Genomic DNA, 55,973 nt, shown 5'->3' on the forward strand with positions numbered 1-55,973 from the left:
CTGCCCAACAACCTGGAACGGGACCTGGCCACCCGCATCCAGCCGCCCGAGGGCGGCATCGGGGACTCCGTCGCCGACATCGCGCCCGTGGACACCTTCGAGGACGAGAAGGTCATCGAGGGGGTCTACTGATGACGTCCGCACCGGGCGCGCCCGGAGGGGCCGGAGCCCTCGCCACCGAGCCGCCCGTCCCCGCCGGGTCCGCCGAGAACGCGCGGCCGCCCCAGCTCGACGCGCTCGGACCCAAGGGCCCCTACCGCGCCCGCAACCGCCTCACCGTCACCGACGTCACCGGCGCCGCGGCGGCCGAACTCAGCATGGTGCCCAGTGTGTTCGTGCACCGCACGCTGACCGCGCTGCGCCGTGCCGCGCCACCGGCCCCCGACGAACGCGCCGCCGCGCTGGTGCGTGCCGCGGAGCTGTTCAGCACCGGCACGGTGGCCGGCCGGTCCGTGGCCGAGCACGAGCACCTGGTCAGCCGGGTGGGCGGGGTGCCCATCGGTGTCGTACGCACCGCGACCCAGGCGATCGCCACCCGGCTCGCCGCCGCCTACGACAGCGCCCGGCGGGCGCGGCCGCAGGGCGCCGTCGACGACTGGCGCGACCCGCTCACCCGGGCCGGCCGCGCGGTGTGGGCCCGGCGTGGCGAGGTCTTCGCCGTGAACGCCGCCGGCAACCACCCCGGCACCCACAGCCTGTGGCCCGAGGCACTGGCGCTCGGCTTCCGGGTCGCGGTCCGCCCCTCGCGCCGCGAGCCGTTCACCCCGCACCGCCTCATCACCGCGCTGCGCTCGGCCGGCTTCGGCCCGGACCAGGTGGCGTTGCTGCCCACCGGTCACGACCTCGCCGGCGAACTGCTGAACGGCGCGGACCTCGGCATGGTCTACGGCGGCGACGACGTGGTCCGGCGCCACCAGGGCGACCGTACGGTGCTGACCCAGGGCCCGGGCCGCTCCAAGATCCTCATCACCGCCGACGTCGACTGGCGCGACCACCTCGACACCATCGTCGACTCGGTGAGCCACCACGGCGGCACCGGCTGCGTCAACGCCACCGCGGTCCTCGTCGAGGGCGACCCGGAGCCGCTGTGCGAGGCGCTCGCCGAGCGCCTCGGCCCCCTGCCCGCCCTGGCCCCGGACCACGACGACGCCGTGCTTCCCGTCCAGCCGGTCACCACCGCACGCGCGTTCGCCGCGCACCTGGCGGGCCGGGCGGCCGGCACCCGGCCCTGGCTGGGGGCCGACGGGGTGGTGGCCGAACTCGGGGACGGCAGCGCCGCGTTGCGCCCGGCCGTGCACCAGGCCGACCGCCCCGACGCGCCCCAACTGGGCGTCGAACTCCCCTTCCCCTGCGTGTGGGTCGCGCCCTGGACGCCCGCCGCGGGGGTGGCCGTGCTGCGGCACAGCCTCGTCCTGACCGTACTGACCCGCCAGGAGGAGCTGATCGACCGGCTGCTGGACGAACCCACCATCGGCAACGTGTACGTCGGCGACGTGCCGACGTACCGGATCGCGCCCGGACTGCCGCACGACGGCTTCCTCGGCGACTTCCTGATGCGGACGAAGGCGGTCGTGCGGACCTGAGCCGCCGCGGTGCCCGCATCACCCACCACACCCGAGCACCTCTCGAAGGGACCACCACACCCATGCACGCCGTTTCGTACACCGCCCAGTGGATGGCCGCGGCCCGCGCCCTGGAGTCCGAGCGCGAGGACGCCCTCTACGTCGATCCCCTGGCCCGGTCCCTCGCCGAGCCCAAGGGCTTCGAACTCATCGACCGCTACGCCGGCGGCGGACTGCTGCCGTTCATCTCCGTCCGCACCCGCTTCCTCGACGACGCCATCCGCGACCTGCTCGCCGACGGCACCATCGGCCAGGTCGTGCTGATCGCCGCGGGCATGGACACCCGGGCCTTCCGGCTGGACTGGCCGGACGACGTCGACGTCTACGAGGTCGACCACGCCCCGCTCATCGCGGAGAAGCGCCGCCGCCTGGACGCTCTGGGCGCCAAGCCCGCCGTGCGGCGGCACGAGGTCTCCGCCGACCTGACCCAGGAGTGGCTGCCCTCGCTGGAGCAGGCCGGCTTCGACCGGACGCGGCCCACCCTGTGGATCGCCGAGGCGCTGACGTTCTTCCTCACGGAGGAGCAGGCGGCCGGGCTGCTGCGCCTGCTGGCGTCGGCGTCCGCGCCCGGCAGCCACCTCGCCTTCGACATCCTCGGCCGGGCCCTGCTGCGCAGCCCGTTCTCCAAGCCGTTCCTCGACCGGCTCGCCGCCGACGGCACCCCGTGGATCTTCGGCACCGACGAGCCGGAGTCGTTCCTGACCGCCAACGGCTGGGACGTCGAGACGCTGAAGGAGCCGGGCCAGCCCGGCGCGGGGGAGGGCCGCTGGCCCTACGACGTGCAGCCCCGCGACCGCCGTCACGCCAACCGTCTGTGGCTGATCCGGGCGCGCCTCGCCGCACAGTGACACCCGGGAGACGGGACGGCGGCGCCGCGCTCCTGGGGCCACGGCCCCGGGAGCCCCGCCCCCGCCCCCGGAGGAGCCCCGGTCCCGCCGTGACCGGCGGGGCACCGGTCAGTCCCGGACGCCGAGCCGCTCCTTGAGTGCCCGGTTCTCCTCCGTCAGCATCCGCAGCCGCTCCCGCACCGGCTGCAGCGCCTGGGCGAGTTCGGCTTCCGAGTAGCGCGGGGTGATGTGCTTGGAGCAGTTCCAGAAGATGCCCTCGACCTGGATCACCATGAGTTGTTCGAGCGGGCCGTCCGTGCGCACGTCGGCGAGCGTCTCGTGGAGTTCCGGGTGCCGCGCCGGATCCAGGGTCTCGGCGCGGCCGAAGATCTTCAGCCGGGTGGGCTGCGCGTAGTCCATGAAGAACAGCGACACCCGGTCGTCGGAGCGCAGGTTGCCCGTCGTGATGTACTGCCGGTTGCCCCGTACCTCGACCCAGGCGAGGGTCCCGGCGTCCAGCACGTGCACGAAGCCGGGCGGCCCGCCGCGGAACTGGACGTACGGCCAGCCGTCCTCACCGGTGCTGGCGAGGTAGAACCCGTCGCGGGCCGAGATGAAGGCCTCTTCGGCGGGGCCCAGCCGGTCGGGCTCGGCGGAGTCGAGCGCGAGCAGCCGTGCCATGGCCAAGGCACTGCCGCGCTCCTCCTGGACACCCCGGACGCTCTCGGTGAACGCCAACTGTGCATACCGGCTCATTCAGTCCCCTTGAGGTCGTCGCCGCCGAAATGTGGTCGATCGTCGACCTTATCGACCCCGCCTCCACCCGCAAAGGGAAGCCCGTTCCGGCGGGCTGTGCGGCACCGCGGAACCCGCCACGGCGCCAACGCCCGTCGCCGGCAGGGTACTTGCCCTCATCAGCGGGGGCGTCACGCGCCGTCACCGGCCGTCAGCTCCGCTGGAAGAACTCCACCTCCGCGACCGCGACATGACGGCCCGGGGCCAGTCCCGTGACCGACCGCAGCACCAGTCGCACGCTCACCACGTCGCGGAACCCCGTGGTGACGGTCTGCGGACCCGGCTTGTCGCTCAGCGTCACCGCCTTGCGGTGCACGGAGCCGTCCGCCGCCGTGACCTCCAGATCCATCCCGAGCGCCCGGGCCTGTGCGGCGTACCGCTCCGGCGACGCCGACGCGCCGTTCGTCACGATCAGGTCGACCAGCCGGAACGGCTTGCCGAAGGTGTACGTCACCGAGGCACCGGGCTTCGCGGCGGCCCAGTAGCGGTTGCTCAGGCCGTCCGTGGTGTTCGACGCCGGGTGCGAGGGCAACTCGGCGCTCGCCCTGACACCCACCGGCGTGACCGCCTTGGTGCCGCCCAGTTTGTCGCGGGTGTCCTCGAACAGGGCCCGGCCCGCGGGCAGCAGCAGGAGACCGGCCACGCACAGGGCCACGACCACGGCCAGGATCACCACGAGGCGTACCCCGCGCCCGGAGCCCGCCCGCACCCGGCGCCGAAGCGGCCACACGGTCCGCCACCACGGCAGTTCCGCGGGCGCGGACACCGGGTTCAGCGGGGTGGCGCAGCGGCGGCAGAACCGGCGGCCCGGCGGGTTGGGCGTGCCGCACACGGGGCAGGGCGGTCCGGCCACCTCCTGCGACGCCGCCACGGGCCGCACGACGGGGCGCGGAGCGACCGGCTTCGCCGGCCGCACGGGCAGCACCGGCTCGGCCTGCGGCGCGGTCGGGCGCGAACGCGCCCCGGGCGTCCGGCGGTTGCCCGCCGCAGGGCCGTCTCCGGGTGGTGATGACGTACGTGCCGACGGGTCCGGCGTGCTCCTCGACGGGTCCGGCGTGCCGCTCGACGGGGCCGGCGTGCCCCTTGACAGGTCCGGCGTGTTCCTCGAGGGGGCCGCCGCAGCCGTCCCCGGTGCCGGATCCGTGCCCGGCCCGGTGCCGGCCGCGGTTCCCGGTACGGCGCCCGCCACCGGCCCCGGCTCCGGGCGTGCCGGCGGCTCCGGTTCGGGGCTTGCCGCCGGGCCCGGCCGCGTGGGCGGTGCCCCGGGGCCTGTTTCGGGGTTGGCTGCTGCTGGTGCTGGTGCTGGTGCTGGTGCTGGTGCTGGTGCCGGTGCCGGTGCCGGCTCGGGGCCGGCCGCGGGGTCCGGCTCGAGGGCAGGGGTGCGCGCCGAGGCGCCGGCTTCGCCGTCGGACCAGCCCAGGTAGGAACCGCAGTTGCCGCAGAAGTCGTCATCCGGGCCGACGGACGCCCCACAGACATGACAGGTGCGCATCGCGTCAACTCCCTTCGCCGGCGGGCGGCCCGGGCAGGATCTCCACCCGGCACGAGACGTGCACGGGGCACGCGTCCCGCACGATCTCCCTGACCCGGTCCTCGTCCACGTCCTGATCGCGGCCCGGCCACACCCGGACCACCACCTCGCCGGCGGCCGCGGGCGGCAGGCCGGCGCCCGCGGAACGGGACCACACGGCCCCACCGTCATCCGCGACCTCGGCGTCCACCCCGAGGGTCAGCCGCAACCGCTCGACCAGGCCGCGCCGGGTGCCGCGCCGGCGATGCAGCTCCACCGCACGGGCCACCGCCTCCCGGCGCAGCTCCGCGGGCCACGCGGGGTCGTCGGCGGCACCCACCCAGGACGCCAGCCAGGCGACGAAGTCGAGCGGCGCCACCCGGGGGTCCAGGTAGGCGGGCAGATTGTCGAGGGCCGAGAACACCGGGGCCAGGACGGTGTCGAGACCGGCCGTGAACCGCTGGGCGAAGTCGTCGTCGGCGTACAGCGCGGGCAGTTGTGCCCCGATCGGGTGCCGGCTCGGCAGGCCCGGCACGGCGGCGCGGCTCATCCCCGCACCTCCGGCTCGAGGGGCTGCACGACGACCTGGTGCTGGTAGGAGAACACCAGCGCGCCCGGGGCCACGTCGATCCGGTCCACCGGCGCACCGCGCCGCCCGGTGACCGGATCGGCGGCGAACAGCCGGATGTCCTCCACCAGCGCGTCACCGGTGGCCCGTTGCAGCACGCCGAACACCTCGCCGTACTGCACCGGCCGCCCGAACGGCCACCCGGTGCCGTCCGGCCCGCCGTGCAGCGGATCGAGGTACCCGAACAGCGCGGCGAGCGCCGCCTCCCGGACCCGGTCGACGTCGGCGGGCGCCGCGGCGAGCCGGGCCACCGCGGTCACCCCCTGGTAGACCGGTGGCTCCACCACCAGCCGGGTCCCGATCAGCCGCCGTTCGTCCAGGCTCGCGGTGACCGCGGCGAGCACCTGGTCGGACGGGATCAGCTGTTCGAACCGGAGCCGGTCGCCCTCGTCGGCCACCGCGTCCGGCACCACCAGCACCCGCACCGTGCCCGCCCCGTCCCCCGCGGGCAGACAGCGCACCCGCCGCACCGAGGGGGCCGCCTGGCGGCTGATGGTCTCGTAGTCCTCGGCGGTGACCGCGCGCTCCTGCATCCGCAGCGCCTCCGGGGCCCGCAGCTTGGCGTTGGCGAGCAACTCGCCGTCCACCCCGCCGCGAGCCGCCTCCCGGTTGGTGACGCGCGCGATGTACGGCACCGAACTGCGCAGCACCGAGATCGCGCCGCGGGCCACATTGCCGGCCGGGCCGCCCCCGGTGCGGTAGCGGGACACCCGGATCTGCGCGCCCTTCTCCGGTACCGCGCCGCACAGCCGCAGCGTTCCGTCCGGTTCGCGCAGGGCCGGGGCGAAGACGAACTCGCCGGCGGTGGCGTCCACCCGGACGTGCCGGTCGGCGGGCCCCGAGCGGCCGAAGTGCTCCACCACCTCCCAGCGTTGCCAGCCGTCGGCCGAGGAGACCTCCACCACCGGCGGCTCGCCGTCCAGCAGCACGGGCGGCCGGCCGAGCCGGAAAGCCTGCCCGGCCACTCCCTCCGAGGTGCCCAGCGGGACCTCGGTGACGGTCTCGGCGTGCTCGGCCGCGACGGTGCCGCCGATCGTGAACACCGTCGCCTCCCGCACCGTCGGGGACTCCGAGTAGAACGGCTGGCCCGGCTCCGCCTCGGTGACCCGGCAGCGCAGCCAGCCCGCACGGAACCCGCCGATCACGGACGCCGTGTGCCCGGCCGGCACGTACACGATCACCTCGCCGGGCCGGTTCAGGCCGCCGGTGGTGTCGTCGCCGGTCTCGCAGACCTGCCAGCGGCCACCGTCCCACGCCTCCCAGACCAGCGGCGGCTGGCGCGGGTCCACGCCGACCCCCTCCACCCGGCTGTCCAGGCGCACCGCGACCACACACCGAGGCACCGGCGTGGGCAGTCCGAACAGCAGCGCGTCACCCGGCTCGGGGGCCGCCTGGAAGCAGGGCACGTCGCGCCCCTCGGCGAGGTCCCCGGTCCGGTCGGTCTGGTCACCGCCCCGGGGCGCGGTCACCAGCCGGACCAACTCGCTCGGGATGATGCGCAGTTCGTCCATGGTCGCGAACACCACGGGCTCCTCCGTCTCGCCGTCCGCGGTGGTCACCTCGGTGCCGGCGGGCAGCGTCACCGTGTCGGGCTGCGGCGCCGACAGCCAGAAGTCGACCTCGGCACAGGCCGCGGCCGGCGGGAACAGCCGGATGCCCAACAGGTCCAGGAACGCCGTGTAGTTCTTGTCCGGCACCCGGTTCAGCCGGTACAGCAACTGGTCCACGAGGTACGCGAACGTCTCGATCAGGGTGACGCCCGGGTCGGAGACGTTGTGGTCGGTCCACTCCGGGGCGCGCTGCTGCACGTACCGCTTCGCCTCGTCGACGAGTTGCTGGAACCGCCGGTCGTCCAGGTTGGGGGAGGGCAGGGCCATCAGTCCGCGACCGCTTCCTCGGCCCCCTCCTCGGAGGGGATCGTGTAGAAGGGAAACACCAGGTTGCGCCGGTCGTTGGTGGACCGCACCGTGTAGCGCACGTCGATGTAGAGGGTCCCGGCGTCGACCGCGTCGAAGGCCACCACCACGTCGTCCACGGCGATCCGCGGCTCCCACCGCTCCAGGGCCTCGCGCACCTGCTGGGCGATCCGGCCCGCGGTGGCGCCGTCACCCGGCGCGAAGACGTAGTCGTGGATGCCGCAGCCGAACTCCGGCCGCATCGGGCGTTCGCCGGGCGCGGTGCCCAGCACCAGACGGATCGCCTCCTCGATCTCCCGGTCCCGCTCCACCAGGGCGATCCCGCCGGTCGGTCCGACCCGCAGCGGGAAGCCCCAGCCGCGGCCGATGAACCGCTCGCTCATCACACCCCTCCGATCAGGACGTTCGGGGCGCCGGTCAGGATCATCGCGCCGCACGCGGTCCGGTCCCGCGCCCGCGCCGCCGGCAGTCCGCCGACGAGCACCGTGCCCGTGGCGAGAGCACCGGGGGCGGGCATGATCACGTTGGCGGGTCCGGTGGCCGCGTGCGGCGGCATCGGGCAGGTGTGCAGGCTGCCCACGACGGCGGCGGGCTTGCCGCCGATGAGCACACGCGCGACCGCGGCGGCGGCGCCGGGCGGCGGGGTGGCGATCACGCCGCCGTGGTCGGTGGGGTCGCCGGTACGGGCTGCGGCGGGCATGCCGGGCTCCTCCAGACAAGGTCACGGCCGTCGACGGCCGGGGGGGTGCGGGCTGGGGCTGACGAGTGGGAAGACCAGGGCTACGGGCTGACGGGCGGGAAGACCAGGGGCTACGGATTGACGGGCGGGAAGATCAGGGGCTACGGGCTGACGGGAGATGGATCAGGGGGCCATGGGCTGACGGGCAGGTGGACCAGGGGACAACGGGCTGTGGCGCTGACGGTTCGGCGGGCTGACGGGCAGGCAGGACGCGGGCCGGTGCACCGGTGGCGGGTATCAGTTGATGCGTACGAGGTCCGCCTTCAGCACCCCCAGCAGGCCGCCGTCGAGGGTGAGGCCCGCCTGCCCGGTGACACCCACGGTCCGGCCCCGCACACTGACCGCCGTGGTGCCGTCGACCTCCACGGCGCCGCCCTTCACCAGGACCTTGCCCGTGCCCGCGTCGAGCGTGATGCCCCGCTCGTCCAGCACGATCGAGGACAGCGCCCTGCGGCCGCCGGCGGCGAACACCGTCATCTCGATGGTGTCGGTACGGTCGTTCAGCACCACTTCCAGCCGCTCGTCCGCGGTGCGCAGCCGCACCCCCGAGGGGCCCGGGGCCCGGGCGTCGAGCAGTTCCAGCCGGTGCCCCGAACGCGACACCAGCGAACGGCGGTTGACCTTGCCGCTGGTCCCGTCCACCAGCGGTACGTCGTGCCGCGACGGCTTGTCCACGCCGTTGTAGAGGCCGCCGATGACGTACGGGCTGTCCAGCAGGCCCTGTTCGAAGCCGACCAGCACCTCGTCGTTGACCTCGGGGCTCACCACGCCGCCGCCGCCCCTGCCGCCCCACTGCACGGTCCGCACCCAGTCGGTCACGTACGTGTCGTCCAGCCAGGGGAACTTGAGCCTGACCCCACCGCTCTGGGCGCCGCCCGGCTCGCGCACATCGGTCACCACGCCGATCGCCAGGCCCGGGATGCGCGGACCGCGGCCCGGCGCGTTCGCACCGGTCACGAGGCCCGCCAGCGAGCGGTCCGGGCTGGCGCTGACCCACAGCGTGGTCCGGTAGCCGCCGTTCGGCTCCAGGCTGTGCTGCACCGCCGTGGCCGTGTACCGGCCGGAGAACGCCTGCCCCACGTTGCCGAGCGCGACCGGCAGGCCCGCCCGCAGCCGCGGATTGCCCTCGGCCACCGCCTCCAGCTCGCCGAAGCGGGAACTGACGTGCGCCGCCGTCGCCTTCGCGACCGCCGTCGTCTCGGCCTGGGTGCGGTACGGAGTGTCCGTGACGGTCAGCTTCGCCGCCGCCCCGAACCGGGAGGCCAGCGCCGGACTGAGTCCGGGCAGCACCGTCTCGCTGGTCACCGAGGGAGCCCGGGCCACCAGCGGCGTCTTGGTGGCGGTGTTCCATCCGCGCACCTCGACCGAGCCCGCGCCGTCCGCGGCCGACAGCGAGGCACGCAGCGCCAGCAGGTCCCGGCCGTACTCCAGCACCATGGGATTCTGCGTGGCCGGCGTCGACGGCGCCGGCGCGGCGGAGGCCTTGTCGGGCCGGGTGAACTGGAGCAGCCCCTTGTCGTCGACCCGCACCTGCGCACCGCTCTCGCCCGCGAGGTACTGCAGGAAGTCCCAGTCGGAGACGTTGGCCTGGGACAGCTGCTTGTAGGTGACCGGAGCCGCCTCCACCTTCCCGCAGGGCAGGCCCGCCCCGGCGGCCACCTTGCGGACGATGGCGGCGGCCGTCATGTTCCGGTACGCCACCACCTTCCGGCCTCGCTGGAGCCGGTGCGCCCTGGAATAGGCGCGCACGACCGTGAAGGACCCGGTGCCGTCCCGGTCGATCTCCACCCCCGTGACCTCGCCGTCGAACAGTCGTTCACGCTGCTGCCCGGCGACCGTCACCACCGACACCCGAAGAGGCGTGCCGAGGGTGATGCGGGTCGCCTTCAGGAACTCGTGGTCGGGATCGCGGTAGGTCAGCACCGCGGAGTCCGGCAACCCCACGTTCTCGTCCACCACGCAGCCCACCAGCTGCGCGGCCCAGATCTGCGGCAGCTCCTCGGGCGCCTCCACGACGGGATCCGCCGCGAACAACCGGCCGCCCCGTGCCTCGGGTGTGGTCACCGCTCCTCCTCACCGCCCGTGTCCCCGAGGGCGGGCACCACCAGTTCGGTGCCCGGTACCAGGGACATCGGGTCGTCGATCCCGTTCGCCTCGGCGATGACCCGCCAGGCGGTCGCGTCGCCGTACTCCCGCCAGGCCAGCAGCGCCAGGCTGTCCCCGGCCACCACCGTGTGCGTGCTGCGCGCCGTGCGCGCGCCGGAGGTGGGGTTCTGGCCGGGCGGGTCGACGCTCGCCTCCTCCACCGACAGCGCGCAGGTCGCCCGCAGCGGTTTGCCGTCCACGTCGAACAGCGTGTACGTCACCGACAGACTGGACAGCACCCCGTCGAACGACGTCGTGCGGGCGGTGCCCCACTCGAACCGGACCCAGGGACTGGCCGGCTTCTTCCGCGCGAGACTCGCCGGCGTCGGCACACACGCCTTCATCAGCTTCTCGACGGCCTGTTCCACCGAGTTGTCGTGCGTCGAGGTCGCGTCGAGGAACACCTCCAGGCTCAGCTCGCGCGGCCCGCTGCCCACGAACTCGGGCAGCGCCGACTGCCCCGCCATGCGGGACGGACTGCGCCGCCATGCGGTGGTCTTGCGCAGTTCGAGCGTGGTCGGGTTGAACTGGAGGTTCAGCCGCGCGATGGTCCCGCCCGGCTTCGCGCCCACCGCGGCCGGCGGTTCCCTCAGCGTCAGCTGGGCCCGGGCCCGGCTGGTGCGTGCGCCAGAGGACATACCGGGGGGCTCCTTCCGTACGGATCGGGGGTGGGGGTCGCCCGGGGGGCGGCCGTTCGCCGGTGGCGGGGCGCGGGGACGTCAGGAGGGACGCAGCCCCTCGTGGGCGATCTCCAGCGTCTCCACCGCCGGTTCGGAGGAGGACGGGTCGAAGGACGGCCCCTGCCACCGCACCGGCACGATGCCGAGCACCTGCCAGCTGATGATCCGGGTCAGGTCCGGTTTCAGAGCCACGATCTCCCCGTCCTTGGGCTCCACCCGGCGCAGCGTCTCGTCGAGCCAGCGGCCGATCTTCGCCGTGTCGGCGGTGACCGGCCGGGTGAGCGTGATGTTCGACCAGGTGACGCGGCCGGGCAGCTGCCACGTGAAGCCGTTGTTGCCGCCCTCGGCGTAGCTCTCCATCTCCACCTCCGCCCCCATGCCGGAGCAGGTGTGAAAGGCCCCCAGGTCGTTGCCGCCGATCGCGAGCCGGAAGAACACGCTCGTGGCGAAGATGTTGTCGGTCATCCCTTGGTCATCCGTTCCCTGTTCTCAGCGGTGTCCGTCGTAGGGGCGGCCCGCGCGTTCCCGGCCGCGCCGCAGGTCGGCGCGGAGCAGCCGGGACACGGGCTCCAGCAGGCGGCGCGCCAGGTCGTCCAGGTCGATCCCGGGGTCCTGCGCCCCCGCCGGCCGGGCGGACCGCATCGCGGGGGCCTTCGCGGGCGGCTTCGCGGGCACGGGTGGTGCGGACGCCGACCGCCGCCGTCCGCCCGCCGGCGACATCTCCCGCTGCACGGCCTGCCTCGGCGCGCCGTCGGCGCGCCCGGACGCCGTCGCGGGCACCGCGCGGACCACGGGTACGGCGGAGCCGGGCGCCGCCACGCCGGGCGCCGGGACACCGGGCGCCGCCGGGGAGGCCGGCCGGCCCTGGAGCGGGGCGGTGTGCGGATCGGTGACCGGCGGTACGGCCGTGCCCACCACCGCCTCCGCGCCGGTCGCCCTCCGCTGGACGGGGGCGTCCGGCCGTACGACGGGGACGGTCCGGGGCGACGCCACGGGACGAGCGGCGCCCGGCACCGGCATGTCCGCGCTCCTCCCCGGGCTGCCGGCGCTTCTCCCCGGGCTGTCCGCGCTTCCCGCCGGGCCGGGGGCGTTGGGCCGCATCCGGGCCGTCTGCTGGAACCCGGCTCCGGCGGCGGCCGGTTGCGCGGGCGCGCCGGCCCCGGTGAATCGGGGCCCCACCGCGGCCGGTCCCGGGACCGCACCCGTCGTCGGCGCGTACCGCGCCTCCGTGGCGGAGTCCGGTTCACGGCGCCAGGAGGCCGCTACGACGGGTCGCGCGGCGGCGCGGCCGGCCACAGGCGGCGTCATGCCCTCCGGGGCACGGGTGCCGAGGGTGAGCGGGCGCGCGGCCAGCAGCGCCAGCGTGCGGGGCGACGACGCGGAGCGCGGCGCGGATTGCTGGACGGTGTCCGCCCCCCGATCGACGGCGTGCGGCGGCCGGCCCGTGACGGCGGACGGCCACGGGGCCGGGGTTTCCCGCCCACGACCGGACACGGCGACGGCCCGGGCGACGACGGGCCCCGGCGCTCCCGTCTCACCCGAGACGTCACCGCCCTCCCGCTTTCCGTTCCGGGCGGCGGACCCACCGCGCGCAGCACGCCCGTCGGCCACGGGCGCCGGGTGCTCCGGTACGACCGCGCGCCGCCAGGAACCGGCCGAGTGCTCTGCTACCACCGCGCGTTGTACGGTTCCGGCCGGGCGTTCCGGTACGACCCCGCGTGGAGCGGGTCCGGCCGGGTCCTCCGGTACGACCGTGCGCTGTGCGGATCCGGTCGAGTGTTCCCTTGCGTCCGTGAGTTGTCTCTGCCCGGCCAAGTGCCCTGGTGTGACCGTGCGTTGTACCGGACCGGGCCCGGCGGCGGCCGCCGGTGCCGGCCCGGGGGCGCCCGGTGACACCAGGGGTGTGGCGGGGGTTCGGGCGGCACCGGGAGGTGAGGCCGAGACGCCCTCAGCCGTGGAGGAGGCGCCGGTCCCGGTGGACGGAGGGCCGGCCGCCGTCGCGCGCTGTGCGGTGTCGGCCCCGCCGAGCAGGGGTGCGTCACCGGCAGGGAGCGGGGAAGCGCCCGCGAATCCGTCCGCAGCGGCACCGTCCGGGCGCACCGGGGCGCGCTGGACGTCGGCTGCGGCGTCGTCCGCACGTGCCGTGGTGCGCCGGACGTCCGGTCCGGCGCCGTCCGCACGCGCGGGGGTCCGCTGGACGTCCGATGCCGCCGGAGGCCTGGCGGCGGGGGAGTCGGCAGTCCCGCCCGGGGGACGGGCCGTTGCGTCGGGACGGCCGGTCGGCCGGCCCGGGGAGCCGGGCGGGGCGTGCCGGCCGTCGGCGCCCGCCTGGAGTGGCGGGCCGGCGGTCGGTGGCAGCGCACGCAACGGTGCTCCCAGACCGCCCCGGGCACGAGCGCCGGACGCCGAGGCAGACCCCGAACCGGAAGCCGGACCGGACGGCGTCCCCGGACGAGCCGGTGCGCGTTGCGTCGAGGGGGTGGCGGGGGCCGCGGGGCCGGCCGGTGCCGTGCCATCGCCCCGGGTCGCAGGGACGACGGGTCCCGAGCCATTGCCCCGGACCGCGGGGGTGGCCGGTCCGGAACCATCGCCGCGGACCGCAGGGGTGCCGGCGTTCGGGGTCGTGACGGCTCCTCCGGCATGGGGGCTCGACGCGGTACCGGTGCCGTCCGCCCGGCGCTGGAGGATCGGCAGCGCCGGGCCTGCCCCTGCCGTGGGGCGGCCGCCGGTGGGATCGCCCGCGTCTGGTCCGTTCGGATTCAACAGCCTTGCGGTCGACGGCAGTTCGCTGATCGGCTCGCCCAGAGGTGGGCGACCGCCGGGGCGCGCCGTAGCCGCGGATCGCTGCACCTGGGACGCGGCCCCCGGGCCGCTTTGGGCTGCGGTGCTGGTGCTGGTGCTGGTGCCCGGCTTCGGTGCCGGGCCGGTGTCCGGGAGCGGGGCCGTCTGGAGAACCGCGCCCGGCAGGCCGGCGGGCCGCAGTGCCGCGATCCGGCGCGGTGGTCCAGGTGTCCGCCGGGCCACGGTCAGCGCGGGGCCGAGCGGGCGCGGGCGGACGGCGCCGGCGTGCTCGTGCCGGGCCGAGTCGGCCGGTGCGGTGGCACGTTGGACCACCCCGTCCGAGGACGCAGGTCCCTTCCGCTCGGTCCCCGGCCGGGTGCCGGTCCCGGCTCCGGGTGCCGTACGGCGGCCGGACGTGCCGTCGCCCGGCCCCCCTGACCCGCCGGGTGCCACGGGGCCGCCGGGGCCGCCGGTGGTGGAGTCCGGTACGACGGCGATCCGTCGTACCAGCGGGAGTCGGGGTACGGCCCCCGCGGCGGGTTCCGCCTTCGGTGTCACCGCCGCCCGTGACCGGCGCTGCAATCGGGGCCCGGGCGAGTCGGGCGACCCTCCCGCGTCGGCCGCGGTGCCGGCCTCGGCGGCGTCCGGGGCGTCCGGACGAGGCGGTCGCAGCAGCAAGGGCCCGCCGCCGTCGGCACGCGGGGCGCGCGGTCCGGCCGGGCGGGTCATGCCGTGGACCAGGCCGGCCGGGGCGGAGGACAGCAGCGCATGGCCGAGGCCCGCGTCGAAGGAGGGGTTCTGCCAGGAGGCGAGGCCCGAACGGAAGGCGAGCCCGTCGCTGACGCCGAGCGGCGCACGGGCCACGGTCAGTACCGGCGGCGGGCTGTGGCGCCAGCCGCCGTCCCAGTCCCGCGGCACGGTCGAACCCGCTGCCCCCGCTCCGGCGGCCCCGGAACCGGAGGCACTCCCGGCACCGGATCCGAACACACTCCCGGAACCGGAACCGGAACCGACATGACCGGGCCCGACCGAACCGGATCCGGCCACACCGGCCCCGGCCGTACCGGACGCAGCCGTACCGGACGCAGCCGCACCGCCCGTGCCGGCCCCGGCCGCAGTGCCCCTACCGGCCCCGGTCGTAACACCCCCAGCCGCACCGCCCGCAGCAGTACCGCCCGCAGCCGCACCAGTGGCACCCGACCCGCCCACACCGGACCCGCCCGCACCCGCGGTGATCCGGCGGCGCCGTACGCCCCACCATGCCATGAGGTCAACCACCCTCGTTCACGCGGGTGTTGATGCGGGCGATCTCGGACACCCACTGCAGGCGCTCGGCGTGGGTGAGGTCGAGGATCTCCTCGCGCTGCCAGTGGAAGTGGTAGGCGACGTACGCGATTTCCTCCCGGAGCCGGGGGAGCGCGTACGTCACGATTCCCCCAGGCGCCCACCCGAGAGGTCCACCTCGAAGGCGCCCTCGCAGTGCGGACAGGTCACCGCTGCGCGGGTGTGCCCCTCGCTGTTGACACGGCGGTAGAAGTCCTGGAGGAACGCCACGTCGGTGGCGTACATCCGTTCCACGACCCCGGCGTGCACGTCGGTGACGCTGCCGATCCGGGTGATCACCTGGCTCAGCAGCACCACGCTCAGGTAGGCCGGATTCTCCTTGACCCGAAGGTCGATCTGCGGCCGCAGTTCGTCCCGCGCGGTCGCGAGGCGCATCGCGCCGTGCCGGTGCACGGTGCCCTCCTCGTCCACGTACCCGCGGGGCAGCTCGAACTCGAACTCCGTGCGCAGCCCGTGCTCCTGGCGGGCCGCGGGTCGGCCGGCCGATGCCTGCGGCTGCTGCTCGGATGCGGAGGCGGGCGCCGTCACCTCGAGGATCTCCTCCAGGCTGCCCGCCGTCACCGTACGGCGCCTCATTCGACCACGATCTCCTCGAACACGATCGTGACGGACTCGGTGGCCGGGGAGGACTCGCCCGCCTTCAGCGACGGGCCCTCCCACTTGGAGGCCCAGCCCTGCATCAGCTGGATACGGCGGACCGTGTTGCCCTCGGAGTCCTTGATCTCGATGGTGAGGTTCTGCCGTGCGGAGTTCACGGCGCCGTTGTTCAGCGTCTCCTTGATCCATTTGGTGAACTCGCTGCTCTGGTCGAGTCCCCTGGTGATCGTGATCTCACCGGCCTGCCGGGCGCCGGGCTGCTTGCGGATGATCTGCTTGCCCTCGGCGCTGACCTGCTTGACCTCGACGACCTCCTCCTCGACGGTCAGACCGCTGATCTCCTGGATCGACTCGACGAGGTACCCGCCGAGCTGTACGCCGAAGACGTGGGTGGAAAGCGCATCGCCCGTTGCCATGACTGTCCGTCACCTTTCCTGCCGACCCGGGGGTCACTCGTCGATGAGGCTGGTGCTGTCGGAGAACTGGGCCAGCCGGAACACCACGAACTCGGCGGGCTTGACCGGGGAGACGCCGATCTCACAGACCACCCGGCCCTGGTCGATGGAGGCCTGCGGGTTGTTGTCGCGGTCGCACTTGACGTAGAACGCCTCGTCGGCGGTGCGGCCGAAGAGCGCGCCCCGCCGCCACTCCTCGCTGAGGAACGCGGTGACGTTGCGGCGGATGCTCGACCACAGCCGGTCGTCGTTCGGCTCGAAGACCACCCACTGGGTGCCCAGCAGGATCGACTCTTCGAGGTAGTTGAACAGACGCCGGACGTTCAGATAGCGCCAGGCCGGGTCCGAGGACAGGGTGCGGGCGCCCCACACCCGGATGCCGCGGCCGGGGAAGGCCCGTACGCAGTTCACGCCGATCGGGTTGAGCAGGTCCTGCTCGCCCTTGCTGAGCCGGACCTCCAGGTCCACCGCACCCCGGATCACCTCGTTGGCGGGCGCCTTGTGGACCCCGCGCTCCGCGTCGCTGCGCGCCCACACACCGGCGATGTGCCCGCTCGGCGGGATCGAGGTGTTGCGGCCGGCCGCCGGGTCGAAGACCCGCACCCACGGGTAGTAGACGGTGGCGTAGCGCGAGTCGTAACCCGCTTCGTCGTTGCGCCAGTTCCGCACCTGCTGCGCGGTGAGCCCGGGCGGGGTGTCGAGGACCGCCACGCGGTCGCCCATCTGCTCGCAGTGGGAGATCACCGCGAGCTGTACCGTGCGCACCCCTTCGGCGTCGATGTCGCCGCGCTGGTAGGCGCCCATCAGGTCCGGGACCGCGACCATGGTGATCTCGTCGATGGCCTCCAGGCCGGAGAACCCGGTCCGGGCCGAGGCGTCGCCGACGTACTCGGCCGGGTCGAGCCGGGCCACTTCGCCGGAGGCGGGCGCCGCGGGCGACGCCGGGGCGTCCGGTACGGCGACGGTCTGGGCGGCGGGGCGGACCTGGGCGGTGTCGCGCTGCTCGGTGACCTCGATCAGCTTCGAGGCACGGACCTGGCCGACCACGTACCCCTTGACGTTCTTGCGGGTGGAGACGTCGTACGTCTCGGCCACCTGGTCGCCCTGGCGGACCAGCAGCTTGAAGCGGTCCTCGGGCGGGTTCTCGCCGTCCGGATCGGCGATCTCCACGGACACCCCGGTGACACCGGGGCGGGCCGCGATCAGGAACCCGCCGAGCGCCACGGGGTCGACCGCCCGGGTCTCCCGGGAGGGCCGGCCGTTGCCGGCCGCCGGGGCGGCGGAGTCCTCGGCGGACCCGCCGATCCGCACCACGTAGGCCGCGCCGCCGCCGTTGGAGAAGTAGCCGTACACGGCGTGCGCCAGAAAGGTTCCCTCGGTGAAGCCACCGAACAGCTGGGTGTACTGGTCCCAGTTGGTCACCAGGGTCGGCTCGTGGAACGGCCCGGTCTGGGCGAACCCGACGAACGCGGCGACGGCGGTGCCGACCCCCTCGATCGGGCGGGCACCGGACTGCACCTCCTCCACGTACACGCCCGGGGTGAGGTACGTCGGCATGCTCGCTCCTTCGTGTTCCTTCGGATCACCTGCGTCGATGCCGAGTCTCCGAGGCCCGTCCGGGCCGGCGACAGGGGCGGGCGGACCTCGCCGGGGGCAATCACGCTGCCTTTCCGGACGCCCGCGAGGACCGTACGGTCGCCCCGCCCGGCCGTCCGGCGCCGCCCGCGGGTGCCCTCGGGGTGGCGGTCCGGCGCCGCCCGCACGGGGGCCGCGGGTGTCCTCGGGGGTGGCCGTCCGGCACCGCCCGCACGGGATGCGCGGCAGCGTTCCGGGTGCCGTCCCGCGCGCCCGCACGGGTCTGCGGCGGTGCTCCGCCCCGGCGCCGGCCACCCGCGCTGCCGTGCGGGGGCCGTGCGGGGCAACCCTCAGCCCGCGGTCAGCGCCTCCCGCGTCCACGGCCCGAACTCGCTCTCCAGGACCAGCCGGCCGAGCTTGCGGTACTCCCGGGCCACCGCCGTCATCAACTGCCGCATGGTGAGCGGCTCGGCGGACTCCGCCGCCAGATATGCGGCGGTCACCGCGCAGGCCCGGATCGAGCCGCCGGCCAGCTCGAAGCGGTCCGCGCAGAACCCGAGATCCACGTCGCCGGCCCGCGGCAGACGCTCACCCAGGCACCGGTCCCACAGGGCCAGCCGCTCCGTGGCGTCGGGCACCGGGAAGTCGGCGACCACGTCGAGCCGCCGGGTGAACGCCTCGTCCAGGTTGGCCCGGAGATTCGTGGTCAGCACGGCGATCCCGTCGAACGACTCCATGCGCTGCAGCAGATACGCCGACTCGATGTTGGCGTGCCGGTCGTGCGCGTCCTTGACCTCCGAGCGCTTGCCGAAGATCGCGTCGGCCTCGTCGAACAGCAGTACCGCGTTGACCGCGGACGCCTCGGTGAAGATGCGTTCCAGGTTCTTCTCGGTCTCACCGACGTACTTGTCGACGACCGTGGACAGGTCGACCACGTACAGATCCATGCCGAGGTCCGCGGCGACCACCTCGGCGGACATGGTCTTGCCGGTGCCCGACTCGCCCGCGAACAGCGCGATCACGCCGCGCCCCCGGCCGCCGCCCGGGCGCATCCGCCACTGGCCGAGGACCTGCTCGCGATGGCGGGCGCGGACGGCGAGTTCGCGCAGTCTGCGCCGGGTCGGCGCGGACAGCACCAGGTCGTCCCAGCCGACACCCGGCTCCACCCTGCGGGCCAGCCGGGCGAGGCCCGCGCCGTTCTGCGCCCGTACGGCGGAGCGCAGATCGTCGGCAGTGACCGGGCGGTCCGCCAGCGCGGCGCCGCGTACCGCCGCCGCGGCGGCGCGGCGCAACTGTCCGCCGTCGAGGCGGTGTGCGGCGACCGCCCGGGCGAGCCCGGCCACGGCATCGGGGGTGATGCCGTCGGCGCCGGCCCGGTCGAGGGCGTGCCGCCAGCGCGCGGCCTGCCGCGCGGGAGAGGGCGGGGGCACCGGCAGGACGACCGGGGTGTCGGCCGCCCACGTCGTGTCCCAGCTCTCCGTGCCGTACACGAACAGCGGTGTGCCGCGCAGGGCCGAGCACAACTCGCCGATACGGCGGGACCGTTCGCCGGGTTCCGCGGGCAGGGACTCCAGCGGGCCGAGGATGACGCCGGCTCCGGTCAGCCGGGCCTCCAGCGCCGCCACCCGGGCGAGCGCGGGCACGTCGCCGGAGCGCCGGGCGAGTGCCGCCGCGTCCAGGACGAGCGGGCGCAGGCCGGCCGCGCGCAGGGCCGCGGCGGCGAGGCCCGGGGCGTCGCCGCCGCGGCTCAGCAGATGTACCAGGCCCGTGCCGGAGCGGGCCGCGCCGGCCGCCCGGAGGACGTCCGCCGCCTCCGCCGTGGGATCCTCGCCTGCCTCGCCGATCACCTGGGTGAGCCGGGCGTCCGGCTCGGCGGCGCCCAGCAGGTGCGCGGTGACCCGGTCGGGGACGGCCAGCACCCGCGACAGCGGCGGCCGGTCCGGTTCGGTCACCTCCACGAGACCGCCCGCGACCAGCGGTGCTCCGGGGGAGAGGCGGAACCGGGCGGCCGACGCCGCCGCGAGGCCGCACAGCTCCAGGGCCAGCCCGACGGTCGGGCGACGGCGGGTCAGGTCGTCATTCAGATAGCCGTAGAGCCGCTCGAAGCGGGGGTCCAGATCCGGCGCGAGGGCGACCAGCAGCAGATCGGTGTCCAGCGGCGTCAGGCCGAACCGCTCGGCGAGCGTGCCGAGCACGGAACCGGCGGGCGGCGGCAGCGGCTCGTACCCCGGCACGTCGAGGCCGCCGCTCCCCTCCAGGATCCGTTCCACCGCCTCCGGGGCCAGGTACTGGCCCCGGTAGGGGTCGTCGGGGTCGGGGTCGCCGGCACGGCGGGCCGCCACCGCGTGCCGCACCCGCTCCTCGACCATCCGCAGCCGCGACCACAGGGCATCCACGCCCCCGCCCCCCGCGCCGCCGCCGGGATCACCCGGGCTGCCCGCGAAGCGGACGGCGGTGGCGCTGTCGCGGGCCGCGCCGAGAGGGTCGGTGCTTCCCGGTGTGCCGGAAGTGCCGTTGGAGCCAGGGGTGTTGGTGATGTCCGGTCTGTCCGAGGTGTCGGTGGGGCCCGGCGTGCCCGAGGGGTCCGGGTGGGCGGCGCCGGGGGTGCCGGTTCGCGTGGGGTGGGTCATGGCTGTCGGTCTCCTCGGCGACGGCGGGCGGGGGCGGGGCGGCGCTCGCGTGGACCGGCGAAGCCGTCGGGGCCCGGGTCGTTCACCCCCTCGTACCGCAGCCGGCGCCCCGGCACCGGGTCGCCGTCGGGCTGCCGGGCGGCGGAGCGGATCACGAGCCCCTCGGTCACCGGTGGCGCCGCGGCCTTGCTCACCCCGGCCAGCGGCGCGAGCACCCGCACGCCGAGCGAGGCCTTCAGCTCCCCGCCGAGCGCCGACCACACGTCGGCGGCGGCCGGCGCGTTGAGCGTGGCCCCGGCGGTGTCCAGAACCACGCTCAGGCCGAGTTCGGCGAGCGTGCCCGTCAGCAGCCGCGCGGGCAGCGTGTCGGCGGCCACCAGCGTCGCCAGCACCTGCGACAGCAGCCGGTGCTCGTCCTGCGGGCGGCTCGCCCACGCCGTGACCAGGTACGTCAACTCGAACCAGCGGGGCGGGCTGCGCCGCGCCACCACGTACCCGTCCGCGTCGTGGACCTCTCCGGCGCCGCTGCCACGCCGGGTGGCGTCCTCCCGGATGTCGTACAGGAACAGGCAGACCGTGGGGGCGTTGCGGCGCGCCGCCCAGTCGCGCGTGGGGGCGTCGAAGGCGACCTCCACGCCGGAGGCCTCCAGCCCGGACTCGCCGAGCAGGCCGCGCAGCGCTTCATCGACCTCGTGGATCACCGGCGGGTCACCTCGTCGGGCGGCTGCACGCTTCCGTTCACCACCAGGAAGCGGGTCTTCACGGGCGAGAACCCGGGGCCGCGCGCGGTGATGGTGCGCGGTCCCGTCTGGTCCTTCGTCAGGATGAGGAGCTGGCCGACGAACGTGCCGTCCGGCTTCGGCACGGTCGGTGCCGCAGCCGCGGTGATCCCCGGCCTCCACGCGAACCGCACCGGCGCCCCCGGCGGGAAGTCCTTGCCGCGCACCGAGGTGACGAAGCCGGGCTTGCCGATCGGCGGTACGGCGACGATCCGGGGCTGGAGGATCCGCAGCCTCGCGCGTGCCGTGTTGTCGCTCCGGTCGGCGTCCGTACCGGTGGTGGTCAGGACGCCGGTGACGCGTCCGGTCAGTGCCCGGTCGGGGGACAGCACCACCCGTACGACCGTGCCCGCGCCCGGGGACAGGTCGCCCAGGGCGCACACCCATGAGGCGTCGCAGCCCGCGGGCGGTCCGGCGTTCGGGATGCCGGCGGGCAGCCCGATGCGCAGCCGCAGCCCGGTGGCCAGCGCGTTGCGGCCGTTGCGCACGGTGTAGGTGACCACCACCCGGCCGCCGACGTAGCCGGGTTCGGGCCGGGCGGCCACCCGCACCCCGGGTCCGGCCTTCGGCGCGGGCGGCACCGGCGGCACGGGCGGTACGGGCGGCACCGGCATGGTCGGGGTGGGAGGCGCCGGGGTCGGCGGGGTGGGGCTGGGGGGCGGGGTCGGCGGGACGGCCTCGCGCACCGGCACCACGGTCCGGCCGGCGTTGTCGCCGGGCCGCGGGTCGACGACGCTGCCGGAGACGGACCAGTCCACGGGCCGGTCGCCGGGGACGAGGCCGGTCACCGTCACGGTCACCGGTACGGTCGCGCCGGCCGGCACCACCCCGAGGTCGCACTGGAGGGAGGCGGCGTCGCAGGCGCCGCCGGGCCGGCGGATCCCGGTGACGTCCACACCGGCCGGCGGCGCGACGGTCAGGCGGGTGCCCGGTGAGGCGGCCGGCCCGTGGTTGACGACGTCGACGCGGACGTCGGTGGACGCGCCGACGGTGACCGCGGGCACCGTGCCCGGGGCCCGCACCGCGAGGTCCACCGACTGCTGGACACCGGGCTCCTTCTGCCGCCCCGGCAGTTCGCCGGTGAGCGGCGACAGCCGGCCGCTCGCCACGTCCAGCACGCTCAGTTTCTCGGGCGCGTCGACGGGCAGGCCGCTGCGGGAGCTGATGACGACGCCCGTGCCGTCCGCCGTCCAGGCCGCGTCGCGCGGCTGGTGCGGGCCGGTGGCGGAGGTGTCGGGCAGTTCCCGCCGGCAGGCGTCGGGCGTGCCGCGGGCCGCGTGGGGCAGCAGGACCCGGCAGTCGTCGCCGGACACGGAGGTGAGCAGGATGCCGTTGCGTTCGTCGATGCGGCCGGCGCCGTTCTTGCGGTTGAACGCGATGGAGCGGCCGTCTGGGGAGAACGCGGGACTGTCGTCGATGACGGCGCAGTTGCCGGGGCAGACCGCCGCGCTCAGGTCGCGCTGCCGGTCGAGGGCGTTCACGGGCGCGGTCCAGACGTGCTTGTTGCCGCCACCGCCGTCGATCACCGCGTTGCGGGTGAAGGCGAGGGTGGTGCCGTCGGACGACCAGGCGGGCTGGGCGTCGCCGCCCGCCGGCTGCCCGGCCGGCGGCACGATCTCGTGCACGATGGCGCCGGTGGCGGCGTCGGCGATCAGGATGCGCCCGCGATCCGGGGCGGAGTCGCCGCCGGGTGAGTTCCGGGTGAAGGCGAGGTACCTGCCGTCGGGGGAGAAGGCGGGGTCGGTGTCCCGGTCGTTCGGGCCGCGTCCGGCGAGCGGCATCGGCGCCCGGTTCGAGCCGTCGGCGTCCACCGTCCAGATCCGCTCGATCCGCCGGGCGGGGCCGTCCTCGAACCGGGTGACCACGATACGGCGGCCGTCCGGCGTGTAGTTCTGCCGCTCGGTCCACGGGTCGTACCCCGGTGCCGGATCGAACAGCGGGTCCTTGGCGGGATCGGTGTTGGTGTCGGCCGCCGGATCCTCGTTCAGGATCGGCAGCCCGAGATCGCGGGGGTCCGCGCCGTCGGCCCGGACGTCCTGCAGCGTCACCTCGTGCGGACCGGCCGCCGAGATCCGGTCCACCACCACGTAGCCGCCGTCCAGCGGGCCGACCCAGGTGGGCGAGCCCACCGCGCGGTCCTCGCTGAGCACCAGCTGCGGGGTCTGCTCCGACCGCTCGCGCACCCGGAACACATGGTCCCAGTCGCCCTCGCAGTCACAGGTGCGGTCCGGACTGAGGAACAGCACGTCCTCCCCGTCGGGCAGCCAGGCCGCCCCGTGCGTGCGCCACTGAGCCTGCGTGCCCGCGAGGAGCGGCTGGTCCCCCGACGCCCCGCCGGTCACCCGCAGCCGCGGTCCCGTCGCCGCGTCGGCGGTGAACGTGTAGGCGAGGAGATCGCGGTGCGCCGCGTCGTCCACCGGGTTCCAGACGGGCTCCGTGGCCGCGCCGCCGAGCGTGCCGGTGACCCGGGTCGCGGCGCCCCCGGCCAGCGGCCGCACATAGATCTGCTCCCCGGCCGCGGGATCGCCGTTCCCGGCGTACGCCAGGAGCCGGCCGTCGGCCGACACGGTCGGGCACTCCTCGTCGGACGGCGTGCCGGTGAGCCGGGTCAGGCCGGTGCCGTCGGTGCGCACCAGCCACAGGTCCCGCTGGGTACGGCCGTCCGGGCCGCCCGGCTCCGCCGAGTCGAACACCACCGCCGCGCCGTCCGGGGTCAGCCGGGGGTGGGCCGCGTCCCGGCCGTCGGTCAGCTTGCGCACCGAACCGTCGGCGGCCCGCAGGTAGATCTGCGGGTGCTTGTCGTCGCGGCGGCCGGCGAACACCGTCGTGTCGCCCAGCGCCGACGGCTGGACGTCGTAGTGCGCCGGGCCCGCCCCGAACAGCGGGTCGCTGGAGGTGGTGGTGGCGACCCGGCCGAGACTGCGGTGTCCGGTGCCCGCGTAGACGATCCGGGTGGCGGGAGCGGCCGTTGGCTCCGGCCGGGGGCCGGCGCTGCTCGGCCCCGAGGCGGCCGTCACCGCGAACAGCGGCACCAGCAGGAGCAACGACGCGCCGAACCTCCCCAGCCGGCGCCGTCCGCCGGGGCCAGCGGTGCCGTTCACGGTCCACCTCGCAGTCTCGGGACGTCTGGGTGTGCCCCGCCACCGTGCGGTACGCGCCTGGTGCGCGACAACAGCGGCGGGGGCCGGACCGGGGGAAGCGCCCACTGCGCTTTCGGGCAGCGCCCGGGTGACCGGACGGTCCTCAGATGAGCCCGTTGCGCAGCGCGTAGCCGACCGCGTGGGCCCGGTTGCGCAACTGCAGCCGTGTGGTGATCTCGTGCAGCACGTTCTTGACGGTGCGTTCGGAGTAGGCGGTCTTCTGCGCTATCTCCGAGGTGTCGAGCCCCTCCGACACCAGGCGCAGCATGTCCGCCTCACGGGCGGTCAGCGTGGACAGGGACAGCGCGTGCGGATCGAGCGCGGAGCGCTGCAGGCCGCCGACGTGGGTCAGTAACCTGCCCAGCAGATCGCCGGGCAGCACCCCCTCGCCGTTGGCGAGCGCGAGCACCAGGTGCAGCAGCCGGTCCTGGTCGGCCTCGGTGCGCCGCAGCACCGCGGACACCCCGCACTCGATCACCCGCTGCAGCGCGGCGGACTCGAACGTGCCGACCACCAGGCCGGTCCGGGTGCCCGGGTTGCGCTGCAACCGCTGCAGCAGGGCTATCACCTCGTCGTCGACGGCGTCGACGACCACCAGCGAGGTCCGCGCCCGTTCCGTCTCGGCGTCGGGGAGCAGTTCCAGTTCGGGGCGCTGCCGCAGCTGATGGACCACACCGATGCGCAGCACCAGGTCCTGCGCGTAGACGGCCACGGTCACCCGCTGCGCGGGCACGGCGGGGGAGGGAGAGGGGGAGGGGGAGGAACCGGGTGAGCCGAGGGCGGTCACGGCCGGGTTCCCTTTCACGGAGCCGGACATGGCGGTTTCCAGTTTCATGAGGGGGGGCGGACGGTGGGACGAGGTCAGCGTCGGGGGGAGGCGCCCGCCGGTGGGGCTGTAAGTGGGTCAACTGACCTGCCGATCAGTGGAGTTGACATTGGCCGCTCGGGACACGCCGACTGCCCGGGTGTTGCCCTCGCACCTCTCGTGGCGGCGCGGGCGCGGTTCTACCGTCGTGGCGTGACGCCATCTGCAGCCTCTTCCGGTCCCGGAGCGCCCGGACTCGACATCCCGGCCGTGACGGTGACGCCGGGTGGTACCGCCTCGACCAGTCTGACCGTCCGCAACGACAGCGACATCGTCGAGGCGTACACCCTGGAGGTCGTCGGCGACTGCGCCGCCTGGGCCACCGTGGAACCCGAGCGGATCTCGCTCTACCCCGGCACCTCCGAGACGGTGACCATCCGCCTCGCCCCGCCGCGCTCCCCACAGGTCCGGGCCGGCGACGTGCCGCTCGGTGTACGGGTGCTGCCGGCCGAGCACCCCGAATCGGTCACCGTGCCCGAGACCACGGTGCACATCGAGGAGTTCCGCGAGCTGCGCGCCGAGGTGCTCCCACGCCGCCGGCGCGGCTGGCTGCGGGGCCGCTACCGGCTTGCGGTGCGCAACGAGGGCAACTGCCCGGCACCGGTCGCCTTCACGCCGGAACAGGCGGGCGAGGAACTGCGCTTCCGGTTCACCCCCGCCGAACTGTCCCTGGAGGCGGGCGAGTCCGCGGAGACCCGGCTGCGGGTGCGGACCGGCAAACCGGTCTGGTTCGGCAGCCCGTTGGCCTGGCCGTTCACCGTGCGCGTCACCGACACGACGGTGACGGAGGAACCGGGGCGGGCGGACGCCGTCGTGCAGCCCCCGCTCGAAGCCGAGTTCGTCCAGATCCCGGTCTTCCCGAAGTGGCTGCTGGCACTGCTCGCGGCCCTGCTCGCACTGCTGCTGGCCTGGTTCACGCTGGTCCGGCCCGCCGTGCGCAGTGCCGCCAAGGAGGCCGCCGACGAGGTGGTCCGGCCGCGGCCCACGCCCGCCGCCGGGCAGGAGGGGCGGTCGCCGGGCACCGGGTCCGGCAAGGACGCCGGCGGGGGTACGGCCGACCAGCCGGGCGGCCAGGGCGGCAGCCCCTCGCCGGGTACCGGGGGCGGCGGCCCCGGTGGCGGCGCCGGCACCGCGGCCGGCGGCGGCCAGCAGAGCTCGGCCACCATCGACGTCCAGACGTCCGGCGGGCGGAGCAGGACCGGCACCTACGTGGTCCCCGAGGGCAAGGTCTTCGGCGTCACGGACATCGTCGTGGCCAACTTCCAGGGCGACGAGGGGGTCATGACCATCACCTTCGGCGACCGGAAGGTCACGACCATCGCGCTCGAGACCTTCCGCAATCAGGACTACCACTGGGTCACTCCCATCAAGATCCCCGAGAAGTCCACCGTCACCGTGCAGGTGAACTGTGCGAAGCCCGGGACACCGGCCACGGGCCGCCAGGCACAGCGGTGCCATGAGGTTCTGAACGTGAGTGGAGTGCTCAGCGACCTCGGCGGATGACGTGGCCTTTCGAACATCGTTCGCCTTGGTGTGGCGTGAGGGGAAGAGGAGACTTCCACTCCGTCCGAAAACCGATATGACGCACAACGTCCGCCGTTCTAGCCCCCGTTCGGCCCGCAGCGCATGTGCGGGCAGGCCGGGGCCGCACCGGTGACCAGACCGCACCGTGAGTAACACCGGCACACGAATGGCCTGTTCGGCACCGGTCCCCGTCCCCGGTCACCCGGGAGACCGCGGACCGGTCCCCGCCCGTGTGCTGACGCAGCGTCAGCAGCGTGCGGCGGTGCCGGTCACGAGTCCGCCCGGGACCGCGAGGACCCGCGCCCCGCGGACGACGACCGCGCCGCCGCGGTCCCTGGTCCGCCCGTGGCCGGGCGGCACGGACAGCTCGGTGACCCGCGAGCCGTGGGATGCCCCGCGGTATGTCTCAGCCCTTGGCGGAGCCCAGGGTCAGCCCGCTGACGAACTGGCGTTGGAGCGCGAAGTAGACGGCCAGGGTGGGGATCGCCGTCAGCAGGGAGCCCGCCGCGACCAGGTTGGGGTCCGTGAAGTACTGACCGGAGAGGTTGTTCAGGGCGGAGGTGACCGGCATGTTCTCACCCGTCGAGATCAGCACCAGCGCCCAGAAGAAGTCGTTGTAGATCCAGATCGACAGCAGGGTGGCCAGGGCCGCCATCGCCGGTTTGCACAGCGGCAGCGTGATCTGCCAGTACAGCCGCCACGCCGAGGCTCCGTCGACCAGCGCTGCCTCGGTCAGCTCATGGGGCAGCGAGCGCATGTAGTTGCTCAGCACGAAGGCGCAGAACCCGGACTGGAACGCCACGTGGATCAGGACCAGGCCCAGCGCGGAGTCGTACAGCTTGCCGCTCGCGGTGACGCCCGGCAGGTCGGTCAGCAGGTACATCCGGTACAGCGGGGTGATGACGACCTGCTGCGGTAGCAGGTTGCCGGCCGTGAAGACCAGCAGCAGCGCGAGGTTGAGGCGGAAGTCGAAACGGCTGACGTAGAACGCCACGCAGGACGACAGGAACAGTGTCAGCAGCACCGCCGGGATCGCGATGACCAGCGTGTTGCCGAAGTAGTGCAGCATGTCCGACTGCCGGAACGCCTGGGTGAAGTTGTCCAGGTTCAGCGTGTGCGGCCAGGAGACGTACCCCTTGTCGCTGGTCTCGCTGTACGGGCGCAGGGCCGAGAACACCGCCCACAGCAGCGGGGCGAGCCAGGCCAGGGCCGTGCCGGCGAGGAAGACGTGCAGCAGGACGCGGGCGGGCCGGACCGGGGCGCGCCGCCTCGGCGGGACGGTGGTGCCGCTCATGCGCGCCGCTCCTTGCGGAAGGTGGCGATCAGATACGGGACGATCACCGCGAGGGAGATCACCAGCAGCACCACGGCGATGGCGGAGCCGTAACCGATGCGGCTGGACTCACCGATGATGTTGTCGGTGACCAGGATCGACAGCAACTCGGTGCCCTGGGCGCCCTTGTTGAAGACGAAGACCAGGTCGAAGGCGCGCAGCGCCTCGATGACGGTGACGACGAGGACGATCGTGTTGGTCGGGCGCAGGGTGGGGAAGACGACGTGCCGGAACGTCTGCCACTCGCTCGCGCCGTCCAGTGCGCAGGCCTCCCCGAGCGACGGGTCGACGCTCTTCAGGCCGGCCAGGTAGAGGATCATCATGTAGCCGGTGTGCCGCCAGGACGCGGCGACGAGGACCGCCCACAGATTGAGCCGGGGGTCGCCGATCCAGTCGATGTAGTGGCCGGGTTCGTTGGCGCCGACGATGCTGTTGATCAGGCCGGTGTCCGGGTTGTAGACGAGCTGCCAGACGAAGCCGATGCAGGCCATCGAGATGACGACCGGCAGGAAGAAGGCGGTCTGGTAGACCCGGCTGAACCGGATCCGCTTGTCCAGCTGCAGGGCCAGGAACAGGCCGAACGGCGTCGGGACCAGGATCAGCACCACGAACCAGACGACGTTGTGCTGGACGGCCGGCCAGAACTGCGGGTTGTCGCCGAAGAGCTGGCGGAAGTTGTCCAGGCCCACCCACCGGATCGAGTCGAACCCGATGCCGTCCCAGCTGGTGAAGGCGAGGAGGACCGAGGCGAGGGCGGTGACCCAGACGAGGGCCACGTGCAGCAGCGTGGGCACGCCCGCCATCACGGCGAGCGTGAGGCGGTCCCGGCGGGTCAGCAGCCGGCGGTGGCCCCGTGCGATCCGCTTCCGGCCGGGCGCGGTGCCCGGAAGCGGCGCGGCCGCCGGCTCCGGGCTCTTCGTCGTCGTGTTCGTCGTCATCGGACCGCTCACGAGGACGCGAAGATGGTCTTCTTCTGGCGTTCGATGGACGACAACAGGCTGTCCACGCCCTTGGGGTTCTGCAGGAACTTCTGCAGTCCGGGCTGCATCACCGTCGAGGTGAAGTCCGGGCGGCTGTCGCGGTCCATGAACTGGGTGAGGCTCTTCGCGCCGCCGATCATCTCGAACGCCTTCTTCTGCAGGGCCGAGTAGGCGGAGGTGTCGGCCTTGTCCGAGGCGGCCACCACGCTCGGGTCGGTCCTGAGGTACACCTCCTCGGCCGCCGGACTGCCCAGGTACTCCAGCAGTTTCACCACCCCCGCGTGGTTCTTCGGGGACCTGCTGACCATGAAGCCGTCGGTCGGCGCCTCGACCGTCTCCTGGCCGTGCGCGGAGTCGAGCTCGGGGAAGGGGAAGAAGTCGAGGTCGTCGAGGTCGGCCGCGGCGGTGAACTGCTGGGCCACGAAGGAGCCGAGGAGATACATGCCGGCCTTCTTGGCCACCAGCGCCTGCGCCGCGTCCTGCCAGGTGCGGCCCATGAAACCGTCCTGGTGGTAGGGGAGGATCTCGGTCCAGTGGTCGAAGACGGCCTTCACCCTGGCGTCGGTCCAGGATGCCTTGCCGGCCATCAGCCGGACGTGGAAGTCGTAGCCGTTGAGCCGGAAGTTGATCTGGTCGAAGGTGCCCATCGCGGGCCAGGCGTCCTTGTCGCCGAAGGCGAGCGGGACCAGCCCGTCGTTCTTCATCCGCTTCAGCAGGGCCACGAAGTCGTCCCAGCCGGCGGGGATCTGGTAGCCGTGCTGCCGGAAGACGCTTCTGCGATAGAAGATCGCCCACGGATACGTCGTCATCGGCACGAAGTAGTACGTGCCGTCCTCGCCCCTGCTGAGCTTCTTCATCGCCTCGGGAAATCCGTCACCGATCTTCGCCCAGACGTCGTCGACCGGGGCGGCCAGCTTTTTCGCCGCGAAGAACTGCATGCGGTAGCCGGCGAACCAGTTGAACACGTCGTCCGGCGTTCCCTGCAGATACGAATTGATCTGCTCCTGGAAGGTGTTGTGGTCCTTCGTGTTCACGTCGACGGTGAGGCCGGACTGCTTCTTGAAAGCCGCGTACACGCTCTCGAAGGCCTTCTTCGGCACCGCGTCCGAGGCGTTGGAGCCGACGGTGACGGTCTTCGGATCGGCGGCGGAACCGCTGCCGCCGCAGGCGGACAGCAAGGGTGTGCCGGCACCGGCGAGCACGGCGGCACCGCCCGCTCCGCGCAGCAGCGAACGACGGCTGGGAGCGGAGACCGGATGACCGGAGGGGGAGAAGCGCATGGCGGCTCCTGAGGAATACAGGGTTCGGCCAAGGGGGTGAGTCGATCACCGAAAGGTTGTCGGAAGCGCTCAGAAATCAACTCGACCGAACATCGTGGGCGTAATGACAGCCCCACGTCCGCTCATGCGTCAATAGGCGTGCCCGTACTGGGTGGTCTCTTGCCCGAACCGTAATCGTCATCGTCACCTGGGAACTTGCCCGGCCCGGTGATCGAATGAGCCGCCACGGCGCGGGCGGACGCGGGGGCGTTGTGAACACGGGTGGTTCCGCTTCAGGGTCTGACCAGCAGCTGGAAGTCGAAGGCGTAGTGGGACGCCCGGTAGACATGGCTGCCGTACTCCACCGGCCGGCCGGAGACGTCGTAGGCGATGCGCCGCATGGTGAGCAGGGCCGCGCCCTCCTCCTCGTCGAGCAGCGCGGCCTCCCCGGCGGTGGCGCCGCGGGCGCCGATCGACTGCCGGGCGCTGTGCAGGGTGACTCCGGCGGTGCGCATCATCCGGTACAGCCCCGTCGACTCCAGTCGTGGCGTGGCGAGTTCGAGCAGGGGAGCCGGCAGGTGGTTGCACAGCAGGGCCACCGGCCGGCCGTGGGTGCGGCGCATTCGCTCCAGCACGGTGACCTCGGCGCCCTCCGTGAGACCGAGCGCCGCGGCCACGTCCGCGGTCGCCGGGATCCGCTCGTTGCGCAGCACCCGGGTGGTCGGGCCCTGGCCGGCCGATTCCAGGTCGTCGTAGAGGCTGCTCAGTTCCAGCGGGCGCCTGACCCTGCTGTGCACGACCTGCGTGCCGACCCCGCGGCGGCGCACCAGCAGTCCCTTGTCGACCAGGCAGCGGATCGCCTGGCGGACGGTGGGGCGGGACAGCCCGAGGCGCGCGGACAGGTCGACCTCGTTGCCGAGCAGGCTCCCCGGCGTCAGCGCGCCCCGCCCGATGGCCGCTTCCAGCTGCTGGGCGAACTGGTGGTACAGCGGCACCGGGCTCGTGCGGTCCAGGGTGAAGGTGAGGGAGGCGAGCGCGGCACCGGGCGCGGGGCGGAGTGGATCGCCGGTCCTCGCCATCGCGGCACCTCCTTTCCGGTGGCCGGGTGATCGCCCGACCGTCCGGTGATCAGCCGGTGCCGTCCGGCGTCGACTGCGGTGTACTGGGCAGACAGGAATCGATCGAGTCGTCGAGCGGCTCGCGCCTCTCCAGATGTAGGTGAGTGCCACGAGGATGTCAATGGTTTGTACTTACATTCGGACCACCACGTGAAATGATGTCTTAACAAACTATTGACAGCGGGCTCCGCACGGACTTGTATCCCGTCCCAACGCAACAGCGTCCCTCCCCCGTCGCACAGTGAGGTGCAGGAAAGATGGACCGCTCTTCTCGCTCGCGCTCCCGCAGGCCGGCGCCGCTGGTGGCCGCGGCCGCCGCGGCGGCCCTGATCCTCACGGGCTGCGCGAGCAGCCACGGCGGCAGGAAAGCCGAGGAGGCCGCGGCGAACGCCGCGGTCGGCAAGGCCGACACCCCCCGGATGACGGTCGCCCTGATCACCCACCAGGCAGCCGGCGACACCTTCTGGGACACCGTCCGCAAGGGCGCGCAGGCCGCCGCCGCCAAGGACAACGTCAAGCTGGTCTACTCGGCCGACCCGAACGCCGGCAACCAGGCCAACCTGGTGCAGAACGCGATCGACCAGAAGGTCGACGGCATCGCCGTCACCCTGGCCAAGCCCGACGCCATGAAGAACGTGCTCGGCAAGGCCGAGCGGGCCGGCATCCCGGTCGTCGGCCTCAACTCCGGCCTCAGCGACTGGAAGAAGCTCGGTCTGCTGGAGTTCTTCGGGCAGGACGAGAGCGTCGCGGGCGAGGCGTTCGGCAAGAAGCTGAACACCACCGGGGCCAAGAAGATCGCCTGTGTGATCCAGGAGCAGGGCAACGTGGGACTGACCCAGCGCTGCGACGGAGTGAAGAAGACCTTCGAGGGCACCACCGAGACGCTGTACGTGAACGGCACCGACATGCCCTCCGTGCGGTCGACGATCACGGCGAAGCTGAAGCAGGACGACTCCATCGACACCGTCGTCACCCTCGGCGCCCCGTTCGCGCTCACCGCGGTCCAGTCGGTGACCGACGCGGGCAGCAAGGCCAAGGTCGCCACCTTCGACCTGAACAAGGAACTCGTCAAGGGCGTCCAGAACGGCAGCATCGAGTTCGCCGTGGACCAGCAGCCCTACCTCCAGGGCTACCTCGCGGTCGACGGCCTGTGGCTCTACAAGAACAACGGCAACTACAGCGGCGGCGGCGAGCAGCCGGTGCTCACCGGCCCGGCCTTCGTCGACAGGTCCAACGTCGACAAGGTCGCCGAGTACGCCGCGAAGGGCACCCGGTGATGAGTATGGCCCAGCAGGCAGAGCCGGCGGTGGGCAGGCCGCCCGCGTCCGGTCCGAAGAACACCGACGGCCGAACCGCCCGGCGCCCGCTGGCGCTGCGGCTGCTGGCCCGGCCCGAGGTGGGCGTCTTCCTCGGCGCCGCCGCCGTACTGGTCTTCTTCCTCATCGTCGCCCCCTCGGTCCGCCAGGGCAGCTCGATGGCCACGATCCTCTACCAGTCCTCGACCATCGGGATCATGGCTCTGCCGGTGGCCCTGCTGATGATCGGCGGGGAGTTCGACCTGTCCGCCGGCGTCGCGGTGATCACCTCGGCGCTCACCGCGAGCATGGTCAGCTACCAGCTGACCCTGAACGTGTGGACCGGCGTGATCGTCGCCCTGGTCGTCTCCCTCGCGATCGGCGCCTTCAACGGCTGGATGGTGACGAAGACCGGGCTGCCCAGCTTCCTGGTCACCCTCGGCACCTTCCTGATCCTGCAGGGCGTGAACCTTGCCGTGACCAAGTCGATCACCGGCAACGTCGCCACCGACGACATCAGCGACATGGACGGCTTCGACCAGGCCAAGAAGATCTTCGCCTCCTCCTTCGACGTCGGCGGCGTCCAGGTGAAGATCACCGTGATCTGGTGGCTGGTCTTCGCCGCCCTCGCCACCTGGGTGCTGCTGCGCACCAAGTACGGCAACTGGATCTTCGCCGTCGGCGGCAGCAAGGACAGCGCCCGCGCCGTCGGCGTCCCGGTGAAGTTCACCAAGATCTCGCTGTTCATGCTGGTCGGCTTCGGTGCCTGGTTCATCGGCATGCACAACCTGTTCTCGTTCAACACCGTGCAGTCCGGCGAGGGCGTCGGCCAGGAGCTGATCTACATCGCCGCGGCCGTCATCGGCGGCTGCCTGCTCACCGGCGGCTACGGCTCCGCGATCGGCCCGGTCTTCGGTGCCTTCATGTTCGGCATGGTGCAGCAGGGCATCGTCTACGCCGGCTGGAACCCCGACTGGTTCAAGGCCTTCCTCGGCGTCATGCTGCTCGGCGCCGTCCTGATCAATCTATGGGTCCAGCGCACGGCGACCCGGAGGTGACCACCGATGACTGACAACGGAACCGGAACCCACGGCGCCGTCCTGGAGGACACCGCGCCCGCGGCCGGCGGCCCCCTGGTCGAACTGCGCGGCGCGGGCAAGTCCTACGGCAACGTCCGCGCCCTGCACGGCGTCGACCTGACCGTCCACGCGGGCCGCGTGACCTGCGTACTCGGCGACAACGGCGCCGGCAAGTCCACCCTCATCAAAATCATCTCGGGGCTGCACCAGCACACCGAGGGCGAGTTCCTCGTGGACGGCGGACCGGTGCGCTTCTCCAGCCCCCGCGACGCCCTCCGCCGCGGCATCGCCGCCGTCTACCAGGACCTGGCCACCGTCCCGTTGATGCCGGTGTGGCGGAACTTCTTCCTCGGCTCCGAGCTGACCCGGGGGCCCTGGCCCGTCCGCCGCCTGGACATCGCCCGGATGAAGACCACCGCCGACCGCGAACTGCGCAACATGGGCATCGTCCTCGACGACCTGGAACAGCCCATCGGCACCCTCTCCGGCGGCCAGCGCCAGTGCGTGGCGATCGCCCGCGCCGTCCACTTCGGCGCCCGCGTCCTCATCCTGGACGAGCCGACCGCGGCCCTCGGCGTCAAGCAGTCCGGCGTGGTGCTCAAGTACATCGCCGCCGCCCGCGACCGCGGCCTCGGCGTCATCTTCATCACCCACAACCCCCACCACGCCTACATGGTCGGCGACCACTTCAGCGTGCTGCGCCTCGGCACCCTGGAGCTGAGCGCCGAGCGCAGCGAGGTGAGTCTGGACGAGCTGACCGACCACATGGCGGGCGGCACCGAACTCGCCGCGCTCAAGCACGAACTGGCCGAGGTGCGCGGCGTCGACGTGCAGGAACTGCCCGAGGAGGGCGACCTCACCGCACCGGTGGCCGACTCCCCCGAAGGGACCACCTGACATGGCGCACCCCCGTGCTCTCGACCGCATCCGGGTCGGCTCGGCCCCCGACTCCTGGGGCGTCTGGTTCCCCGACGACCCCCGCCAGGTCCCCTGGGAACGCTTCCTCGACGAGGTCTGTGAGGCCGGCTACGAGTGGATCGAACTGGGCCCCTACGGCTACCTCCCCACCGATCCGGCGCGGCTCACCGAGGAAGTGGCTAGGCGGAACCTGAAGGTGTCGGCGGGCACGGTCTTCACCGGCCTGCACCGCGGCCCGTCGGTCTGGGAGGAGACCTGGGCGCACGTCGGCCAGGTGGCCGCGCTCACCCAGGCGATGGGCGCGCGGCACCTGGTGGTGATCCCCTCCTTCTGGCGCGACGACAAGACCGCCGAGATCCTCGAGCCGCCGGAGCTGACCGCCGAACAGTGGGCGCACCTGACCAAGGGCATGGAACGCCTCGGCCACGAGGTGCGGGAGACCTACGGCCTGGACATCGTGGTCCACCCGCACGCCGACACCCACATCGACACCGAGCACCACGTCGAACGGTTCCTCGACTCCACCGACTCCGAGCTGGTCAACCTCTGCCTGGACACCGGGCACTACGCCTACTGCGGCGGGGACAGCGTCAAGCTGATCGAGACCTACGGCGAGCGCATCGGCTATCTGCACCTCAAGCAGGTCGACCCGGACGTCCTCGCCGAGGTGGTCGCGCACGAGGTGCCGTTCGGTCCCGCGGTGCAGCGGGGCGTGATGTGCGAACCGCCCACCGGGGTGCCCGAGCTGGGACCGGTACTGGAGGCGGCGCAGCGGCTCGGCGTGGAGCTGTTCGCGATCGTCGAGCAGGACATGTACCCGTGCGAGCCGGACACCCCGCTGCCGATCGCGGTACGCACCCGCCGCTTCCTGCGGTCCTGCGGCGCCTGAGGAGTGCCGCCGCCCCGGCGGGCGGCGGCACGCCGGCGCTGACACACCCGCGGTGCGGCGCCCGCTCGGCACGGCGGCGCGGCCTCGCGGGAGCCCGGCGAACCCGGCCCGCAACCGAAATCCTCCTGAGCACGTCCAAGACGGGTACGGGTCGCGACAACCCCGGGGAGGCCGAGTTGACACACCAGGCGAACACCGAGCACGAGCGGAACGTGCACGGGACGGACCCTGAACCGGCGCCGGACACCGCCGAGGGCGCCCGTCGCGCCCGGTTCGGGACGCTGCCGGAGCGGGTGCGGCCCGAGGACGTGGTGGAGACGCGCCCCGCCCTGCCCAGGGACCCGGCGCGGGATGCCTACAACCCCGACGAGTGGCTGGTCCGCTACTGCCTCTGAGTCGCGCCGGGCGGGACCGCGCCGTGGGCGATCAGGCTCCCGGCGCGGCCCGGCACCGGTGGCCCGGCCGGCCGCGGTCGCCGGCGCACGTGGTCGGTCGCGCACCGGTCACGGCGGTCGCGGACGCCACGGTGCCGCGCCGCCTTCCGCCCTCGCGCCGCGTTCCGCCCTTGCGCAGCGTCCGCCCTCGCGCCGCGCTCCGCCCTTGCACAGGGTGAGCCTTCGCGCCGTGTTCCGCCCTTGCGCAGGGTGAGCCCTCGCGCCGTGTTCCGCCCTTGCGCAGCGTCCGCCCTCGCGCCGCGCTCCGCCCTTGCACAGGGTGAGCCCTCGCGCAGGGGCAGACCTCGCGGAGCGTCCGCCCCCGTGCAGCGACCGCCCTCCCGCAGGGTCAGACCCCGTGGAGTCACGCCCCCGTGGTGTCACCCCCGCGCACCTCCGCCGGCGTCACCGGCCGGTGCTCGCGCAGCGACAGGGTGCAGGCCTCGGCGATCCAGCCCGCCTCCAGGGCGTCCTCGATCGTGCAGGGGGAGGGGCGGGCACCCGCCACGACCTCGGTGAACGCGGTGAGTTCGGCCCGGTAGGCCTCGCTGAAGCGGTCCATGAAGAAGTCGTGCGGGGTGCCGGCCGGGAAGCTCACGCCCGGCTCCACCGAGCGCAGCGGCAGCCTGTCGTCCAGGCCGACCGCGATCGAGTCACCGAAGCCGTGCAGCTCCATGCGCACGTCGTAACCACGCTTGTTGTGCCGGGAGTTGGAGACCACCGCGATGGTGCCGTCGTCGAGCGTGAGGACCGCGCCGGTGGTGTCGGCGTCGCCCGCCGCCTTGATGTAGCCGGCGCCCCGGTTGCCGCCCACCGCGTACACCTCGGTCACCTCGCGGCCCGTGACCCAGCGGATGATGTCGAAGTCGTGCACGGAACAGTCCCGGAAGATCCCGCCGGACGCGGCGACGTAGGCGGCCGGCGGCGGCGCCGGGTCCAGGGTCGTGCAGCGGACCGTGTGCAGCTCACCCAGCTCACCGGCCCGCACGGCGGCCCGCGCCGCGGCGAAGCCCGCGTCGAAGCGGCGGTTGTAGCCGATCTGGATCGGGACGCCGTGCCCGCGCACGGCCCTCAGCACCTCGACGCCCTCCGTCATGGTGCGAGCCACCGGCTTCTCGCAGAAGACTGGCACACCGGCCGCCACTCCGGCCCGGATCAGCGCCGGGTGGGCGTCGGTGGCCGCCGCGATCACGAGGCCGTCCACCCCGGCCGCCAGGAGTGCCTCCGGCGAGTCGGCGACCTCGGCCCCGAACCGCTCCGCGGCGGCCTTGGCGGCGTCCGCGAAGGGATCGGCGACGACGAGCGACTCGACGGCGCCCAGTCCGGAGAGGGTCTCGGCGTGGAAGGCGCCGATGCGGCCGAGGCCGAGGATTCCGATGCGCATACTGCTCCTAGGGTGCGGAGGGGCTGCGGGGACGGTCAGTCGAGTCCACCGAGTACGTTCTGGTCCCAGTCGATCACCGAGCCGGTGACCACGCCGGAGCGGTCGGACAGCAGGAGGACCACGAAGTCCGCGATCTCGTCCGGCTGCCCGAGCCTGCCCATGGGCAGCCGGGCCGCGGCCCGCTCGCGCCAGTCGTCGCCGGCGCCGTGGAAGGCGCGCTGGGTGGCGTCCTCGCCCTCGGTCGCGGTCCAGCCGATGTTCAGTCCGTTGATCCGGATCCGGTCCCAGCGATGTGCGTGCGCCGCGTTCCGGGTCAGGCCCGTCAGGCCCGCCTTCGCGGCCACGTACGGCGCGAGGAAGGGCTGGCCGCCGTGCGCCGACGAGGTGATGATGTTGACGATCGTGCCGGGCGCCCCGCGGGCCGTCATATCGGCGACCGCCGCCTGCATGGCGAAGAAGGGCGCCCTGAGGTTGATCGCGATGTGCGCGTCGAACAGCTCCGGCGTGGTGTCCAGCAGCGTGCCCCGGGCGGTCAGTCCGGCCGAGTTGACCAGGCAGTCGATCCGGCCCCAGGCGGCCACGACCTCGGCCACCGACGCCCTGGCCCGCTCGGCGTCCGCCAGGTCGGCCCGCACGAACAGGGCCTCGCCCCCGGCCGCCGTCAGCTCCGCCACCAGGGCCTCGCCCGGCTCGGCCCGGCGTCCGGTCACGGCCACGACGGCGCCCTCGCGGACGGCGGCCCGCGCGATCGCGGCCCCCACCCCCTGAGTGCCGCCGTTGACCAGGACGACCTTGTCCCGGAGCAGGGGCCCGTCGGGACGTCCCATGCTCTTCCTCAGCTCTCTCGGCGTTCGCGGCCGGCCCGAAGTTCGGTGCGCAGCCGTCCCGGCGTCCACTCCTCGCGTACCGCCCGCCGCACCAGGTCCGCCTGCGAGGGCGGGGCCAGACCTTCGACCGGCGGATCGCGGTCCAGGTTGGACATCGGTGTCCTTCTTTCGGGCGCGGGAGCGGCACGGTCCTGTCATTCTTGTCAGTACAAACCCGTCGAACAACCAGCAGACAGCCGTCAAAAACCCCTCAAGGAGGCGGTCCGTGGGTCACCCGTTCCCGATCCGGGAGATCGCGCGTCAGGCGGGTCTCAGCGAGGCCACCGTGGACCGTGTGCTGAACGGCAGGGGAGGGGTGCGCCGGAGCACGGCGCAGGAGGTCCACCGGGCCATCGCCGACCTCGACCGGCAGCACACCCAGGTCCGGCTGGTGGGCCGGACGTTCATGGTGGACATCGTGGTGCGGGCGCCCGAGCGGTTCACCACCGCCGTGCGCGGCGCCCTGGAGGCCGAACTGCCGTCCCTGCACCCGGCGGTGGTCCGCTCCCGCTTCCACTTCCGGGAGACCGGACCGGTGCGGGAGCAGGTCGCGACGCTGGACCGGATCGCCCGGCGCGGCTCACAGGGTGTGATCCTCAAGGCGCCGGACGTCCCCGAGGTCACCGCCGCCGTCGGACGTCTCACCGCCGCCGGCATCCCGGTCGTCACCCTCGTCACCGATCTCCCCGCCAGCGGCCGCCTCGCCTACGTCGGCATCGACAACCGGGCGGCCGGCGCGACCGCCGCCTATCTGACGGACCAGTGGCTCGGCGACCGGCCGGGCAACGTCCTCACCAGCCTCAGCAGCGGCTTCTTCCGCAACGAGGAGGAGCGGGAGATGGGCTTCCGGAGCGTGATGAGGGCCCGCCGGCCCGGACGGACCCTCGTCGAGATCGCCGAGGGGCAGGGCCTGGACGCGACGCAGTACGACCTCGTCCGCGCCGCCCTCGTACGCGACCCGGACATCCGGGCCGTGTACTCCATCGGCGGCGGCAACGACGCGACCCTGCGGGCCTTCGCCGACCTCGGCCGCGAGTGCGCCGTGTTCGTCGCCCACGACCTCGACCACGACAACACCCGCCTGCTGAGCGAGCACCGGCTGTCCGCCGTGCTCCACCACGACCTGCGCCAGGACCTGCGCGAGGCCTGCCGTCTGGTGATGCGCGCGCACGGTGCGCTGCCCCCGGCCGGCCCGGCGCTGCCGTCCGCGATCCAGGTCGTCACGCCGTACAACATGCCCGTGCGGCAGGCCGAGTGAGGGAGGACCGGTGATCCGCACCGAACGCGTGGAGATCGAGGGCGTGCCGCTTCTGGCCACCCTCCTCCCGGGCAACGGCGTCGGGCTGCTGGCGCTGCACGGCAGCAACGAGGGGGGCACGGCCGAACTCGCGGAGCAGGTGGCGCGCCGCTGCCGGGCCACCAGCCTGGTCTTCACCCAGCCCGGGGCACGGCGGCCCGTGCACATCCCGTCCCCGCTCATGGCGGTGGACCACTGCGCGCTGCTGCGCGAGTTCCTGGACGCGGTGTCGCTCACGGTGTCCCTGCACGGTCATAGGCGCCCGCACGCCCCGCGCAGCCTCTTCCTGGGCGGCCGCAACCGCGAGGCGGCGCAGGTCCTCGCCGGTGAACTGCTCGCCCTCGCGCCCCGGTTCCGGGCGGTCACCGATCTGGAGGAGGTGCCGGCCGCCCTGCGCGGCCTGCACCCCAGAAACCCCGTCAACCTCACCCGGCTGGGCGGGGTGCAGGTGGAACTGCCGCTCCTGGCCCGGACCACCGGTCCGGCCGACACGCCCCCGCAGCCGGTGGTGGACGCCCTCGCCGCCGGTGTCCTGCGGCTCGCTCAGTCCCCGGCGACGTCCACCCAGGAGCCGAGCTGAGCGGACCGTGCCATCGCGTCCAGCACGGCCGCGCTGCGGACGGCGTCCGTCAGCGTCGCACCGTACGCCGTGCCCTCGGCGACCGAGCGGACGAAGCGGTAGGCCTCGACGACCTTCAGGTCGTCGTAGCCCATCGCGTTGGCCGCGCCCGGCTGGAAAGCGGCGAACTCGCCGGCGCCCGGGCCGACGTACACCGTGCTCACCGGCTGGTCCTGGTACGTCGTGCCGCGGCTCACGCGCAGTTCGTTCATCCGGCGGAAGTCCCAGAACACCGCCCCTCTGGTGCCGTGCACCTCGAAGCCGTAGTTGTTCTGCTCGCCCACCGAGACCCGGCAGGCCTCCAGCACCCCCCGCGCGCCGGAGGCGAAGCGCAGCAGGCAGTTGACGTAGTCCTCGTTCTCCACCGGGCCCGGCTCGCCGCCGGAGGCGAGGGTGTGACCGGCGGTGGCGCCGGCCGGGCGGGCCCGTTCCGGTACGAAGATCGCGGTGTCGGCGGTGACGGAGACGATGTCGCCGAGCAGGAAGCGGGCCAGGTCGGCGCCGTGCGAGGCCAGATCGCCGAGCACCCCGCTGCCGCCGCGCTCACGCTCGTACCGCCAGGTCAGGGCAGCGTCCGGGTGGGCGGCGTAGTCGCTGAACAGGCGGAGCCGGACATGCGTGACGGTGCCGATCTCGCCGGACGCGATCAGCTCGCGGGCGGCCTCGACGGCGGGCGCGTTGCGGTAGTTGAAGCCGACCGTGCCCTGAACGCCCGCCTTGGCGACGGCGTCCGCGACCGCGCGGGCGTCCCCGGCGGTCAGCCCCACCGGTTTCTCGATCCACAGGTGCTTGCCGGCCTCGGCCATCGCGACGGCGATCTCCCGGTGCAGGAAGTTCGGCGCGGTGACGCTGACGGCCCGCACGCGTGGATCGGCGGCCACCTCGCGCCAGTCGCGGGTGGCGGAGGCGAACCCGAACTGCCCGGCGGCCTCCTCGGCCCGCCCCGGCACCTCCTCGGCGACCGTGACCAGCCGCGGGCGGAGCGGGAGGCGGGGGTAGTGGTGCGGAAGACGGGCGTACGCCTGGGTGTGCACCCGGCCCATCCAGCCGAACCCGACGACCGCGACACCGAGCGCATCCACCATGACAGCCTCTCCGTGGACCGGTCCATCTCCCGTCACGGCCACCATGTCCGGACATGAAGTCGCTGTCAACGTGTCCCGCCAGGACCGTCCAGGCCCTTCTCCCGGCGCGATCGGGCCCGCCCGTATCCGACCGGGCCCCTTTGACAGCCCGGCACCGACGCTCGAGGTCCGGGGCACGACGGCGCCTCCAGGGGACGGAGTCACGGGCTGACTGCGGTGCCGCCAGAGGACGGACTCACGGGCAGGGCGCGGCCGCGACCCGGGCCGGGGTGACTCACAGGCTGATCGCGTAGGCCTTGCGCAGCGTCTCGTGCACGGTCCACGTCGTACGGTCGCCCGCGCGCAGCACCGCCATGTCGCCGGGTCCCACCCGCAGCGCCGGGCCGCCCTCGACCTCGATCGTCGCCGAGCCGCTGATCACCACGAACAGCTCGTCCGCCTCGGTGTCCGTGACCACGCCCGGAGTGATCTGCCAGATCCCGCGGATCTGCCGCCCGTCCGGCGACTCCCAGACGACCTTGCCGGTCACCTCCGGGCTTCCGGAGACGATCTGCCCGGGGTCGAGCGGCTCGGGTTCGAGGTCGGCGTCCGGGATGTGGAGCGCGAAGCTGTGCGTCATACGGCCGACCCTAGCGAGGACCGCCGCGCCGCCGCCGTCGACAGTGTGTGCGGCATCCGGCCTGGTCGGAGGACACTTCGTCGGGCCTGCGGACTGGCGGGGAGGGGAGGAGCGGGTGATCGTGGGGAGATGGCTGACTCCACGGCCGCCCGCACGGCGACGTCCCGGCACCTGGAAGCGCGCGAGATCATCCTGTTCGGCGGGGTGTACGGGGCCGTCCTCGCCAGCTCGATGGTCGCGGCGCTCACCCGGTACGGGCACACCTCCGCCGACGTCCGCGGCTACGACGCCGCATGGGTGCTGGTGACCGCGTGCGCGTCCGCCCTCGCCCATGGATACGCCCACTACATCGCCGAGCGCGCCCCGCACCGCCGCTGGGACATCCTGCTCGCCCTGCGCAACGAGTGGCCGCTGGTCGCGGTCGTGCTGCCCACGGTCCTGCTGCTCGCGGGCTCGCGGTGGGGGTGGTGGCCCGCGAACGGCGTCGAGTACGCGGCGTTCGCGCTCAACATCCTGATCCTGTTCGTGCTCGGTCTCATCACCGCCCGCTGGTCGGCGCGACGCTGGCCGGCCGCCTTGCTCGTCGGCCTGGGCGACGCGCTGCTCGGCGTGATCGTGGTGGTGGCGAACGCGCTCATCAAGTAGGGCGGCGCGGCGGTGAGTGCCGGGCGGGCGGCGCGTCCGGTGGTCAGCGTCCGGTGCGTACCCCGTCCAGCGCGATCGCGAGGACCCGGTCGCGCTGGCTGTCGTCGTCGAAGACCGTCGCCGTGATTCCGGCGACCATCCGCAGCAGATCGCCGAAGTCCATGTCGGGCCGCGCCACGCCCGCCCGCTGGGCGCGCTCCAGCAGCGGGCCGCCGGCGGCGTACATGGAGTCGCGGCAGGCGGTGAAGATGTCCGACTCGTTGTCCAGGGCCTCGCGTACGGCCCGCTTGGTGACCATGTAGCCGGCGAACCGGTCCAGCCAGGCGGTCAGCGCCGCCCAGGGCTCATGCCCGGCCAGCTCCGCGGCGGTCCGGCACAGGGTGTTCACCTCGTCCGCGTAGACGGTCTCGAACAGATCGCGGCGCGTGGGGAAGTTCCGGTACAGCGTGCCGATCCCCACGCCCGCGCGGCGCGCGATGTCCTCGAGGGAGGCGTCCGAGCCGTGCTCGGCGAACGCCTCGCGGGCGGCGACGAGCAGGGCGTCGTAATTGCGGGCGGCGTCCTTGCGGTGCGGGCGGCGGGTCACCACGATCTCGCCGGCGGGGAACGGCGTGGCCGTCACTGCTGCCTCCTGGGAGAGGACGAACGAAGCGGATGCGGGCCTCCGCTCCTTGAACCGGAGGTGTGCCTCCGTTACAGTGGAGGCGTACCTCCACTTTAGCAGTGCGGAGGTGGCTCCGCCGTGGACGGACGCGTCCGGGCGCCGGCCCACCGCACCCCGCCGAACGGGCGGCACGGCCGCCCACGGCACCCCGGCCGAAGGGGCCGTACGGCCGCCCGCGGCACCACCGTCGTACGGGCCGCACGGCCCGCCCGTCCTTTCGTTCACCCTCCGCGTCACGGATTCCGGAGAGGCTTCTTCATGCCCCGCACGTCCACGCGCCTCACCTTCGCGGTCCTCGCGACCGGTGCCGGCGTGTTCTCCATGCTGCAGTCGCTGATCGCGCCGGCCCTGCCGACCGTCCAGCACGCCCTGCACACCTCCCAGTCCACCGCGACCTGGGTGATGACGGCCTATCTGCTGTCCGCCTCGGTCTTCACCCCCATACTCGGCCGGGTCGGTGACCTCGCCGGCAGGAAGCGGACCCTCGTCGCCGTCCTGGTGACCGTGCTCGCCGGCTGTCTCGTGGCCGCACTGGCCCCGAACATCGGCGTGCTCATCGTCGCCCGCGTCGTCCAGGGCGTCGGCGGCGCCCTCTTCCCGCTGTCCTTCGGCATCATCCGCGACGAGTTCGCCGCGGCCCAGGTCAGCCGCAGCATCAGCAACCTCTCCGCGGTGATCGCCGCGGGCGGCGGCGTCGGCATGGTGGCCGCGGGACCGATCGTCGCCGCGCTCGACTACCGCTGGCTGTTCTGGATCCCGGTCGCCATCGTCGCGGTGACCGTCCTGATCGCCCTGCGCTACGTCCCCGAATCACCCAAGAGGGCACAGGGCACGGTCAGTTGGTTCGGTGCCGTGCTGCTGTCCGCCTGGCTGGTGGCACTGCTGCTGCCGCTGAGCCAGGCCGGGCAGTGGGGCTGGACCTCGCCGAAGGCGCTCGGCCTGTTCGCCGCCGCCGTCGTGCTGTTCGCCCTGTGGCTCACCGCCGAGGCGCGCTCCCGCAGTCCGCTGATCGACCTGCGAGTGATGCGCCTGCCCGCGGTCCGGACGACCAACGCCGCCGCCCTGCTCTTCGGTGCGGGCATGTACGCCATCTGGTCCTTCCTGCCCGGCTTCGTCCAGACGCCCACCGAGGCGGGCTACGGCTTCGGCGCGAGCGTCACCGCCTCGGGCCTGCTCATGCTGCCGATGCTTCTCGCCATGTTCGTCTCCGGAATCCTCTCCGGCCGGCTGGAACCCCGCGTCGGCGCCAAGGCCCTGCTCACCACCGGTGCCACCCTGGGCGCCCTGGCCTGCGGCTTCCTCACCCTCTGGCATGACGAGCAGTGGCAGATCGCCGTCGTCGCGGGTCTGTTCGGGCTCGGTGTCGGACTGGCCTTCGCCTCCATGGCCAACCTCATCGTGGGCAGCGTCCCGCCCGAGCAGACCGGGGCCGCGACCGGCATGAACGCCAACATCCGCACCATCGGCGGCTCCATCGGCGCGGCGCTCACCAGCGTCCTGGTCACCGGCCGGCTCCAGCCGTCCGGCCTGCCCTACGCCTCCGGCTACACCCACGGCTGGGTCCTGCTGGCCCTCCTCTGCCTGGCCGCGGCCGGCGCCGCCCTCCTCGTCCCGGTCCGCCGCCCCGCCGGCATCCTGGACCCCGTCGCGGCGGGGGAGGCACGCACACCGGCCCGGGTGCGGTAGGGTTGACCTGCGTGATCACACGGGACACCCCGGGTGAGACCGCAGCGGGACGTGGCGCAGCTTGGTAGCGCACTTGACTGGGGGTCAAGGGGTCGCAGGTTCAAATCCTGTCGTCCCGACTTTACGAAGTCGCAGGTGAGAGGCCGTTTCAGACAAGTTCTGAAACGGCCTCTCGATCATGTGCGGCCACGACCGAGCCCGATCGTCCTCGCGCTCGGCCGTGGCCCGCGGGTCACTTCAGCGCAGGTGGCCCCGCCTCGGCGGTCGTTCCCCATGCGGACGGCTCGGCGCCGACCGTGAACGCGAGCGACCGGGTGTCACGCAGGGCATCCGTCGTCAGATACGTGCGGCCGTAAGGGGAGCCGTCGACCCGGGCCGACTGGATGTAGCGGCGGCTGTCGGACGTCCCCGGTGCCGTCACCGTGAGCGAGCCACGCGGGTAGTAGCGGCGGTCGAGCGTGAGGTCGATCCGTTCGAAGACGGGTGTGGACAGGCCCCAGGTGTCGTAACCGGGCTGCACCGGGAAGACGCCGATGGAGGACAGCACGTTCCAGGCGGACATGGTGCCGAGGTCGTCGTTGCCGGTCATGCCGGTCGGGGTGTCCGTGAAGAGGGTCAGCGCGGCGTGCACCACGTCGGTGGTCTTCCAGGGCTGGCCGGTCGAGAGGTACGTGTACGGGGCGATGAGGTCGGGCTCGTTCTGCGGGTTGTACTTGTCCGCGTTGTAGTAGTCGTACGGGCCGTTCACCCACACCTCGCGGGCGGTCTTCGCGGGATCCTTCACGAGCTGCCCGTAGGCGAAGAAGGAGTCCAGCCGGTCGTTGGCCGCCTGCTTGCCGCCGATCAGGTCGACCATTCCCGGCAGGTCCTGCGGCACGAGCCACTGGTACTGCCAGGACGTGCCCTCGTGGAATCCCTCGCTCCTGGCCGGGTCGTCCGGACCGGTGAAGGCACCGGAGGCGTCGCGCGCGCGGAAGAAGCCGGTCGAGGCGTCGAAGATCCTGCGGTAGTTCTGGGCGCGGGCGGCGTAGCGCGCCGCGTCCGCGCCATGGCCGAGATCTCGGGCCATCTCGCCGAGCATCGCGTCCGACAGCGCGTACTCCAGGGTCGCGGAGGCGCCGTGGTCGTAGTCCGAGTCGCCGGGCTTCGCGTGCGGGCGGCCCTTGACGTACGGCGCGAAGCCGCCGGCGATGTACTCCCTGTTGGCCTCGCGCCCGACGGCCGGAGAGTCGGCGGGCGGCACCCCGTCGGCGTTCTTCTTCAGGGCGCGGTAGGCCCGTTCCTCGTAGCCCTTGAGCAGGCCCTGCTGGTAGGCGTTGGTCAGGAACGGGGTGACCGGGTCGCCGGTCATGATGTTCGTCTCGACCGTGCCGTACCCCCACTTGGGCAGCCAGCCGCTCTCCTCGTCGATCTTGATGACGGAGATCGCCATGTCGCGGGCCTCGCGGGGCGCGAGCAGCGACAGGAGCTGGGACTGGGTGCGGTAGGTGTCCCACAGGGACCAGTTCTGGTAGTACGTGAAGCCGCGAGCGCGGTGGATCCGCTGGTCCCAGCCCGTGTAGCGGCCGTCCGCGTCGCTGCCGATGTTGGGCGCGAGGAAGGACCGGTACAGGGAGGAGTAGAACGTGCGGCGCAGTGTGTCGCTCCCGCCCTGGGCGCGGACGTCGTCGAGCCGGTCCTCCCAGGCTCGCCGGGCGGCGCCGCGGACCTGGTCGAAGGAACGACCGCCCTCGGCGCGGAGGTTCACCTCGGCGCCGTGTGCGTCGACGTACGAGAGCGCGGTCGTGGCCTCGACGGTCCGGTCCCTGCCGGTGTCGAAGCGGACGTACGCGCCGTCCCGTCCGGTCCGCGACCCGTCGGTGACCGTGGAGCCGTCCCAGGTGCCGAACGCGGTGAACGGGCGGTCGAAGCGGGTGATCGTGTAGACGGTGTACGGCTTGGTGTCCTGGCAGAAGCCGCTGCCGGTGATGGAGGTGCGCACGGTCCGGTTGTCGAGTACCTCGACCTTGCTGGCGACCGTGCGGTGCAGTGACTGCCCCGCGTCGAGCAGGACGTTGGCCTTGTCGGTGGCGGGGAAGGTGTAGCGCTGCACGCCGGTGCGGGCGGTCGCGGTCAGCTCGGCGTCGATGCCGGTCTTCAGACCGACCTTGTAGTAGCCGGGGCTCGCCGTCTCCGCGTCGTGACCGAACTCGGCGGCGTACTTGGCGTAGTCCGTCTCGGTGACGTCACCGGTGGTCGGCAGCACGGGCAGGTCCCCGCCCAGGCCGCAGCCGACGCCGGAGAGATGGACGAGTGAGAAGCCCCGGATGTGGTTCTGGGAGTAGTCGTAGCCGGTGTTGTGGCCGGTGTCCGGTGAGAGCTGCACCATCCCGAAGGGCACGGCCGCGCCGGGATAGGTGTTGCCTTCGTTCTGGGTTCCGATGAAAGGGTTGACGAGATCGGTGAGTTGGCCGTCCTGCCGGGCGGCGGCCTGGGCCGTGGGCGCGGCGAGGGCGGCCCCGAGCAGGGCTGCCGCCGCGACCACCGTGCCTGCGCCGCGTAGGCGGCGGGCCCAACTCGTGGGCGGATGGGTCCATCTCATGGGCGGAAGCGCCTCCCCGAAAAGCCGGACAACGTTGTCAGACAGAGCGCGCTCATTCTTTGTGCTGTACGTGTACTCGTCAAGGGTCCGCGTGGACCACGGAGTTGGGCGGTTCGGCCGACGGTCAGGCGGAAGGTGCCGGCCGGCACCGCGTGGCCGTCGTCGGGTCCGGCCGGGCACGGTGGGGGCCGCGGCCCAGTCGTCGGTGCGGTGACCACCGGCCTGTGCGTCGCCGTCGACGATCGGGTCGCCGCTGCTCCCCGCCGCCCGGGCGGCAGGGGAGGGCGGACGACGAGTGCGCCGAGGAGGGCGATCGGTCCGCCGAGGGATCTGCGGCGCAGTGCCGTTCGTGTACCTGGACCGCGGCGTTCACTCCGCGGGGTCGAGGGCCAGCGTGGCGAAGGACGCCAGCCAGTGGTCGGTGGTGAAGTCGCCGCGGTCCACGGCGGGCAGGCCCGCGGTGAGGTGCGCTTCGGCCGCCTCGGCCAGGCGCGTGCGCACCGGCCCGCCGGGCAGGGCCGACGCGATCGAGCGCAGGGCGGCGGCCTTGCTGAGGGCCAGGCCCAGCAGATGGCCGATCTGCGGATCGGCGTGGTCGGAGACGACGGGCACGTCCAGCAGCGGGCAGGGGGCGCCGGAGCGCAGCGCGGGCAGGAAGCGGTCGAGCCATTGCTCGAACCGGTCGCCGCTCAGCACCCTGCGCATCGCGTCGGCCTCGGTCAGCGCCGGGGACAGGAAGTCCTGGCCCGACGGCTCCCAGTGCACGGGCGCGTCGTGGTCGTCGGCGAACCAGTCCAGCAGACGCCGCCGTACGGCCTCGGCGGTCGCGGCGGACAGTTGCCCCGCGTCGAGTACGAGTCCCAGTGCGAAGGCGCTGTTGGGATGGTTCCCATGGCGTACCGGATACGTGGCCTTCGGCAGCCAGTCGGCCAGCAGCCGGTCGACGACGGCGACCGCCGGCGTCAGGGCCGCGGCCCAGCGGGCGCCCGCCGCACCCCCGTACGCCCGGCACTCGGCGGCGAGCGCGACCAGCCAGGCCCACCCGTACGGTCGTTCGAAGGACGGCCGGTCGCGGAGGTAGGCGGCCTCGACGGCGAGGTTCCGGGGGGTGAGGTGACTGTCGAGCACGCCGACGACCGGCGCCGTCTCGGCGAACGCCGGCGTTCCGCCGTGGCGGCGCAGCAGGCGGACGAGCAGCCAGTGCATGTGGACGCAGGAGTGCCAGTCGTAGGCGCCGTAGAAGGCCGGGTGCAGAGCGGCCGGCCGGAGTTGCTCGTCCGCCGATGTCACCAGATGGGCCGGGAAGTTGGGGTACTCCCGCGTGACGTTCGCGAGGGCGAGCCGGGCGAAGGCGGCCGCATGGGCGGTGAGCGGCATCAGTGGGTGGCTCCCTCGGTGACCGGCAGGTCCTCGCCCGCGGGGAAGTCGGCCGCGGTGACCAGCAGGGCGCGCACTCCGCGGGCGACCGTGGCGGGCTCCAGGGCCGGGGCGGTGCCGTCGGTGACCTGTTCCGGCGCCCAGGGGACATGCACGAAACCACCGCGGACGTGCGGGAACTCGGTGGCGATGAGGTGACCGAGGCCGTAGGTGACGTGGTTGCAGACGAACGTGCCCGCGGTGTGGGAGACGGCGGCGGGGACACCGGCCTCACGCAGGGCGGCGACGCAGGCCTTCACCGGGAGGGTGGAGAAGTACGCGGCGGGGCCGCCCGGGACGACCGGTTCGTCGATGGGCTGGTTGCCCGCGTTGTCGGGGATGCGTGCGTCGTCGATGTTGATGCCGACGCGTTCGACGGTGACGCCGGGGCGGCCGCCGGCCTGGCCCAGGCAGACGACCAGGTCGGGGTTGGAAGCGCGGATGGCGTCGCGCAGCGCGTCGATGGACTTGCCGAAGTCGCAGGGGAGTTCTGTGGCGGTCACGGTGAGCCCGGCGGGCGGCTCGGCGGCCACGAGGGAGGCCGCCTGCCAGGAGGGGTTGACCCTCTCGCCGTCGAACGGGGCGAAGCCGGTGATGAGGACACGGGTCATGGCACTTCCTTGCGGGTCGGATCGGTCGGGAAGGGCGGATCGGAAGGCGGGCGCCACCAGCGCTCAGAAGGCGAAGAACGCCATGATCGCGGTGCAGCAGACCAGCAGCGGGAGCGCCGTCGGGATCTGTGCCTTGATCGGTCCGTACTGGTCCTTCAGTTCGAGCAGTGTCGCCGGGACGATGTTGAAGTTGGCCGCCATCGGTGTGCAGAGCGTGCCGCTGAAGCCGGCGAGCATGCCGATCGACAGGACGGCCGGGACGTTGCCGTGCATCTGCTCGATGAGGACGGGCCAGCCGATCGCCGCGGTCATCACCGGGAACGCCGCGAAGGCGTTGCCCATGATCACGGTGAACAGGAACATGCCGAGGCAGTACGCGATCACCGCGAGGTACCTGGAGTTGTCCGGCAGGACACCGTTCACGATCTTGCCGACCTGGGTGCCGACTCCGGCCAGCGCGAAGATCGAGCCGAGCACGGCGAGGAGCTGAGGCAGCAGCAGGGCGGAACCCATCGCCTCCAGCATGGAACGCCCCGCGTGCACCGGGACGGAGAGCTTCTTCTCGCCGGTGACCAGCATGCCGACGACCAGGGCGGCGAGGCATCCGACGCCGAGTCCGAGGAGGGTGGCCTTGCCCGTCTCGAACAGCCCGGACGTGTCGAGCAGGGAGGCGCAGACGATGGCGACGAGGGGGATCGTCAGGGCGGGGATGAAGATGCGGCTGCCGAGCCGGGCCGCGGAGGCCTCGCGCTGCTCGTTCGTGGTGGTGTCGGGGACGCCCTTGCCGAGGAAGTTGAAGCCGGCCAGCACGATCAGGGCGAGGACCGCGACGCCGAGCGGTTCGGCGGGCAGGGTCCAGCCCCCGGCACCCGCGGTGGCGTTGGCGACCCCCGTGCCGTACGGGAACGTGAGCCCGAGCAGGCCCCAGAAGGCGGCGGACGTCCACCGCTTGGGATTGCTGCGGTCGGCGGCCATCTGCACGGCCATGACGACGAAGACGAGACCCACCAGCCAGTACAGCCATTCGACCTTGATCACTTGGTGGTCCCCTTCGGAAGCGGCAGGTCGTGCTCGGCGGCGGCCAGCGCCATCTCGCGCTGGAGCTGCCTGTCCAGGAGCAACAGGCGGGCGCCGTGGATGAGGAAGGCGCAGACGGCGAGCGGCACCGCCCACAGGGCCAGCTGGGTCGGCTCCAGGTCCTGGTGGTACGTCGAGTTCACGAAGCCGGTGATCAGCAGGATCGAGCCGATCGCGATGAAGCAGTCCTCGCCGAAGAAGACGCCGACGGTGTCGGACGAGGCGGAGTACGAACGCACCTTCTCGCGGAGGCGGTCGGGCAGCGTCGCTCCCGCCGAGCGCTCGGCGGCGGCCTCGGCCATGGGCGCGACGAGTGGCCGCACGGTCTGCGCGGGACCGCCGATGCTGTTGAGGCCGAAGGCCGCCGTGACCTGGCGGACCAGCAGGTAGACGGCGAGGAAGCGGCCGGCGCTGAGGCCGCCGAGGCGGCCGATGAGATTGCGGGCCTGTTCGCGCAGGCCGTAGCGCTCCAGCAGCCCGATCACCGGAAGGACGATGGCGAAGACGGTGACCGAGCGGCTGTCGGCGAAGGACCGGCCGAAGGCCGCGAGGATGTCGAGTGGGCTCATCCTGCCGAGCAGTCCGGTGGCGATACCGGCGACGCCGACCACGAGGACGGGATTGCGGCGCGTGACGAATCCGAGGATCACCACGACCACACCGAGAAGAACGATCATGCGGTGGCCTTCTTCAGGCGTAAGGGGCACAGCGCCAGGGGCGGCACGGATCCGGGGGACCTCGGATCCGTGTGGGTTGCACGGACTTTAGGGGATCGTTGAACGATGGAACAAGGGGGAGAGGCCGAATGATGTACCGAACGGCGAAATCGGCCCCTTGTCGGATCGTTCAACAATCGACTACGTTCCGAGCGTGATGATCGACCTCAACGCAGACCTCGGTGAAGGCTTCGGCCGCTGGGCCCTCACCGACGACGACGCCCTCCTCTCCGTCGTCACCAGCGCCAACGTCGCCTGCGGCTTCCACGCGGGCGACCCCTCCGTGATGCGGCGCGTCTGTGACCTGGCCGCCGAGCGCGGGGTGCGGATCGGGGCCCAGGTGTCCTACCGGGACCTGGCCGGCTTCGGGCGGCGCGCGATGGACGTGCCCGGCGACGAACTGGCGGCCGAGACGGCGTACCAGATCGGCGCGCTGCGCGTCTTCGCCGAGGCCGCCGGGGCGGAGGTGGCGTACGTCAAGCCGCACGGCGCCCTCTACAACCGCACCGTGCGCGACGCCGAGCAGGCCGCCGCCGTGGTGGCGGGGGTGCGGCTCGCCGGCGGGGCGCTGCCGGTGCTCGGTCTGCCGGGGTCGCGGCTGCTCGCCGCCGCCGAGGACGCGGGGCTCACCGGCATACCGGAGGCCTTCGCGGACCGCGTCTACACCCCCGAGGGCACACTCGTCGGGCGCCGCGAGGCGAACGCCGTGGTGACCGACGAGGACGCGGTGGTGCGGCGGGCGCTCGGCTTCGCGATACAGGGCGCGGTCGAGGCCGTGGACGGCACCACCGTCGCGGTGGCCGCGCGCTCCCTGTGCGTCCATGGCGACACCCCGGGCGCGGCCCGGATCGCGGCACGCGTGCGCGAGGCACTCGAGACGGCCGGGGTCACGGTCGGGGCGTTCGCATGAACCGGCGCCGACCGCTGGACATCCGTCCCGCCGGGCGTCACGCACTGCTCGTCGAACTGCCGGACGCGGAGCGCACCGGGGCCTTCCACGCCGAACTGCTGCGGCTGCGCGCGGCGGGCACCCTGCCGCCGGTCGAGGAGATCGTGCCGGGAGCGCGGACCGTCCTGCTGGACGGCGTCGCGGACCCCGAGGCGCTGGCCCGCCGGCTCGCCGACCGGGACATTCCGGCACAGGCCGCCGACGACCGGGGAACGATGGAGATCCCCGTGCGTTACGACGGGCCGGACCTGGCCGACGTGGCCGCCCTGTGGGGGATCGGCGCCGACGAGGTCGCCGCACGCCACTCCTCGTACACCTACCGCGTCGCCTTCTGCGGTTTCGCGCCGGGTTTCGGCTACCTCACCGGACTGCCCCCGGAACTGCACGTGCCGCGCCGCGGTACGCCCCGTACCCGGGTGCCGGCCGGAGCCGTCGCGCTCGCCGGCCCCTACAGCGCGGTCTACCCGCGCGCCACCCCCGGCGGCTGGCAGCTGATCGGCACCATGCCCGACCCGGCTCGGCTGTGGGACCTCGCGCGGGACGAACCGGCGCTGCTCGTACCGGGAACCCGGGTGCGATTCGTCACAGAGGCCGGTGCGGCGTGAACGCCAAGCTCACCGTCGTACGATCCGGCGCCCTCACCACGGTCCAGGACTCCGGCCGGCGCGGCCACGCACACCTGGGGGTGCCGCGTTCCGGCGCCATGGACGAGCCCGCGAGGAGACTCGCGAACCGGCTGGTCGGCAACGACCCCGGGGCCGCCGTCCTGGAGACCACCCTGACCGGCTGCGCCCTGCGCCCGGACCGCGGCGTCACCGTCGTGGTGGGCGGGGCGCCCTGCCCGGTGACGGTCGACGGGCGGCCGGTGGCCTGGGGCGCGCCGGTGCGGGTGCCCGCGGGCGCCGTTCTGGACGCGGGCACGGTGACGGCGGGCGTGCGCTCGTACGTGGCCGTCGCCGGGGGCGTCGCCGTCGAGCCGGTCCTCGGCAGCCGTTCGACGGACCTGCTCTCCGGGCTCGGCCCGGCGCCCTTGCGCGACGGGGACGTCCTGCCGCTGGGAGCCCCGGCCCGGTGGGCGGCGGCGGTACCCGACGCCGCCCCCTGGCCGGCGCCGCCCACCGAACTCGTCCTGCCGCTGCGGCCCGGCCCCCGCGCCGACTGGTTCACCGCCGCGGCACTGCGCACCCTCACCTCGGCCACGTACCGGGTGTCCCCGCACAGCAACCGCATCGGGCTGCGCACCGAAGGACCCCCTCTGGAACGCCGGTCGACGGACGAGCTGCCCAGTGAGGGCATGGTTCTCGGCGCGGTCCAGGTGCCCCCGGACGGGCGCCCGGTGGTGTTCCTGCACGACCACCCGACGACGGGCGGCTACCCGGTGATCGGCGTCGTCGCGGACGCCGCCCTGGCGGCGGTGGCCCAGGCCGCGGTGGCGACGCCGGTGCGCTTCACGCTGGCATGACGGGCCCGGTTTCGGGCCCGTGACGTCGTCCGCGTCCGCGGGCGTCGCCCGGCGCCCGGGCCGGTGCCGGACGGTGCTCCGAAGGGGGCCTGGGAGCCGTGCCGTCCGGCGCCGGCCGGTGAGGGTGGGATCAGATGTGCCCGCCGCGTGTCACGGTGAAGGACGCCGGACCGGCCGGCAGGTCCACCGTGTACTGGCGCAGGTAGGTGTCCAGGTACGGTGAGCGGTCTCCCTGGGTGGCCACGTCGTCGGACGGGTCGTCCAGGGACAGCCTCAGCACGGCGCCCGAGACATGGATGGTCTGGCCCGACGGTGTGTCACGCCACGACCCGGTCTGGATCGAGCCGATCTCCACGGCCAGGACGTGCCCGGCCGCCAGAGTCCAGTCGGTCGCCTTGAGGTCGACGCTCATCCGCCCCGCCTTCAGCAGGGAGACCTGCTCGTCGAACATCACGGCCTTGCCGTCCGGGCCGACGTCGTAGAGCTTGAGCATGATGTTGCCCTCGCCCCTCGCGGTCAGCGAGATGTTCGGCGTGGCGGTCAGCCGTACGTCCCTGGCGAGCGGCCGCGACCAGACGAAGAAGCTGGAGCCGGTCTCACCGGCCTGCTGCCTCCTCGCGATCCCCTTGGCCAGCCCCTTGGGCGCCGGCTGCTCGGTCGCCGGGGCGTGCTCCATGTCCCAGTTGCCCGACGGCTGCACCGCCTTGGGCGCCGGCGTGCCGGCCGCGGCAAGGCCGGCGCGGGCGGAGGCACCGCCGTCGTCGACGTAACTGCCCCTCCCCAGTGGGAGGGTGACGTTCCGCTCCACCACCGGCCAGGTGTCCTGGGCCCGCCAGTGACCGGTGGAGTCCTCGACGGAGTACCTCGGGTAGCGGACCGAGGGCCGGACTCCCTTGAGGTACTGGTCGTAGAAGGACAGCGTCTCGTCGTACCAGCCTCCGCGGCCCATGGCCAGGCGACCGTCGCTTACCCGGTCGCCACCACGCACGTGGTCCCACTGGCCGACCCAACCGCGCTCGGGGCCCCTGTGGTTGGTGAGGTACTCCTGCATCTCCTCGGGCTTGGTGTTGTTCTCGATGAAGCCCTGGGTGACGAAGAGCGGCGTGCTGGTGCCCCGGGCCATCCTGGCCAGGTCACGGGAGGTCCAGAACGGGTCCTTCTGGTCGGATATCCGGTAGCCGGCCGAGTTCCCGGTCAGGCACCCGGGGTGGGTGTCCTCGTACCGGGCGTTCGCCTGGTAGTGCCCGTCGTCGTCCGGCAGCGGGGCCATGGTGGCGATGCCGTTGTAGGCGTTCGCGGTTCCGGTCACATTGGGGCGGGGCACGCCGTTGGAGTAGATGTACTGGTACATGTCCCAGAGGGGCTCGCCCGCGACGACGGCCTTCAGCGCGGACTGCTTCAGGTCGTTGCCGATGAGGCCGGTGACGGCGTCGTAGGACTTGCCGTACATGCCCACCGCGCCGGTGGACCAGGGCTGGTGCGCGGCCCAGTCGATCGCGGCCTTCACGTCGGCCTGCTCGCCGGGACCGCCCCAGTCGAGGCAGCCGGTCGAGCCGCCGAAGCCGCGCAGGTCGACCATGAGGAACGCGTAGCCGTGGGCGAAGAGGTCACTGCCGTCGATGAAGTCCTGGAAGCGGTTCGAGGGACCGGTGTGGGTCCAGCCCTCGGGGCCCGTCTGGCCCGTGTGCCCGAAGTACGGGCCGATGGAGAGGATGACCGGCACCTTCCGCGTGGCGGGTACGCCTTCGGGCATGAGCAGGTCGCCGTGCAGTTCGGCGCCGGAGCCGTCCGAGGACGGGAAGTAGTGCTGGGTCCAGACCGAGCCCTCGGGGACACGGTCGTTCTGCTCGTGCGTGATGCCGTCGGTCGCGGTGGCGACGGCCGTGGCCGGGGTCCGGGCGGAAGCGGCGGCCCGTGACGCGCCGGCGGGGCCGGCGGTTGCGCCGGTCAGCGCCAGCGTGGTGACGAGTACCGAGGTGGCCCAGCCGGACGCGCGACGTCTGTTCACATACTCTCCCGAGTCGTCGGAACGGAGCGGAACGGCGTTTCCGGTCGAGCGGCAGCGCCCCGCCCGTCATGGCGGCGACGGACGGCCGCACGCATGTCGGGAACGGGGCCATGTGTGCGAACCCTGGCCGGAACCGATGGCGAGCGAGCCTAGGGTCAGCACTGAAACGAGTCAACGGTGCTGTGTGTCCGCCGTGTTGCCGATGGGAGGTGGCAAGTCCCTTCCCCGTGGAGGATGTTGCAGGAGCCGAAGGTGGAAATGCCTGCTGTGTCCCAGTGGGCCGGTGGGCTGGACGGCACCGGTGCCGCCTGCCGCATGCGGCGAGGAGTGCCCGAGCGCTGTGACGCCGCGGCGCCGGCCGTCCGGCAGATCGCCCGTGACTGGATCACCGGCGAGGGCGCGCCCCTGATGAAGTGCTCCGGCGACGGCCT

49 protein-coding genes, 1 tRNA gene and 2 pseudogenes (1 of these 52 only partly in view) are annotated in these 55,973 nt (G+C 73.2%); 18 read left to right on the top strand and 34 right to left on the bottom strand.

The features are described 5' to 3' along the window. The 3 genes from ABVB68_RS22645 to ABVB68_RS22655 all read left to right on the top strand — a co-directional run. Positions 1 to 132, top strand: partial view of a phenazine antibiotic biosynthesis protein gene (locus tag ABVB68_RS22645; protein WP_353602923.1) — the 3' end only. The gene continues 978 nt to the left of window position 1, outside the view; 132 of the gene's 1,110 nt are visible here — the last part of the coding sequence; the start codon falls outside the window, past its left edge; it ends in the stop codon at positions 130 to 132. Continuing rightward, complete coding sequence (locus ABVB68_RS22650) at positions 132 to 1,583, top strand: aldehyde dehydrogenase family protein (protein ID WP_353602924.1); 1,452 nt, start codon at positions 132 to 134, stop codon at positions 1,581 to 1,583. Before ABVB68_RS22645 ends, ABVB68_RS22650 begins: the two co-directional genes overlap by 1 nt. A 62-nt stretch (positions 1,584 to 1,645) precedes the next feature. Beyond that, complete coding sequence (locus ABVB68_RS22655) at positions 1,646 to 2,470, top strand: class I SAM-dependent methyltransferase (protein WP_353602925.1); 825 nt, start codon at positions 1,646 to 1,648, stop codon at positions 2,468 to 2,470. 108 nt (positions 2,471 to 2,578) lie between these two features. Here the strand turns inward: ABVB68_RS22655 and ABVB68_RS22660 are convergent, their stop codons facing one another. The 18 genes from ABVB68_RS22660 to ABVB68_RS22745 form a co-directional block, all read right to left on the bottom strand. Further along, complete coding sequence (locus tag ABVB68_RS22660) at positions 2,579 to 3,205, bottom strand: pyridoxamine 5'-phosphate oxidase family protein (RefSeq protein WP_353602926.1); 627 nt, start codon at positions 3,203 to 3,205, stop codon at positions 2,579 to 2,581. Between the two features lie 190 nt (positions 3,206 to 3,395). Continuing rightward, positions 3,396 to 4,115: an NADase-type glycan-binding domain-containing protein gene (locus tag ABVB68_RS22665; RefSeq protein ID WP_353602927.1), complete on the bottom strand. Its 720-nt coding sequence runs from the start codon at positions 4,113 to 4,115 to the stop codon at positions 3,396 to 3,398. 625 nt (positions 4,116 to 4,740) lie between these two features. Next, entirely contained in the window at positions 4,741 to 5,304 is a 564-nt protein-coding gene (locus ABVB68_RS22670) for a phage tail protein (protein WP_353602928.1), read from the bottom strand. Further along, positions 5,301 to 7,259 carry a putative baseplate assembly protein gene (locus ABVB68_RS22675; protein WP_353602929.1) on the bottom strand — a complete coding sequence of 653 codons (1,959 nt, stop codon included), beginning with the start codon at positions 7,257 to 7,259 and terminating at the stop codon, positions 5,301 to 5,303. Before ABVB68_RS22675 ends, ABVB68_RS22670 begins: the two co-directional genes overlap by 4 nt. Next, positions 7,259 to 7,681: a GPW/gp25 family protein gene (locus ABVB68_RS22680; RefSeq protein WP_353602930.1), complete on the bottom strand. Its 423-nt coding sequence runs from the start codon at positions 7,679 to 7,681 to the stop codon at positions 7,259 to 7,261. The genes ABVB68_RS22675 and ABVB68_RS22680 overlap by 1 nt, the downstream gene beginning before the upstream one ends. Continuing rightward, positions 7,681 to 7,998: a PAAR domain-containing protein gene (locus tag ABVB68_RS22685; protein WP_353602931.1), complete on the bottom strand. Its 318-nt coding sequence runs from the start codon at positions 7,996 to 7,998 to the stop codon at positions 7,681 to 7,683. Before ABVB68_RS22685 ends, ABVB68_RS22680 begins: the two co-directional genes overlap by 1 nt. 276 nt (positions 7,999 to 8,274) lie before the next feature. Next, positions 8,275 to 10,101 carry a VgrG-related protein gene (locus tag ABVB68_RS22690; protein ID WP_353602932.1) on the bottom strand — a complete coding sequence of 609 codons (1,827 nt, stop codon included), beginning with the start codon at positions 10,099 to 10,101 and terminating at the stop codon, positions 8,275 to 8,277. Beyond that, positions 10,098 to 10,820, bottom strand: coding sequence for a CIS tube protein (locus tag ABVB68_RS22695; RefSeq protein ID WP_353602933.1), 723 nt, complete (start codon positions 10,818 to 10,820; stop codon positions 10,098 to 10,100). Before ABVB68_RS22695 ends, ABVB68_RS22690 begins: the two co-directional genes overlap by 4 nt. Positions 10,821 to 10,901: 81 nt before the next feature. Continuing rightward, entirely contained in the window at positions 10,902 to 11,327 is a 426-nt protein-coding gene (locus tag ABVB68_RS22700; RefSeq protein ID WP_353602934.1) for a phage tail protein, read from the bottom strand. Positions 11,328 to 11,351: 24 nt separating this feature from the next. Then, complete coding sequence (locus ABVB68_RS22705; protein ID WP_353602935.1) at positions 11,352 to 11,882, bottom strand: hypothetical protein; 531 nt, start codon at positions 11,880 to 11,882, stop codon at positions 11,352 to 11,354. Between the two features lie 3,031 nt (positions 11,883 to 14,913). Then, positions 14,914 to 15,072, bottom strand: a complete 159-nt coding sequence (locus ABVB68_RS22710) for a DUF6760 family protein (RefSeq protein ID WP_353602936.1) — start codon at positions 15,070 to 15,072, stop codon at positions 14,914 to 14,916. Continuing rightward, the gene (locus ABVB68_RS22715) at positions 15,069 to 15,563 is read right to left on the bottom strand and encodes a hypothetical protein (RefSeq protein WP_353602937.1); all 495 of its coding nucleotides are present in this window, start codon (positions 15,561 to 15,563) and stop codon (positions 15,069 to 15,071) included. Before ABVB68_RS22715 ends, ABVB68_RS22710 begins: the two co-directional genes overlap by 4 nt. Further along, positions 15,560 to 16,000 (bottom strand): phage tail protein, encoded by a 441-nt coding sequence (locus ABVB68_RS22720; RefSeq protein ID WP_353602938.1) that lies wholly within the window; start codon positions 15,998 to 16,000, stop codon positions 15,560 to 15,562. The genes ABVB68_RS22715 and ABVB68_RS22720 overlap by 4 nt, the downstream gene beginning before the upstream one ends. A gap of 33 nt (positions 16,001 to 16,033) precedes the next feature. Continuing rightward, entirely contained in the window at positions 16,034 to 17,596 is a 1,563-nt protein-coding gene (locus ABVB68_RS22725; protein WP_353602939.1) for a phage tail sheath family protein, read from the bottom strand. Between the two features lie 368 nt (positions 17,597 to 17,964). Further along, positions 17,965 to 19,983 (bottom strand): ATP-binding protein, encoded by a 2,019-nt coding sequence (locus ABVB68_RS22730; RefSeq protein ID WP_353602971.1) that lies wholly within the window; start codon positions 19,981 to 19,983, stop codon positions 17,965 to 17,967. 257 nt (positions 19,984 to 20,240) lie between these two features. Beyond that, on the bottom strand, positions 20,241 to 20,945 hold the full coding sequence (locus ABVB68_RS22735; protein ID WP_353602940.1) for a Pvc16 family protein: 705 nt from the start codon (positions 20,943 to 20,945) through the stop codon (positions 20,241 to 20,243). Continuing rightward, complete coding sequence (locus ABVB68_RS22740; RefSeq protein WP_353602941.1) at positions 20,942 to 24,124, bottom strand: hypothetical protein; 3,183 nt, start codon at positions 24,122 to 24,124, stop codon at positions 20,942 to 20,944. The genes ABVB68_RS22735 and ABVB68_RS22740 overlap by 4 nt, the downstream gene beginning before the upstream one ends. Before the next feature lie 142 nt (positions 24,125 to 24,266). After that, on the bottom strand, positions 24,267 to 24,998 hold the full coding sequence (locus ABVB68_RS22745; RefSeq protein ID WP_353602942.1) for a helix-turn-helix transcriptional regulator: 732 nt from the start codon (positions 24,996 to 24,998) through the stop codon (positions 24,267 to 24,269). Positions 24,999 to 25,181: 183 nt separating this feature from the next. Between ABVB68_RS22745 and ABVB68_RS22750 the strand changes: the two genes are divergently transcribed. Then, on the top strand, positions 25,182 to 26,531 hold the full coding sequence (locus ABVB68_RS22750; protein ID WP_353602943.1) for a COG1470 family protein: 1,350 nt from the start codon (positions 25,182 to 25,184) through the stop codon (positions 26,529 to 26,531). Positions 26,532 to 26,958: 427 nt separating this feature from the next. Here the strand turns inward: ABVB68_RS22750 and ABVB68_RS22755 are convergent, their stop codons facing one another. The 4 genes from ABVB68_RS22755 to ABVB68_RS22770 all read right to left on the bottom strand — a co-directional run bounded on the left by ABVB68_RS22755 (position 26,959) and on the right by ABVB68_RS22770 (position 31,203). Then, complete coding sequence (locus tag ABVB68_RS22755; RefSeq protein ID WP_353602944.1) at positions 26,959 to 27,846, bottom strand: carbohydrate ABC transporter permease; 888 nt, start codon at positions 27,844 to 27,846, stop codon at positions 26,959 to 26,961. Further along, positions 27,843 to 28,823, bottom strand: coding sequence for a carbohydrate ABC transporter permease (locus tag ABVB68_RS22760; RefSeq protein WP_353602945.1), 981 nt, complete (start codon positions 28,821 to 28,823; stop codon positions 27,843 to 27,845). The genes ABVB68_RS22755 and ABVB68_RS22760 overlap by 4 nt, the downstream gene beginning before the upstream one ends. 8 nt (positions 28,824 to 28,831) lie before the next feature. Further along, the gene (locus ABVB68_RS22765; protein ID WP_353602946.1) at positions 28,832 to 30,145 is read right to left on the bottom strand and encodes an ABC transporter substrate-binding protein; all 1,314 of its coding nucleotides are present in this window, start codon (positions 30,143 to 30,145) and stop codon (positions 28,832 to 28,834) included. Positions 30,146 to 30,417: 272 nt separating this feature from the next. Beyond that, on the bottom strand, positions 30,418 to 31,203 hold the full coding sequence (locus tag ABVB68_RS22770) for a GntR family transcriptional regulator (protein ID WP_353602947.1): 786 nt from the start codon (positions 31,201 to 31,203) through the stop codon (positions 30,418 to 30,420). A gap of 296 nt (positions 31,204 to 31,499) precedes the next feature. On the opposite strand from ABVB68_RS22770, the gene ABVB68_RS22775 reads away from it, so the two are divergent. The 5 genes from ABVB68_RS22775 (at position 31,500) to ABVB68_RS22795 (ending at position 35,818) form a co-directional block, all read left to right on the top strand. Continuing rightward, positions 31,500 to 32,519, top strand: coding sequence for a sugar ABC transporter substrate-binding protein (locus ABVB68_RS22775; RefSeq protein ID WP_353602948.1), 1,020 nt, complete (start codon positions 31,500 to 31,502; stop codon positions 32,517 to 32,519). Then, entirely contained in the window at positions 32,519 to 33,595 is a 1,077-nt protein-coding gene (locus ABVB68_RS22780; protein WP_353602949.1) for an ABC transporter permease, read from the top strand. Before ABVB68_RS22775 ends, ABVB68_RS22780 begins: the two co-directional genes overlap by 1 nt. Positions 33,596 to 33,601: 6 nt before the next feature. After that, positions 33,602 to 34,513: an ATP-binding cassette domain-containing protein gene (locus ABVB68_RS22785; protein ID WP_353602950.1), complete on the top strand. Its 912-nt coding sequence runs from the start codon at positions 33,602 to 33,604 to the stop codon at positions 34,511 to 34,513. Between the two features lies 1 nt (position 34,514). After that, positions 34,515 to 35,423: a sugar phosphate isomerase/epimerase family protein gene (locus tag ABVB68_RS22790; RefSeq protein ID WP_353602951.1), complete on the top strand. Its 909-nt coding sequence runs from the start codon at positions 34,515 to 34,517 to the stop codon at positions 35,421 to 35,423. Between the two features lie 212 nt (positions 35,424 to 35,635). Continuing rightward, complete coding sequence (locus tag ABVB68_RS22795; RefSeq protein WP_353602972.1) at positions 35,636 to 35,818, top strand: hypothetical protein; 183 nt, start codon at positions 35,636 to 35,638, stop codon at positions 35,816 to 35,818. A 403-nt stretch (positions 35,819 to 36,221) separates the two neighbouring features. On the opposite strand, the gene ABVB68_RS22800 is transcribed toward ABVB68_RS22795, so the two are convergent. The 3 genes and pseudogenes from ABVB68_RS22800 to ABVB68_RS22810 form a co-directional block, all read right to left on the bottom strand. Beyond that, the gene (locus tag ABVB68_RS22800) at positions 36,222 to 37,241 is read right to left on the bottom strand and encodes a Gfo/Idh/MocA family protein (protein ID WP_353602952.1); all 1,020 of its coding nucleotides are present in this window, start codon (positions 37,239 to 37,241) and stop codon (positions 36,222 to 36,224) included. A 35-nt stretch (positions 37,242 to 37,276) separates the two neighbouring features. After that, positions 37,277 to 38,068: an SDR family oxidoreductase gene (locus ABVB68_RS22805; RefSeq protein WP_353602953.1), complete on the bottom strand. Its 792-nt coding sequence runs from the start codon at positions 38,066 to 38,068 to the stop codon at positions 37,277 to 37,279. Positions 38,069 to 38,076: 8 nt separating this feature from the next. Beyond that, positions 38,077 to 38,220, bottom strand: a pseudogene (locus ABVB68_RS22810) (phytanoyl-CoA dioxygenase family protein); the annotation flags it as partial. 113 nt (positions 38,221 to 38,333) lie between these two features. Between ABVB68_RS22810 and ABVB68_RS22815 the strand changes: the two are divergent. Further along, entirely contained in the window at positions 38,334 to 39,365 is a 1,032-nt protein-coding gene (locus ABVB68_RS22815) for a LacI family DNA-binding transcriptional regulator (protein WP_353602954.1), read from the top strand. 10 nt (positions 39,366 to 39,375) lie between these two features. After that, entirely contained in the window at positions 39,376 to 39,984 is a 609-nt protein-coding gene (locus ABVB68_RS22820) for a poly-gamma-glutamate hydrolase family protein (protein WP_353602955.1), read from the top strand. On the opposite strand, the gene ABVB68_RS22825 is transcribed toward ABVB68_RS22820, so the two are convergent. Further along, the gene (locus ABVB68_RS22825) at positions 39,948 to 41,108 is read right to left on the bottom strand and encodes a Gfo/Idh/MocA family protein (RefSeq protein ID WP_353602956.1); all 1,161 of its coding nucleotides are present in this window, start codon (positions 41,106 to 41,108) and stop codon (positions 39,948 to 39,950) included. The two genes, ABVB68_RS22820 and ABVB68_RS22825, sit on opposite strands and share 37 nt — an antisense overlap. A 274-nt stretch (positions 41,109 to 41,382) precedes the next feature. Then, positions 41,383 to 41,727: a cupin domain-containing protein gene (locus ABVB68_RS22830; protein WP_353602957.1), complete on the bottom strand. Its 345-nt coding sequence runs from the start codon at positions 41,725 to 41,727 to the stop codon at positions 41,383 to 41,385. Positions 41,728 to 41,856: 129 nt separating this feature from the next. On the opposite strand from ABVB68_RS22830, the gene ABVB68_RS22835 reads away from it, so the two are divergent. Beyond that, complete coding sequence (locus ABVB68_RS22835; RefSeq protein WP_353602958.1) at positions 41,857 to 42,372, top strand: hypothetical protein; 516 nt, start codon at positions 41,857 to 41,859, stop codon at positions 42,370 to 42,372. A gap of 43 nt (positions 42,373 to 42,415) precedes the next feature. Here the strand turns inward: ABVB68_RS22835 and ABVB68_RS22840 are convergent, their stop codons facing one another. Beyond that, entirely contained in the window at positions 42,416 to 42,994 is a 579-nt protein-coding gene (locus ABVB68_RS22840) for a TetR/AcrR family transcriptional regulator (RefSeq protein ID WP_353602959.1), read from the bottom strand. A 300-nt stretch (positions 42,995 to 43,294) separates the two neighbouring features. Here ABVB68_RS22840 and ABVB68_RS22845 point away from each other — a divergent pair, with 300 nt between their 5' ends. Together ABVB68_RS22845 and ABVB68_RS22850 are read left to right on the top strand one after the other, a co-directional pair. After that, positions 43,295 to 44,722, top strand: a complete 1,428-nt coding sequence (locus tag ABVB68_RS22845) for an MFS transporter (RefSeq protein WP_353602960.1) — start codon at positions 43,295 to 43,297, stop codon at positions 44,720 to 44,722. Positions 44,723 to 44,767: 45 nt separating this feature from the next. Continuing rightward, positions 44,768 to 44,841: transfer RNA gene (locus ABVB68_RS22850), tRNA-Pro, on the top strand. A 113-nt stretch (positions 44,842 to 44,954) separates the two neighbouring features. Here ABVB68_RS22850 and ABVB68_RS22855 read toward each other — a convergent pair. The 5 genes from ABVB68_RS22855 to ABVB68_RS22875 all read right to left on the bottom strand — a co-directional run bounded on the left by ABVB68_RS22855 (position 44,955) and on the right by ABVB68_RS22875 (position 51,084). Further along, positions 44,955 to 47,303, bottom strand: coding sequence for a GH92 family glycosyl hydrolase (locus ABVB68_RS22855; protein WP_353602961.1), 2,349 nt, complete (start codon positions 47,301 to 47,303; stop codon positions 44,955 to 44,957). Between the two features lie 369 nt (positions 47,304 to 47,672). Beyond that, on the bottom strand, positions 47,673 to 48,680 hold the full coding sequence (locus ABVB68_RS22860; RefSeq protein ID WP_353602962.1) for a DUF2891 domain-containing protein: 1,008 nt from the start codon (positions 48,678 to 48,680) through the stop codon (positions 47,673 to 47,675). Beyond that, positions 48,680 to 49,330 (bottom strand): pyroglutamyl-peptidase I, encoded by a 651-nt coding sequence (gene pcp / locus ABVB68_RS22865; protein ID WP_353602963.1) that lies wholly within the window; start codon positions 49,328 to 49,330, stop codon positions 48,680 to 48,682. Before pcp ends, ABVB68_RS22860 begins: the two co-directional genes overlap by 1 nt. A gap of 63 nt (positions 49,331 to 49,393) precedes the next feature. After that, complete coding sequence (locus ABVB68_RS22870; RefSeq protein WP_353602964.1) at positions 49,394 to 50,368, bottom strand: DUF979 domain-containing protein; 975 nt, start codon at positions 50,366 to 50,368, stop codon at positions 49,394 to 49,396. Further along, positions 50,365 to 51,084 carry a DUF969 domain-containing protein gene (locus ABVB68_RS22875; RefSeq protein WP_353602965.1) on the bottom strand — a complete coding sequence of 240 codons (720 nt, stop codon included), beginning with the start codon at positions 51,082 to 51,084 and terminating at the stop codon, positions 50,365 to 50,367. Before ABVB68_RS22875 ends, ABVB68_RS22870 begins: the two co-directional genes overlap by 4 nt. A gap of 196 nt (positions 51,085 to 51,280) precedes the next feature. Between ABVB68_RS22875 and ABVB68_RS22880 the strand changes: the two genes are divergently transcribed. Genes ABVB68_RS22880 through ABVB68_RS22890 form a run of 3 tightly spaced genes read left to right on the top strand, consistent with a single transcriptional unit; the run spans position 51,281 to position 53,534 of the window. Further along, positions 51,281 to 52,033 carry a LamB/YcsF family protein gene (locus ABVB68_RS22880; protein ID WP_353602973.1) on the top strand — a complete coding sequence of 251 codons (753 nt, stop codon included), beginning with the start codon at positions 51,281 to 51,283 and terminating at the stop codon, positions 52,031 to 52,033. After that, positions 52,030 to 52,677, top strand: a complete 648-nt coding sequence (locus ABVB68_RS22885; protein ID WP_353602966.1) for a 5-oxoprolinase subunit B family protein — start codon at positions 52,030 to 52,032, stop codon at positions 52,675 to 52,677. Before ABVB68_RS22880 ends, ABVB68_RS22885 begins: the two co-directional genes overlap by 4 nt. Next, entirely contained in the window at positions 52,674 to 53,534 is an 861-nt protein-coding gene (locus ABVB68_RS22890; RefSeq protein WP_353602967.1) for a 5-oxoprolinase subunit C family protein, read from the top strand. Before ABVB68_RS22885 ends, ABVB68_RS22890 begins: the two co-directional genes overlap by 4 nt. Positions 53,535 to 53,664: 130 nt before the next feature. On the opposite strand, the gene ABVB68_RS22895 is transcribed toward ABVB68_RS22890, so the two are convergent. Beyond that, a complete protein-coding gene (locus ABVB68_RS22895; protein ID WP_353602968.1) occupies positions 53,665 to 55,542 on the bottom strand; it encodes a CocE/NonD family hydrolase in 1,878 nt (625 codons plus the stop codon). 354 nt (positions 55,543 to 55,896) lie between these two features. On the opposite strand from ABVB68_RS22895, the pseudogene ABVB68_RS22900 reads away from it, so the two are divergent. Further along, positions 55,897 to 55,973: pseudogene (locus ABVB68_RS22900) on the top strand (AIM24 family protein); the annotation flags it as partial.

This window comes from Streptomyces sp. NPDC096012, assembly GCF_040426375.1.
GTDB lineage: Bacteria > Actinomycetota > Actinomycetes > Streptomycetales > Streptomycetaceae > Streptomyces.

Excerpts from the sequence above, each read along its gene's own strand:
- ABVB68_RS22670 (WP_353602928.1), bottom strand. The coding sequence starts at position 5,304 with ATGAGCCGCGCCGCCGTGCCGGGCCTGCCGAGCCGGCACCCGATCGGG.
- ABVB68_RS22855 (WP_353602961.1), bottom strand. The coding sequence starts at position 47,303 with ATGAGATGGACCCATCCGCCCACGAGTTGGGCCCGCCGCCTACGCGGC.
- ABVB68_RS22790 (WP_353602951.1), top strand. The coding sequence starts at position 34,515 with ATGGCGCACCCCCGTGCTCTCGACCGCATCCGGGTCGGCTCGGCCCCC.
- ABVB68_RS22845 (WP_353602960.1), top strand. The coding sequence starts at position 43,295 with ATGCCCCGCACGTCCACGCGCCTCACCTTCGCGGTCCTCGCGACCGGT.
- ABVB68_RS22720 (WP_353602938.1), bottom strand. The coding sequence starts at position 16,000 with ATGGCAACGGGCGATGCGCTTTCCACCCACGTCTTCGGCGTACAGCTC.
- ABVB68_RS22760 (WP_353602945.1), bottom strand. The coding sequence starts at position 28,823 with ATGACGACGAACACGACGACGAAGAGCCCGGAGCCGGCGGCCGCGCCG.
- ABVB68_RS22835 (WP_353602958.1), top strand. The coding sequence starts at position 41,857 with ATGGCTGACTCCACGGCCGCCCGCACGGCGACGTCCCGGCACCTGGAA.
- ABVB68_RS22860 (WP_353602962.1), bottom strand. The coding sequence starts at position 48,680 with ATGCCGCTCACCGCCCATGCGGCCGCCTTCGCCCGGCTCGCCCTCGCG.
- ABVB68_RS22885 (WP_353602966.1), top strand. The coding sequence starts at position 52,030 with ATGAACCGGCGCCGACCGCTGGACATCCGTCCCGCCGGGCGTCACGCA.
- ABVB68_RS22765 (WP_353602946.1), bottom strand. The coding sequence starts at position 30,145 with ATGCGCTTCTCCCCCTCCGGTCATCCGGTCTCCGCTCCCAGCCGTCGT.
- ABVB68_RS22780 (WP_353602949.1), top strand. The coding sequence starts at position 32,519 with ATGAGTATGGCCCAGCAGGCAGAGCCGGCGGTGGGCAGGCCGCCCGCG.
- ABVB68_RS22875 (WP_353602965.1), bottom strand. The coding sequence starts at position 51,084 with ATGATCGTTCTTCTCGGTGTGGTCGTGGTGATCCTCGGATTCGTCACG.
- pcp (WP_353602963.1), bottom strand. The coding sequence starts at position 49,330 with ATGACCCGTGTCCTCATCACCGGCTTCGCCCCGTTCGACGGCGAGAGG.
- ABVB68_RS22730 (WP_353602971.1), bottom strand. The coding sequence starts at position 19,983 with ATGGTCGAGGAGCGGGTGCGGCACGCGGTGGCGGCCCGCCGTGCCGGC.
- ABVB68_RS22705 (WP_353602935.1), bottom strand. The coding sequence starts at position 11,882 with ATGCCGGTGCCGGGCGCCGCTCGTCCCGTGGCGTCGCCCCGGACCGTC.
- ABVB68_RS22680 (WP_353602930.1), bottom strand. The coding sequence starts at position 7,681 with ATGAGCGAGCGGTTCATCGGCCGCGGCTGGGGCTTCCCGCTGCGGGTC.
- ABVB68_RS22770 (WP_353602947.1), bottom strand. The coding sequence starts at position 31,203 with ATGGCGAGGACCGGCGATCCACTCCGCCCCGCGCCCGGTGCCGCGCTC.
- ABVB68_RS22745 (WP_353602942.1), bottom strand. The coding sequence starts at position 24,998 with ATGAAACTGGAAACCGCCATGTCCGGCTCCGTGAAAGGGAACCCGGCC.
- ABVB68_RS22800 (WP_353602952.1), bottom strand. The coding sequence starts at position 37,241 with ATGCGCATCGGAATCCTCGGCCTCGGCCGCATCGGCGCCTTCCACGCC.
- ABVB68_RS22715 (WP_353602937.1), bottom strand. The coding sequence starts at position 15,563 with ATGAGGCGCCGTACGGTGACGGCGGGCAGCCTGGAGGAGATCCTCGAG.
- ABVB68_RS22695 (WP_353602933.1), bottom strand. The coding sequence starts at position 10,820 with ATGTCCTCTGGCGCACGCACCAGCCGGGCCCGGGCCCAGCTGACGCTG.
- ABVB68_RS22700 (WP_353602934.1), bottom strand. The coding sequence starts at position 11,327 with ATGACCGACAACATCTTCGCCACGAGCGTGTTCTTCCGGCTCGCGATC.
- ABVB68_RS22755 (WP_353602944.1), bottom strand. The coding sequence starts at position 27,846 with ATGAGCGGCACCACCGTCCCGCCGAGGCGGCGCGCCCCGGTCCGGCCC.
- ABVB68_RS22880 (WP_353602973.1), top strand. The coding sequence starts at position 51,281 with ATGATCGACCTCAACGCAGACCTCGGTGAAGGCTTCGGCCGCTGGGCC.
- ABVB68_RS22655 (WP_353602925.1), top strand. The coding sequence starts at position 1,646 with ATGCACGCCGTTTCGTACACCGCCCAGTGGATGGCCGCGGCCCGCGCC.
- ABVB68_RS22725 (WP_353602939.1), bottom strand. The coding sequence starts at position 17,596 with ATGCCGACGTACCTCACCCCGGGCGTGTACGTGGAGGAGGTGCAGTCC.
- ABVB68_RS22775 (WP_353602948.1), top strand. The coding sequence starts at position 31,500 with ATGGACCGCTCTTCTCGCTCGCGCTCCCGCAGGCCGGCGCCGCTGGTG.
- ABVB68_RS22825 (WP_353602956.1), bottom strand. The coding sequence starts at position 41,108 with ATGGTGGATGCGCTCGGTGTCGCGGTCGTCGGGTTCGGCTGGATGGGC.
- ABVB68_RS22650 (WP_353602924.1), top strand. The coding sequence starts at position 132 with ATGACGTCCGCACCGGGCGCGCCCGGAGGGGCCGGAGCCCTCGCCACC.
- ABVB68_RS22785 (WP_353602950.1), top strand. The coding sequence starts at position 33,602 with ATGACTGACAACGGAACCGGAACCCACGGCGCCGTCCTGGAGGACACC.
- ABVB68_RS22675 (WP_353602929.1), bottom strand. The coding sequence starts at position 7,259 with ATGGCCCTGCCCTCCCCCAACCTGGACGACCGGCGGTTCCAGCAACTC.
- ABVB68_RS22805 (WP_353602953.1), bottom strand. The coding sequence starts at position 38,068 with ATGGGACGTCCCGACGGGCCCCTGCTCCGGGACAAGGTCGTCCTGGTC.
- ABVB68_RS22660 (WP_353602926.1), bottom strand. The coding sequence starts at position 3,205 with ATGAGCCGGTATGCACAGTTGGCGTTCACCGAGAGCGTCCGGGGTGTC.
- ABVB68_RS22830 (WP_353602957.1), bottom strand. The coding sequence starts at position 41,727 with ATGACGCACAGCTTCGCGCTCCACATCCCGGACGCCGACCTCGAACCC.
- ABVB68_RS22685 (WP_353602931.1), bottom strand. The coding sequence starts at position 7,998 with ATGCCCGCCGCAGCCCGTACCGGCGACCCCACCGACCACGGCGGCGTG.